General features: G+C 70.2%; 41 protein-coding genes, 1 tRNA gene and 1 pseudogene. 29 read left to right on the top strand and 14 right to left on the bottom strand.

Translation table 11 applies throughout. The features are described 5' to 3' along the window. Nucleotides 1-115: 115 nt before the first annotated feature. The 5 genes and pseudogenes from ACGFZW_RS33115 to ACGFZW_RS33095 form a co-directional block, all read right to left on the bottom strand. On the bottom strand, nucleotides 116-1,474 hold the full coding sequence (locus ACGFZW_RS33115; RefSeq protein WP_393896993.1) for a glycoside hydrolase: 1,359 nt from the start codon (nucleotides 1,472-1,474) through the stop codon (nucleotides 116-118). Nucleotides 1,475-1,614: 140 nt separating this feature from the next. After that, a pseudogene (locus ACGFZW_RS33110) lies at nucleotides 1,615-2,703 on the bottom strand (chitinase); the annotation flags it as partial. Nucleotides 2,704-3,011: 308 nt separating this feature from the next. Continuing rightward, entirely contained in the window at nucleotides 3,012-3,275 is a 264-nt protein-coding gene (locus ACGFZW_RS33105) for a hypothetical protein (RefSeq protein WP_393896992.1), read from the bottom strand. A 66-nt stretch (nucleotides 3,276-3,341) separates the two neighbouring features. After that, the gene (locus tag ACGFZW_RS33100; RefSeq protein WP_393896991.1) at nucleotides 3,342-4,082 is read right to left on the bottom strand and encodes a TetR/AcrR family transcriptional regulator; all 741 of its coding nucleotides are present in this window, start codon (nucleotides 4,080-4,082) and stop codon (nucleotides 3,342-3,344) included. A gap of 101 nt (nucleotides 4,083-4,183) precedes the next feature. Continuing rightward, nucleotides 4,184-5,110, bottom strand: coding sequence for a diiron oxygenase (locus ACGFZW_RS33095; RefSeq protein ID WP_393896999.1), 927 nt, complete (start codon nucleotides 5,108-5,110; stop codon nucleotides 4,184-4,186). Nucleotides 5,111-5,301: 191 nt separating this feature from the next. Here ACGFZW_RS33095 and ACGFZW_RS33090 point away from each other — a divergent pair, with 191 nt between their 5' ends. Continuing rightward, nucleotides 5,302-6,411: a ferritin-like domain-containing protein gene (locus tag ACGFZW_RS33090; protein ID WP_393896990.1), complete on the top strand. Its 1,110-nt coding sequence runs from the start codon at nucleotides 5,302-5,304 to the stop codon at nucleotides 6,409-6,411. Between the two features lie 127 nt (nucleotides 6,412-6,538). Here ACGFZW_RS33090 and ACGFZW_RS33085 read toward each other — a convergent pair whose 3' ends face one another. The 5 genes from ACGFZW_RS33085 to ACGFZW_RS33065 all read right to left on the bottom strand — a co-directional run bounded on the left by ACGFZW_RS33085 (nucleotide 6,539) and on the right by ACGFZW_RS33065 (nucleotide 11,644). Further along, the gene (locus ACGFZW_RS33085; RefSeq protein ID WP_393896998.1) at nucleotides 6,539-7,321 is read right to left on the bottom strand and encodes an ABC transporter ATP-binding protein; all 783 of its coding nucleotides are present in this window, start codon (nucleotides 7,319-7,321) and stop codon (nucleotides 6,539-6,541) included. A 199-nt stretch (nucleotides 7,322-7,520) separates the two neighbouring features. After that, nucleotides 7,521-8,000, bottom strand: coding sequence for an HD domain-containing protein (locus ACGFZW_RS33080; RefSeq protein ID WP_393896989.1), 480 nt, complete (start codon nucleotides 7,998-8,000; stop codon nucleotides 7,521-7,523). 100 nt (nucleotides 8,001-8,100) lie between these two features. Next, a complete protein-coding gene (locus tag ACGFZW_RS33075; protein WP_393896988.1) occupies nucleotides 8,101-9,555 on the bottom strand; it encodes a penicillin-binding transpeptidase domain-containing protein in 1,455 nt (484 codons plus the stop codon). After that, nucleotides 9,552-11,075 carry an FtsW/RodA/SpoVE family cell cycle protein gene (locus ACGFZW_RS33070; RefSeq protein WP_393896987.1) on the bottom strand — a complete coding sequence of 508 codons (1,524 nt, stop codon included), beginning with the start codon at nucleotides 11,073-11,075 and terminating at the stop codon, nucleotides 9,552-9,554. Before ACGFZW_RS33070 ends, ACGFZW_RS33075 begins: the two co-directional genes overlap by 4 nt. Before the next feature lie 221 nt (nucleotides 11,076-11,296). After that, a complete protein-coding gene (locus ACGFZW_RS33065) occupies nucleotides 11,297-11,644 on the bottom strand; it encodes an SH3 domain-containing protein (protein ID WP_393896986.1) in 348 nt (115 codons plus the stop codon). Between the two features lie 862 nt (nucleotides 11,645-12,506). Between ACGFZW_RS33065 and ACGFZW_RS33060 the strand changes: the two genes are divergently transcribed. Both ACGFZW_RS33060 and ACGFZW_RS33055 read left to right on the top strand, forming a co-directional pair. After that, nucleotides 12,507-13,793 carry a cytochrome P450 gene (locus ACGFZW_RS33060; protein ID WP_393896985.1) on the top strand — a complete coding sequence of 429 codons (1,287 nt, stop codon included), beginning with the start codon at nucleotides 12,507-12,509 and terminating at the stop codon, nucleotides 13,791-13,793. Nucleotides 13,794-14,012: 219 nt separating this feature from the next. After that, complete coding sequence (locus ACGFZW_RS33055; RefSeq protein WP_393896984.1) at nucleotides 14,013-14,459, top strand: enoyl-CoA hydratase/isomerase family protein; 447 nt, start codon at nucleotides 14,013-14,015, stop codon at nucleotides 14,457-14,459. Nucleotides 14,460-14,500: 41 nt separating this feature from the next. On the opposite strand, the gene ACGFZW_RS33050 is transcribed toward ACGFZW_RS33055, so the two are convergent. Then, nucleotides 14,501-14,869 (bottom strand): VOC family protein, encoded by a 369-nt coding sequence (locus ACGFZW_RS33050; RefSeq protein WP_393896983.1) that lies wholly within the window; start codon nucleotides 14,867-14,869, stop codon nucleotides 14,501-14,503. Between the two features lie 248 nt (nucleotides 14,870-15,117). Between ACGFZW_RS33050 and ACGFZW_RS33045 the strand changes: the two genes are divergently transcribed. After that, nucleotides 15,118-15,465, top strand: a complete 348-nt coding sequence (locus tag ACGFZW_RS33045; RefSeq protein ID WP_393896982.1) for a VOC family protein — start codon at nucleotides 15,118-15,120, stop codon at nucleotides 15,463-15,465. A 206-nt stretch (nucleotides 15,466-15,671) separates the two neighbouring features. Here ACGFZW_RS33045 and ACGFZW_RS33040 read toward each other — a convergent pair. Beyond that, a tRNA-Arg gene (locus tag ACGFZW_RS33040) sits at nucleotides 15,672-15,743 on the bottom strand. A gap of 222 nt (nucleotides 15,744-15,965) precedes the next feature. Between ACGFZW_RS33040 and ACGFZW_RS33035 the strand changes: the two genes are divergently transcribed. The 25 genes from ACGFZW_RS33035 (at nucleotide 15,966) to ACGFZW_RS32915 (ending at nucleotide 42,732) form a co-directional block, all read left to right on the top strand. Then, a complete protein-coding gene (locus tag ACGFZW_RS33035) occupies nucleotides 15,966-16,457 on the top strand; it encodes a response regulator (protein WP_393896981.1) in 492 nt (163 codons plus the stop codon). A gap of 287 nt (nucleotides 16,458-16,744) precedes the next feature. Further along, nucleotides 16,745-17,905: an ArgS-related anticodon-binding protein NrtL gene (nrtL, locus tag ACGFZW_RS33030; RefSeq protein WP_393896980.1), complete on the top strand. Its 1,161-nt coding sequence runs from the start codon at nucleotides 16,745-16,747 to the stop codon at nucleotides 17,903-17,905. A 24-nt stretch (nucleotides 17,906-17,929) separates the two neighbouring features. Next, entirely contained in the window at nucleotides 17,930-19,321 is a 1,392-nt protein-coding gene (gene lysA / locus ACGFZW_RS33025; RefSeq protein WP_393896979.1) for a diaminopimelate decarboxylase, read from the top strand. A gap of 139 nt (nucleotides 19,322-19,460) precedes the next feature. After that, nucleotides 19,461-20,753 carry a homoserine dehydrogenase gene (locus ACGFZW_RS33020; protein WP_393896978.1) on the top strand — a complete coding sequence of 431 codons (1,293 nt, stop codon included), beginning with the start codon at nucleotides 19,461-19,463 and terminating at the stop codon, nucleotides 20,751-20,753. Between the two features lie 8 nt (nucleotides 20,754-20,761). After that, a complete protein-coding gene (thrC, locus tag ACGFZW_RS33015) occupies nucleotides 20,762-21,847 on the top strand; it encodes a threonine synthase (protein ID WP_393896977.1) in 1,086 nt (361 codons plus the stop codon). 350 nt (nucleotides 21,848-22,197) lie between these two features. After that, nucleotides 22,198-23,115, top strand: a complete 918-nt coding sequence (thrB, locus tag ACGFZW_RS33010; RefSeq protein WP_393896976.1) for a homoserine kinase — start codon at nucleotides 22,198-22,200, stop codon at nucleotides 23,113-23,115. Nucleotides 23,116-23,476: 361 nt separating this feature from the next. After that, a complete protein-coding gene (gene rho / locus ACGFZW_RS33005) occupies nucleotides 23,477-25,567 on the top strand; it encodes a transcription termination factor Rho (RefSeq protein ID WP_393896975.1) in 2,091 nt (696 codons plus the stop codon). Nucleotides 25,568-25,954: 387 nt separating this feature from the next. Beyond that, nucleotides 25,955-27,079 (top strand): LCP family protein, encoded by a 1,125-nt coding sequence (locus ACGFZW_RS33000; RefSeq protein WP_393896974.1) that lies wholly within the window; start codon nucleotides 25,955-25,957, stop codon nucleotides 27,077-27,079. Between the two features lie 175 nt (nucleotides 27,080-27,254). Next, complete coding sequence (gene rpmE, locus ACGFZW_RS32995; RefSeq protein ID WP_129250172.1) at nucleotides 27,255-27,476, top strand: 50S ribosomal protein L31; 222 nt, start codon at nucleotides 27,255-27,257, stop codon at nucleotides 27,474-27,476. A 168-nt stretch (nucleotides 27,477-27,644) separates the two neighbouring features. Continuing rightward, complete coding sequence (gene prfA / locus ACGFZW_RS32990) at nucleotides 27,645-28,724, top strand: peptide chain release factor 1 (protein ID WP_393896973.1); 1,080 nt, start codon at nucleotides 27,645-27,647, stop codon at nucleotides 28,722-28,724. Nucleotides 28,725-28,754: 30 nt separating this feature from the next. Continuing rightward, the gene (prmC, locus tag ACGFZW_RS32985; RefSeq protein ID WP_393896972.1) at nucleotides 28,755-29,600 is read left to right on the top strand and encodes a peptide chain release factor N(5)-glutamine methyltransferase; all 846 of its coding nucleotides are present in this window, start codon (nucleotides 28,755-28,757) and stop codon (nucleotides 29,598-29,600) included. Nucleotides 29,601-29,653: 53 nt separating this feature from the next. Next, nucleotides 29,654-30,301 (top strand): L-threonylcarbamoyladenylate synthase, encoded by a 648-nt coding sequence (locus tag ACGFZW_RS32980; RefSeq protein WP_393896971.1) that lies wholly within the window; start codon nucleotides 29,654-29,656, stop codon nucleotides 30,299-30,301. After that, nucleotides 30,298-30,975, top strand: coding sequence for a protein-tyrosine-phosphatase (locus tag ACGFZW_RS32975; protein ID WP_393896970.1), 678 nt, complete (start codon nucleotides 30,298-30,300; stop codon nucleotides 30,973-30,975). Before ACGFZW_RS32980 ends, ACGFZW_RS32975 begins: the two co-directional genes overlap by 4 nt. Nucleotides 30,976-31,071: 96 nt before the next feature. Continuing rightward, a complete protein-coding gene (gene glyA, locus ACGFZW_RS32970; RefSeq protein ID WP_393896969.1) occupies nucleotides 31,072-32,460 on the top strand; it encodes a serine hydroxymethyltransferase in 1,389 nt (462 codons plus the stop codon). A gap of 98 nt (nucleotides 32,461-32,558) precedes the next feature. Then, nucleotides 32,559-33,899, top strand: coding sequence for an MraY family glycosyltransferase (locus ACGFZW_RS32965; RefSeq protein ID WP_393896968.1), 1,341 nt, complete (start codon nucleotides 32,559-32,561; stop codon nucleotides 33,897-33,899). 286 nt (nucleotides 33,900-34,185) lie between these two features. Continuing rightward, nucleotides 34,186-34,629: a hypothetical protein gene (locus ACGFZW_RS32960; RefSeq protein WP_393896967.1), complete on the top strand. Its 444-nt coding sequence runs from the start codon at nucleotides 34,186-34,188 to the stop codon at nucleotides 34,627-34,629. A 279-nt stretch (nucleotides 34,630-34,908) separates the two neighbouring features. Continuing rightward, nucleotides 34,909-35,706 (top strand): F0F1 ATP synthase subunit A, encoded by a 798-nt coding sequence (gene atpB / locus ACGFZW_RS32955; protein WP_393896997.1) that lies wholly within the window; start codon nucleotides 34,909-34,911, stop codon nucleotides 35,704-35,706. Between the two features lie 76 nt (nucleotides 35,707-35,782). After that, on the top strand, nucleotides 35,783-36,034 hold the full coding sequence (atpE, locus tag ACGFZW_RS32950) for an ATP synthase F0 subunit C (RefSeq protein ID WP_393896966.1): 252 nt from the start codon (nucleotides 35,783-35,785) through the stop codon (nucleotides 36,032-36,034). Between the two features lie 39 nt (nucleotides 36,035-36,073). Beyond that, nucleotides 36,074-36,640, top strand: a complete 567-nt coding sequence (locus tag ACGFZW_RS32945) for a F0F1 ATP synthase subunit B (protein ID WP_393896965.1) — start codon at nucleotides 36,074-36,076, stop codon at nucleotides 36,638-36,640. Beyond that, nucleotides 36,637-37,452, top strand: coding sequence for a F0F1 ATP synthase subunit delta (locus tag ACGFZW_RS32940; RefSeq protein WP_393896964.1), 816 nt, complete (start codon nucleotides 36,637-36,639; stop codon nucleotides 37,450-37,452). Before ACGFZW_RS32945 ends, ACGFZW_RS32940 begins: the two co-directional genes overlap by 4 nt. Before the next feature lie 218 nt (nucleotides 37,453-37,670). Continuing rightward, entirely contained in the window at nucleotides 37,671-39,263 is a 1,593-nt protein-coding gene (gene atpA, locus ACGFZW_RS32935; RefSeq protein ID WP_393896963.1) for a F0F1 ATP synthase subunit alpha, read from the top strand. 20 nt (nucleotides 39,264-39,283) lie between these two features. After that, nucleotides 39,284-40,198 (top strand): F0F1 ATP synthase subunit gamma, encoded by a 915-nt coding sequence (locus ACGFZW_RS32930; RefSeq protein WP_393896962.1) that lies wholly within the window; start codon nucleotides 39,284-39,286, stop codon nucleotides 40,196-40,198. A gap of 5 nt (nucleotides 40,199-40,203) precedes the next feature. Further along, nucleotides 40,204-41,646, top strand: coding sequence for a F0F1 ATP synthase subunit beta (gene atpD / locus ACGFZW_RS32925; RefSeq protein WP_393896961.1), 1,443 nt, complete (start codon nucleotides 40,204-40,206; stop codon nucleotides 41,644-41,646). 110 nt (nucleotides 41,647-41,756) lie between these two features. Further along, the gene (locus tag ACGFZW_RS32920) at nucleotides 41,757-42,140 is read left to right on the top strand and encodes a F0F1 ATP synthase subunit epsilon (protein ID WP_393896960.1); all 384 of its coding nucleotides are present in this window, start codon (nucleotides 41,757-41,759) and stop codon (nucleotides 42,138-42,140) included. A 142-nt stretch (nucleotides 42,141-42,282) separates the two neighbouring features. Then, nucleotides 42,283-42,732: a DUF2550 domain-containing protein gene (locus ACGFZW_RS32915; RefSeq protein ID WP_393896959.1), complete on the top strand. Its 450-nt coding sequence runs from the start codon at nucleotides 42,283-42,285 to the stop codon at nucleotides 42,730-42,732. An 82-nt stretch (nucleotides 42,733-42,814) separates the two neighbouring features. Here the strand turns inward: ACGFZW_RS32915 and ACGFZW_RS32910 are convergent, their stop codons facing one another. Both ACGFZW_RS32910 and ACGFZW_RS32905 read right to left on the bottom strand, forming a co-directional pair. Then, nucleotides 42,815-43,504 carry a response regulator gene (locus tag ACGFZW_RS32910; RefSeq protein ID WP_393896958.1) on the bottom strand — a complete coding sequence of 230 codons (690 nt, stop codon included), beginning with the start codon at nucleotides 43,502-43,504 and terminating at the stop codon, nucleotides 42,815-42,817. Beyond that, entirely contained in the window at nucleotides 43,501-44,730 is a 1,230-nt protein-coding gene (locus tag ACGFZW_RS32905; protein ID WP_393896957.1) for a sensor histidine kinase, read from the bottom strand. The genes ACGFZW_RS32910 and ACGFZW_RS32905 overlap by 4 nt, the downstream gene beginning before the upstream one ends. Nucleotides 44,731-44,791 lie beyond the last annotated feature (61 nt).

Here is a 44,791-nt window from a genome sequence, read left to right as displayed (position 1 = left end):
GCACACGGCCACCCCACCCCCCCCGGCCCACCCCCGCTGCGCGCCGCCCCCCCGCGCGGCGGCCGGCGGGCGGCGCCTCCCGGGGCCCCCGCCGCCCGGCCGCGTGCTGGAGCGGCTACTCGAAGTCGGGGGCCTCGGGGGCGTCCGGCGGTACCGGATCCGCGTCGAGCGGCGGTTCCGGGTCCACGTCGAAGAACAGCGGTCGGCCCGGGGCCTCGGGGGCCTGGGGCGTCCGCGGTGGGCCCTGCCACGCAGGTGCCGCGTCCCGCTCCGGCCGTACGGCGGCCAGCGGTGGGCGGGCGGCGAGCGGGGAGATCCTGACGTCCGCGCCCGGCCGGGGCAGTTCGAGGACCTTGCCGTGCCCGAGGTATCGCGCCGCCCGCGTTCCATCGGGGGAGTACAGCACCAGATCCCCGGGGCGCAGCCGGTCCAGTGGCACATGCGGCAGCCGTTCCCACCGCTCCGGTCCGGTGTGCGGCGCCGGCTGTCCGGCGTACTGCGGCGCCTCAGGGGGCGGCCCCGGTGTGCCGGACGACTGCGGATTGCTGGGCGCGCCGTGCACGGGCGGTTCGACGGCACGTCCGTGGCCGTGGCGGAGCGCGGGGCCGACGACGGGCGACGGGGAATTTGAGGCGCCGCCCTTGCCGTCCGCCGGCAGTTCGTTCGGTGTGCTGCCCGGGTCCTCGTCCTCCAGGCGGCTCAGGGCGGTCAGCTGGTCCTCGGTGAGCGAGGCGAGCATCTCCTCGACCTCGGCGAGCTTCTCGCGGAAGGCGGCCCGCTGCTTCAGACGCCGAGCGGTCAGCTTCTGCTGCTTCCTGAGCGCGCTGCGGGCCTTCGCGGCCAGGGCGTCGGCCTTCTTCTCGCCGGCGGTCAGCCGGGCGATGGTCGCGGCCTGCCCGCCGGCCATCTCCTTGAGGAAGTGGCTGCGCTCCATGGCCTGCTCCGGGTCCTTGGACAGCAGGATGCGCAGGTACGACGAGAGTCCCGTCTCGGGCGAGCCCTGGTACTGCAGCCGGGCCAGCCGCCCGGTGTCGGCCCGCCCGCCCGCCAGCCGCGTACGGGCCTTCGCGAGCCGGGCGTTGAGGACGGTGGCCTTCTTCCGGGCCTTGCGGAGGTCCTTCTGCGTCGCGCGGTACGCGTCGGCGGCCTTCTCCGTCTCGCGGTAGAGGGACCTCAGTTTGCGCAGGAGGGCGCTGGTGCCGAGACCGGCGGACGAGGACGCGGTGTCGGTGCCGACGGGCCCGTCGGCTCCCGGGCCACCGGAGTCGGCGCCTTCGGTGAGCCGCCCGAGCCCGCCCTCGCCGGTGTCCGGCGAGCCGCCGGACGTCCCGCCGTCCGAGGAGGCGCCATCCGACGAGGAGCCGGGCGGGGTGTCGCCACCGGGGTCGGCGAGGACCTGCGGTGAGGGCAGGGCCAGGGCGGCGGCGCCGACGAGTGCCAGCGTGCAGGCCGACCGCACCAACCGTCCGGACATCGCTCCACCTCTCCCACCCGCGGCGGCCGGGCCCGCGTCCGCCCGGCCGCTCCACTGACCTTCCGTAGGCTTCGGATCGTGACATGCACCCGGGTGGATTCCGGTGAATAAGGCTGATTTACGGCATTTTTGTCACTCGATCAGCCACCGAAGTAGGCGTCGAAATTCTTCTGGAACTCCCAGCCGTTGTAGCCGTCCCAGTTGACCGACCAGGTCATCAGGCCGCGCAGGTCGTGGTGGGTGCCGTGCGGCCGGTAGCTGCCGCAGTCGGTGTTCTTGGTGAGGCAGTTGAGCGTCCTGGTGACCTCCGCCGCCGGAAGGTGTCCGTTGCCCGCCTGGGAGGAGGCCGGCAGGCCGATGGCCACCTGGGAGGGCTTGAGCGGCGGGAAGACGTTGTCCTTGTCGCCTGCCACCGGGAAGCCGGTCAGCAGCATGTCCGTCATCGCGACGGGGAAGTCCGCGCCGCCCATGGTGTGGTACTGCCCGTCGAGACTCATGATCGGGCCCGAGTTGTAGTTCTGGACGTGCAGCAGGGTGAGGTCGTCGCGCAGTGCGTGCAGGACGGGGAGGTAGGCGCCGGCCCGCGGATCCTGGCCACCGAAGGGGCCCGAGCCGTAGAACTGGTAGCCGAGCTGGACGAAGAACGTCTCCGGCGCCATGGTCAGTGTGAACGTCTCGCCGTACCGGGCCTTCAGGCTGCGCAGCGCGGAGATGAGGTGGACGACGGCCGGTGTGGTGGGGTGCTTGAAGTCGGTGTCGCCATTGCCCAGGGTGAGGGAGTGGCCCTCGAAGTCGATGTCCAGGCCGTCGAGTCCGTAGCGGTCGATGATCGCGCTCACCGAGGTCACGAAGGTGTCGCGGGCCGCGGCGGTGTTCAGCTGCACCTGGCCGTTCTGGCCGCCGATGGAGATCAGCACCTTCTTGCCGGCCGCCTGCTTGGCCTTGACCGCGGCCTTGAACTCCTCCTCGCTCTCGACTCCCGGGCACTCGCTCGGCGGGCAGAGCGAGAAGCGGATGTCACCCGACGTGGTCGAGGTCGGTTCGCCGAAGGCCAGGTCGATGACGTCCCAGCTGTCGGGGACGTCGGCGAGCCGGGTGTAGCCGGAGCCGTTGGCGAAGCTTGCGTGGAGATAGCCGACGAGCGCGTGCGGCGGGAGGTCCGCGGCCCGGGGCTCGGTGGCGGTGGGGGCGGGAGCGGCGTGGGCGGTGCTCGCCCGGGCGGCGCCGCCGAGGAGCAGGGCGGCGGTGAGGGCGGCGAGCGCGGCCGGTAACAGCCGGGAGCGCCGGTGGAGACCGAGCGGGGTGCGGGCTGCGGGCCTGGGGCGCGGGGAACGCAGGCGCATGGGGCTGCTCCTTGGGTCGACGGCGGCCGCGGAGGGCGCGCGCGGGTCGAGGGGGAGGGGCCGCCCTGCGGGGTGGGGCCGATCAGGGAGGCGCGGGGCGGCTCCCCGGACAGGCAGCAAACCGGACTAGACCACCAGTGTCAATGGTCCGTACCAGACTCGCGGAGCGGGGCGGTGTGCCGCGTCTCGGAAGCTCAACGAGGCTTCTTCCAGGGCCACTTGGGGCCGCCCGACGGATCGCCGTCGGGGTCGTACTCGTACGCCCAGCCGTTCGGCAGCCCCAACCGGCCCACCCGCCCGGGGACCCGCCGGTAGACGTGCACGACCGGTGGCTCCCCTTCGTCCTGCGGCACCGGGACGCGGTAGAACTTCGGCGGCTTGCCGGTCGCGCCGAGGAGGACCGGCAGGACCCGGCCGTCGAGGGGGCCGCCTACGAAGGGGGTGTTCTCGCTTCTCACTCCCTCAGTGTCACACCAAGGGCGCCGCGGGGGCCTCGCGCTCCGACGGATACCGGGCGCCGCGGCTCACAGCAGGTGAGCCGCCTCGCTCGCGACGGGCAGGATGCGGCGGGCCAGATCGCCGACCGGTCCCTCCGCGGTCTCCAGCGCCAGCGCCGCCCGGGTCACCCGCGCGGTCTGCTCGTCGCGGGCGGCGGTCGCGGTGAGCAGCGCGATGAAGTGGTCGACCAGCCAGTCGCGCAGCTCGTCGAGGGCGGGCTGCTTGTCCTCGTCGAGCCAGATCAGCGAGGCGGCCTCGACCGCGGTGATCCACATGCGGACCGTCATGCGCAACCGCAGACCCGGGTTCGGCTCCCCCAGATGCCGCAGGATCTGGTCGGCCGCGGCCCGCCGTACCTCGTCCACGATCGCGGACGTACGGGAGGTCTCGACGACGCTGCCGCCCTGGAGCAGGGCGCTGAAGCCCGCGTCGTGCTCGTCGACGAACGCGAGATAGCGGTCCAGCGCGCGGGCGAGCCGCTGGGTGAGCGGGCCCGTATCCGGCTCGGCGAAGCAGCGTTCGAGGATGTCGGCGGCGCTGCGCAGCGCCGCCTCGTACAACTGCTGCTTGCCGCCGGGGAAGTAGCGGTAGACGAGCGGGCGGGAGACCTCGGCGGCGGTCGCGACATCGTCCAGCGAGACGTCCTCGGGAGCCCGCTGGGCGAACAGGCCCAGTGCGGCGGCGAGCAGTTGGCTGCGGCGCTGCTCGACGCTCAGCCTGCGATAGGCGGGTCGTGGTACTGCTGGGGCGGTGCCGCTGCCGTTCATGCAGAGCAGCGTAACCGCCCCCGATCCGGTGTCGCACAGGTGCTCGCAAGGGGCGGTGGGCACCCTTGCCCGGACAGCCGGCTCCTGGCCCCCTGCGCCGGTCAGGCCAGCAGCCCCGAGCTCTTCCACAACCTGCGCCCCACGCCCCGCAGTACGCCGATCTCGTCGAGGAAATCGGTCAGCCGCCGGGCACCGGTCTGCATCACCTCACGGCGGTGTCCGCTGGCCTTGACCTGGGCCACCGCCTCACGCCTGTCCAGTCCGACGTTGGTGTAGACGTCCGGGTTGACGAAGGCGACGGCGAAGACCCGGGCGGCCTCGCCGGAGCTGATGCGGGTCAACTCCTGCTCCCAGCGCGGCGCGGTGACCATCTGGCGGCGTAGCTCCTCGCGGGCGTAGCGGACGTGCCGGGCCTCCTCGACGACGTGGATGCGGGTCACGCCGCGCACGATGTTCTGCACCCGCTCGTCCGGAAAGGTCAGCCGCTGCATCCAGTCGAGGATCTCCTCGCCGAGCAGGGTGCAGGCGAACGAACCGGGCGTGGTGGAGACGGTCTTGAGGACCCGGGCGAGATTGTGGTTGAGACGGGAGACCGGGTACGTCGGTGCGCCGCCCTTGTGGATCATGCGCGCGAACATCTTGGAATGCCGGCACTCATCGGCGATCTCGGTGAGCGCGTAGCGGACATGGGCGCTGGTCACCGGCTTGTCGTAGATGTGGCGCACCAGGAGCTGCATCAGGATGATCTCGAACCAGATGCCCAGCGAGGCGAGTGAGGCGGCCTCGTGCCGGGAGAGGTCCTGCTGCTGTTCCGGCGACATCCGCTTCCACAGCGGGGTGTCGTAGAGCGAGACCAGCTCCGGCGGCCAGAACCACTTGCCGTCTTCGAGCGGAGCGTCCCAGTCGAGTTCGGTGTCGGGGTCGAAGGAGTGCTTGGCGGAGGAGTCGAGCAGCCGCTCGGCCACCTGTTCCCGGTCCTTGAGGAGCCCGAGGGCGTCCCGCAGGACTTCGGTATCCGTCACGGTCATTGCGGTGGGCGCACTCGTCATGGCTGTGGCTACCTCGCTAGTGGGGTTACCCGCGGTCTCGTTTTATGAGACTGCTTGTCAGTAAGGGCGTCAATCCCCCGTGCGCGACTTATTGACCCTTCGGTAAGAAACGTGTGAGCCTGCCAACCACCCCCCTACGCCAAGGGGTTAGGTGAACCGAGGAGGCACCCGTGTCGACCCGAGACCTCTATGTCCAGGACCCCGGCGACCCCCTGTGGAAGGTGCCCGCCACCGGTGCGGCGCGCTTCAGCTGGGAGTACGACGACGGTCGGGACCGGCTGCTCGCCCTCTACCAAAAGGGCAAGGACAAGCAGTGGGACGCGACCTCGCGCATCGACTGGGACCTGGAGGTGGACCCCAAGGACCCGCTCGGCACCCCGGACGAGGCCATGTCCCTCTACGGCACCAAGTACTGGGCCAAGATGACGGAAAAGGACCGCGGGGACCTCCGTCAGCACTACACCTCCTGGCAGTTCAGCCAGTTCCTGCACGGCGAACAGGGGGCGATGGTGTGCGCGGCGCGGATCGTGGAGTCCGTCCCCGACCTCGACGCGAAGTTCTACTCCGCCACCCAGACCATGGACGAGGCGCGGCACGCCGAGATCTACAGCCGCTTCCTCCAGGACAAGATCGGGATGCTCTATCCGGTCAACGACAACTTGCAGGCGCTGCTGGCCGACACCCTCCGCGACTCGCGGTGGGACATGCCCTACCTCGGCATGCAGGTGCTGATCGAGGGCCTCGCGCTGGCCGCCTTCGGGATGATCCGCGATACGACCACCAAGCCGCTGCCCAAGCAGATCCTCGCCTACATCATGCAGGACGAGGCGCGGCACGTCGCCTTCGGCCGGATGGCGCTGCGCGACTACTACCGGCAGCTTTCCGACGCCGAGCTGCGCGAGCGCGAGGAGTTCGTCATCGAGGGCTGCTACTTGATGCGCGACCGGCTGCGCGGACTGGAGGTGCTGGAGAACTTCGGTGTTCCCCGGCAGGAGGCGGCGGAGATCACTGAGCGCTCCGAGTTCCTCCACCTCTTCCGCAAGCTGCTGTTCAGCCGCATCGTGCCGTGTGTGAAGGACATCGGCCTCTGGGGCGAGCGGCTGCAGCGCGCGTACGTCGACATGGGCGTCTTCGAGATGGGCGACGCCAACCTGGACCTGCTGATGGCCCAGGACGAGGAGCTGGCCGAGCAGCTGGACGCGGAGCGCTTCGCCGCAGAGGAGGAGGCGCGTACGGCGGAGGTGGCGGCGGCCATCGCGCAAGGAGGCGCGGAGAGCTGAGCGGGGGCGCGCGGCCGCGAAGGTACCCGCGCGACCCGGCCCAGGTCGGACCGGGCAGGCGCGTCGGCCGGACGGCCCGCGGGCGCCCGGTGGACGCCCAGGCCGGTCGGGCGCCCGCCCCCTGGTGTCAGCGCTTGCCCGACCGGGCCAGCCAGCGGCCCTCGTGCCGCGACACCTCGATCGGACGGCCGAAGCAGGCCGTCATCCGTTCGCCGGTCAGCACCTCGTCCACCGGGCCGCTCGCCTGTGCCCGGCCTTCGCGCAGCAGCAGGGCGTGGTCGATGGCGGGGGAGAGTTCCTCCAGGTGATGGGTGACCGTCACGGTCGCCAACTCCGGCCTTACCAGGGCGAGTCGGTGCAGCGTGTCGATCAGGTCCTCGCGGGACGGCAGGTCGAGCGCGTTGAACGGCTCGTCGAGCAGCAGCAGGGAAGGGTCGGCCATCAGGGCGCGGGCGATCATGATCCTGGCCCGCTGACCGCCGGAGCAGACCCCGAACGGGCGGTCCGCCAGCTCCTTGCAGTCGAGTTCGGTGAGCAGCTCGTGCGCGCGCTCACGGGTGGCGTCGTCGTACTTGCGCCACAGCGGCTGCACGGTGCCGGTGGCGCCGGTCAGCACGACGGTGTGGCCGGTCGCGTCCTGCGGGACCTTCTGCGCGCTGGAGACCATCCCGATGACCGCGCGCAGTTCGCGGACGTCCACCGAGCCGAGCCGGTGGCCGAGCACCTCGACGGTGCCGACGGTGGGGAACATCAGCGCGCCGACGAGGCGCAGCACGGTGGTCTTCCCGGCACCGTTCGCGCCGAGCAGCGCCCAGTGCTCACCGGGCCGCACGGTCCAGTCGACGGCGTCGAGGATGACCTGGCCGGTGGTGGAGCGATGGACGCCGACACCGTCCAGCGCGACGATCACGCGGTCCGCTCCCGCGTCCGGGGACGATGCCGGCCGTGCGGGTGGTGACGGCAACTGCTGCTGTGGCGACGTCTGCCGGGGCGACGACTGCGAAGGCTGCGGAACGGTCATCGACGCAGACTAGCTGCCTCATGCATGTTCTTGGACGGGTGTCCGGTGTGCGGAACGGGGGCGGTGCCGCCCGGCCCACGGACATGGGTCAGGCCAGGCCCAGCAGGGACCGCACCCGCGCGTACTTCGCCGTCAGCCGCTCCCGCGTGGCGGCGTCCAGCACGGCCAGCCGCGCCGGATCGGCGTTGTGCGCGAGGTCCGCCTCTTTGATCAGCAGGGCGCCCGGCGTGGCCAGGATGCGAGCGGTGTATGCCTCGACCGGCTCGTGGGGACGCTTGGTGACGGCCAGAATCATGTCCTTGGTGGCGGGGCTCAGCGCCGCGCCGTCGAGCCCGTCGCGGGACAGCGCGTCATCCTCCACGGCGTCGTGCAGCCAGGCCGCGGCGATCTGCTCGTCGCTGCCGCCCCGGGCACGCACGCCCTCCGCGACCGCGGCCAGATGCTCGGCGTACGGGCGTCCCGCCTTGTCGGTCTGCCCGGAGTGCGCCTGCCGGGCCAGGGCCTCCACCTCGGCGAGAGTCATGAGCGGAGACGCAGCCGGACGCGGGGACGGTTCGGTGTCAGCCATGACGCCCATTGTGGCCGGGACGACGACATCCACGGCTGCCGGCGAGGCTCACCGGCTTCCATCGGCCCGGTTCCCATCAGCTCTCGCCGCCCGCGCGCCCTCAGTGCAGCGCGGCGTCCATCACGGCGCGGGCGATGGGTGCCGCACTGCCGCCGCCGCTGATGTCGGCGCGGTCGGCCGCCGCGTCCTCGACGACGACGGCGACCGCCACCGCGGGTTCGTTGGCGTCCTTCGCCCTGGCCCACGAGATGAACCAGGCATACGGGGTGCCCACGTTGCGCACCCCGTGCTGGGCGGTGCCGGTCTTGCCGCCGACGAGGGCGTCCTTGATGGCGGCGTGCCGGCCGCTGCCGTGCTCGACGACGTCGACCATCATGTCCTGGAGCTGCTGCGCGGCGACCGGGCCGACCGCCTGCCACGCGGAACGGTGCGGTCCGGCCGAGACGGTGTTGCCCCTCGCGTCGGTCAGCCTGTCGACGAGATACGGCGGCGTCAGCACCCCGCTGTTGGCCACCGCCGCCGCGACCATCGCCATCTGCAACGGAGTGGCGGTGGTGTCGTACTGCCCGATGGCGGAGAGCGCGACCTCCGCCGGGTCCATCCGGGGGTCGAACCGGCTCGGCGCGACCGGTGACGGGATGCGCAGATGCCGGTCGTTGAAGCCGAACCTGCGGGCCGTGTCGACCATGCCGCGCAGCCCGATCTCGGTGCCCAGCCGCGCGAAGACGGTGTTGCAGGAGACCCGGAAGGCGTCCTTGAGGCCGGCGTCCCGGCAACCGGCCGCCGCGTTGCCGAGGCGGGTGCCGGTCCCGGGCAGGGTGTAGGGGTCCGGGGAGTCCGTGGGCGCCTCGATGTCGGTCACCGTGCCGCTCTCCAGCGCGGCAGCGGTGGTGACGACCTTGAAGACGGAACCGGGCGGATACGTCTGCCCGATGGCCCGGTTGAGCATCGGACGGTCGGCCGCGGCGTTGAGCCGGTGCCATGCCGCACTGACCGACGTCCCGTTCCCCGACAGTTCGGCCGGGTCGTACGACGGCGTGCTGGCCAGCGCCAGGATGCGGCCTGTGCGCGGCTCGACGGCGGCCACCGCGCCCTTCCTGTGCCCGAGCCCGTCGAACGCGGCGCGTTGCACCGCGGGGTCGATGGTGGTGACGACGCTGCCACCCGGCCGGCGGCCTCGGGTCAGGTCGTCCCACCACGGGAAGGTGGCCAGCCGGTGGTCGGTACCGGAGAGGATGCCGTCCTCAGCGCCTTCGAGCTGGGATGCGCCGTAGATCTGCGAGGAGTAGCCGGTGACGGGTGCGTAGAGCGGGCCTTCGGTGTAGGTCCGCTCGTATCGCAGCCGGCCGCGGCTGTCCCGGGAGCCGGTGACCGGCTCGCCCGCGACCAGGATCGCACCCCGCGGCTGCCCGTAACGCGCCATCGGCGCACGGCGGTTGGCGTCGTTGCCGGTGTACGCGTCGGCCTCGATCAGCTGCACCCGGGCGGCGTTGCCCAGCAGGGCGACGAGCAGGAGGAAGGAGAAGGCGGCGGTGTGCCGGATGCCGCGGATCACCGGCCGGGCTCCTGGGCGGCGGGGGGCCGGGTGCCCGTGGAGCCGAGGGCGGCTCCGGGGCGACCGGATCCGACGCTGACCGAGGGGCTGCCGGGGCTGCCAGGGCTGCTGGGGCTTCCGGGGGAGGACGGAGGCGAGGCCCCGCCGTCACCCGCCGCCCCGCTCTGCTCCGGCCGTGGTGCGCGGGCCCGGTCGCTGAGGCGCAGGAGCAGCGCGATGATGATCCAGTTGGTGACGACGGAGGAGCCGCCCTGCGCGAGGAAGGGCATGGCCATGCCGGTCAGTGGGATCAGCCCCATCACCCCGCCCGCGATGACGAAGACCTGGATGGCGGGCAGCACGGCGAGCCCGACGGCCAGCAGGCTGCCGAAGGCGTCGCCCAGGCCGAGGGCGGCGCGAAAGCCGCCCGCCACCAGCAGGGCGTAGAGCACGAAGAGCGCGAAGAGCCCCGCAAGGCCCAGCTCCTCGCCGCAGGTCGCCAGGATGAAGTCGGACTTCATGGCGAAGCCGATCAGGTAGGAATGGCCCTGGCCGAGGCCGGTGCCGAGCATTCCGCCGGCGGCGAAGGCGAACAGCGACTGGGCGAGCTGGCCGGGACCCTCGCCCGCCTCGATACCGGCGAACGGGTGCAGCCAGTCCTCGACCCGGCTGTGGACATGCGGCTCCAGGGTGCCGACGGCGGCTGCCCCGATGCCCGCGAGCAGCAGACCGACCGCGATCCAGCCGAGGCGCCCGGTCGCCACGTACAGCAGAACGACGAAGATCCCGAAGAAGAGGAGCGAGGTGCCCAGATCGCGTTCCAGGATCAGCACCCCCACGCTGATCAGCCAGACCGCCACGATCGGGCCGAGCACCCGGCCGGTGGGCAGCCGCAGCCTGCCCAGGACGCGGCCGGTGTGGGCGAGCGCGGTGCGGTTGGCGGCGAGACAGGCCGCGAAGAAGACGGTGATCAGCACCTTGGCGAACTCGCCGGGCTGAATGGAGAAGCCGGCCACGCGGATCCAGATCCGGGCGCCGTTGACCGCGGGGAAGAGGATGGGAACGATCATGAGGAGCAGAGCCAGCGCGGCGCAGACGTACGCGTAGCGCTGGAGCATGCGGTGGTCGCGCAGCAGGACCACCACCGTGGTGAACAACAGCACGCCGACCGTGGACCAGACGAGTTGGATGGGCGCGGCCTGGTCCTCCGGCGTCTCCAGATCGAGCCGGAAGATCAGTACCAGCCCGAGTCCGTTCAGCAGTACGGCGATGGGCAGCAGCAGCGGATCGGCGTACGGGGCACGGAAGCGGACCGCGAGATGGGCCAGCAGCGCGAGACCGCCGAGCCCGGCGCCGTAGCCGGCCACACCGCTGGGGACCGAATGGGTCCTGGCGATCCCCACGGCGACATATCCGCAGACGCTGAGGAGCACGGCGCCCACGAGCAGGGCCAGTTCGATGCCCCGTCGCTTCGGTGACGGCGGCTGGGGTGGGGGTGTGTCCGCCGGGCGCGCGGTGGCCGCCGTTGCCGTTGCCGTCATGCCTGGCAACGTAGCAAGCAGCAGGCCATATTTCCGTTATGCCGGATAGGGTATTCGGAGTGGGAGGCGCGGCTTCGCCCGGCTCCGGCGGCGTCGCGGGGCGGCGGTCCGCTCCGTGCCCGCCCGTGCGACCACGCCGCCGCGCACACGTATACCCGTATGCCCCGGACCACGCGCGGTGGCCGGGGCATACGGGCGTGGGTCACCCTCCGCCGCTCAGATCAGCACCAGCGGGGAGCCTTCCCGATGTTCACGATGTAGCGCGCGGAGGACCAGGCCCACGAACCGTCGCTGAGCTTGTACCAGCGCGGGTTTCCGTTGACGTTCTCGCCGTTCACCTTGCACACGATGTGCACGATCTTGCCGTACGGGTTGGAGCCGACCACCCTGTGGTGAGTGCTCGGACCCGAGCGGACCAGCAGGCCCGTCTTGGCGATGACGCGGCCCTTGTAAGGGGCGTGTCCGCCACCACTGTCTGCGGCGAGAGCCGGGCCGGCCGCGACGGCAGTGGTCAGGGCGCCCGTCAGGACGCAGAGGGTGAGCTTGCCGGACTTCGACTTCGGGAACATGTGCTTCCTCCTGCGAAGGGAGAATCCCTGTGGAATGAGAGTGGGGGCGCCGGGTGTCGAAGGACGGACGGTGAGGGAGGTGCGCTTGCCTGAGCGCGATATCAACGCCCCAGCCCGGCTGCGAGTACGGCTCTGTGACGCTTTGTTGTGCTTTGCCTGGCTCGCTGACCTCACGCTAAGGAGGCTGCGGAGGGTCTGCAACTCGTCACTTTCCGCAATGCCGGGCGGCGATGGGGAAGGGGCGAGCGGGAGGGGATCCCCTTGCCGGCGGGGGCGGCGCACCCGCTCGCCCCGCGGTCGTGAAATTGCGGCCGCCCGCGCGGAACTGCCGCGGGGTCCGTAGACGAGATATATGCGAGAGACATTCGCCACCCACGACCCCGAGGGGGCGGCAGCGCCTGCGGACCGAGGGCCGCGGCCGTCGGTCACGAGGTCGAGGCGGCCGGTGCGGTGCAACTGCACCTCCGCGACGGCGCGGTGGGGCGCAGGGCCGCGAGGGGTGTGCGGGAGGGGGTACGGGGGGAGTTCCGGGCGGTACGCAGCCCGGGGGCCGGGTCGTAGGGCGTTGTCGGGGCAACCTCAGGGTCTTCCCGGGGGCGGTCCAGGGTTGTTCTGCGAACGAGGTCAATGGCAGTTTGTAAACTCGGTCCGAACAAAAAGAAGAAGGCCGAGCTCGTCACGCAGAAGCGGGCGACCGAACACCGGTCGATGGCATGGACCTGGGCCATGACCGCCGCGAGCGAGGGGCTATGGCGTATGTCACATCCGTGCACGCCGAGTGGAGGTCCCGTGCTGCTCTCGGCCCGCTGGGGCCGCCGAGCGCGGGGGACCGTCCCCCTCGACGAAAGGCAGTATTAGCGTCATGACGACTCTCCGTTCCCGGATCATCGCCTGGGCCGGCCGTTTGTATCTGGCGAGAACACAGAAGAAAGGCTTCGACCTGTCTCGAATGTCTTTCTTGCCCGAGTCTGTCCTGATGCCACTGCGGCGCGAGGGACTCGACCCTGTGGACGACCTGGCGACCGTCCGGGAGAAGGAGCCCATCAGCCGGCTTCCCGTGCCCATAGCCGCCAACGTCTGGCTGGTCACCGGCTACGACGAGGTCAAGGCGGTCCTCGGGAAGGCCAACGCCTTCAGCTCCGATTTCACCAATCTCGTCGGCAAGGCGGGGGCCGGGGCGGAGCAGAATCCCGGCGGCCTCGGATTCGCCGACCCGCCGGTGCATACCCGCCTGCGCCGCCTGCTCACCCCGGAATTCACCATGCGCCGGCTCGGCCGGCTGACGCCGCGTATTCATGAGATCGTCGAGGAGCGCCTCGACGCGATGGAAGAGGCCGGAAAAAACGGCGATCCGGTGGACATTGTCCACTCCTTTGCGCTGCCCATTCCTTCTTTGGTTATTTGTGAACTGCTCGGCGTGCCGTATGAGGACCGGGCGGATTTCGAGCGGCTCAGCGCCGCACGTTTCGACCTTTTCAGCGGGGCCAACGCATCCTTCGGCGCCATATCGGAATCCCTTTCCTATTTCCGGGACATCGTCAAGAAGCAGCGCGAAAACCCCGGTGACGGCCTGCTCGGCATGATCGTCAAGGAACACGGCGACTCGGTCAGCGACGAGGAGCTGGCCGGTCTGGCCGACGGTGTGCTGACCGGCGGCTTCGAGACCACGGCCAGCATGCTGGCCCTCGGCACCCTGGTCCTCCTTCAGGACCCGAAGCACTTCGCGGCCATGAACGACGGCGACGAGGTCGTCGACCGCTACGTCGAGGAGCTGCTGCGCTACCTCACCGTCGTGCAGGTCGCGTTTCCGCGCTTCGCGCGCGAGGACCTGGAGATCGGGGGCGTGCACATCGCCACCGGGGATGTGGTGCTGTGCTCTCTGAGCGGCGCGGACCGGGACGGCAAACTGGGGCCGGAGATGGAGCAGTTCGACCCCTCGCGCAATGTCCCCTCGCACCTGGCGTTCGGCTACGGAATACATCGCTGCGTCGGCGCGGAGCTGGCCCGTATGGAACTGCGGGCCGCCTATCCGGCACTTGTGCGAAGGTTCCCCAATATGCGGCTGGTCGTCGAACCGGAGGAGCTGGAATTCCGAAAGCTCTCGATCGTCTACGGAATCGATTCGCTGCCGGTCCGCCTCGACGGCTGACCGCCCCCAGCCCTCCGGACCTCGACCGGGTACCTGGCCACACGGCCGCGTGCCCGGTCTTCGTCTGTCGGGCGGAAGGCGACGGCTTCCGGGAGGCCAGGGCGGTGCGACGGTCACCTGCGCACCCCAACGACGTGGCCGCCAAAGCAATCCGACCGGCAACCCGCGAGCGCCCACGCCGGCCAACGGCAGCGCGGAACCCGCTGACCGGGGAGCGTGATGGGCGCCGAGATCCACGGCGTCGCCGCCGGCGCCGGCTGCCAACTCGCCCTGGCATGCGACCTGCGCTTCATCGCGGACTCGGCCCGCCTCGGGATGCCGATCGCACGCCTGGGGACCATGGCCAGCCCGTCCTTCGCGGCACGCATGGTCGCCCTGGCAGGGCCGTCGACGACCCGTCAACTCCTCTACACCGGACGGCTGTTGAACGGACCCGCCACCGTGAAGGCGGGGCTGGCCGACTGGCACCTGCCCGGCGCCGTGCTGACCACGTTCACCAGACGCACCGTCGGCCGCATCGCCGAACAGCCGCCGGCCGCGGTGGGCGCCGTGAAGAGCGCCGTGTCTGCGACCCTCGCACCGATGCGGGACGCCACCCGGCACAACGACCGGCCGGCGGTCTCCCTGGACGACTTCCGTCTCGGCATCGCGACCTTCCTGGGCTGATCCCGGGCGGGGGAGTACGCCTCCTCAGGTCGCCGACAGGACTACCGGTCTTCGGGCGGCTGGTGCAGCCCGAAGGCGGAGCCTTGGTCGTCGCGACACAGCTTGAATCGGCCGAACCGGGCGAGCGACTCCTCGTCCTCCTCTCCCTCCTCGCCGAGGTCTTCGACGGTGCCGCCCAGCTCGGTCACCCTGGCGACTGCGGCGTCCATGTCGTCGACCCGGAAGAAGAGGTAGGGCGAGGCACCGTTGTCGCCACCGTGCATGCCGCCCGGCAGACCGTCGGTGGTGATCGCGAACCCGCCGCCCGTCGGCCCAGGTTCGAACGTCCAGTCGAACAGGGCCCCGTAGAAGGCGCGACCTCGCTCGGGATCGGCCACGCCCAGTTCGAAGAAGGTCGGTTTGCTCACCATGACCATGCCTCGTGCAGGTAGGAGGTGGGCGACGCATGCACCGGCGCCGGACAGGAAACGCCGCCGTCGGGTGGCTGGACCAGCCCCCACCACACCCATCGTCCCCCCGGGAGAGCACTCTCGCACCGGCTCGCATGACAGGCCGCGCGCGACCACGGACTCCGCGATGAGTTGTACGCGCGCAAGGAGTCCTATAGGCGTGGTCGTAGAGGCACCTGGAGTGCGTTCCCGGCGAAAGGATGGGCGTCATGGGCTTCACACAGGTTCTCGCGGTCGCCCCGGTACGCGACATCGAGTCCGCGGTTGCTTGGTACGAGCAGCTCCTGGGCCGCCCAGCCGACACGAGGCCGATGCCAGGGCTCGCCGACTGGCACATCGCACAGTCGGGCTGGGTCCAGGTCTTCCAGTCGCCCGAGCATGCCGGCGCGACCCTGCTCAACCTCGTCGTGGACGACCTGGACGAGACGCTGACGGACCTGGCCACCCGCGGCATCACGCCCGGCGAGATCCAGCCGGGCGGCCAGAACGTACGGTTCGCCGCCGTCCACGACCCCGACGGCAACCGCATCACACTCATCGAGAACCCGGTTTCGTAGCACCGGGCCTCGCCACGGCCAGTACGCAAGGTGGGCGGATCCCCCGGAGCGGAACCCGCCCATCCAGAAATGCGAGCGACACCCGGGACCACGAGACGCGGGGCGAGCCCCAACGACAAAGAGCCGGACCCAGTAGCACTGGGTCCGGCTCTCAAAGTCTGGCACTACAGCAGGCCAGCGGGTGATTCACGCTGTTCCGACTGGAGTGCCCCCGGCAGGATTCGAACCTGCGCACACGGCTCCGGAGGCCGTTGCTCTATCCCCTGAGCTACGGGGGCGTTGCGCCGTGTTGTGCGGCGACGGGTAGAACCCTACCAGCTCTGACGGGGTGTCCATGAACAGGGTTTTGAGGGGAAAGCGGGAGTGGGTGAGGAGGGCGCGGGGGTGGCCGTAGCGCATGTGGGGAGCGGGTCGGCGTGGGTCGGGGAAAGGTCCCTCGCATGGGGGCGGAAGTGGGCAAAACCGGGACGCAGCCACAGGTGCGCCCCTAGTCTCATGGTGTGCCTGGCTTGTCCGGTCGGATCCTTGTTGTCGATGACAACAAGGTGATCCGGCAGTTGATCAGGGTCAATCTCGAGCTGGAGGGCTTCGAGGTCGTGACCGCGGCTGATGGTGCCGAATGTCTGGATGTCGTGCACCACGTGAGACCTGATGTGGTGACCCTTGATGTCGTGATGCCGCGGCTCAACGGTCTGCACACCGCGGCGCGGTTGCGCTCCGACCCGCGGACGTGGGACATCCCGATCGCCATCGTCAGTGCCTGCACCCCGGTCGAGGTGGACGGCGGCGAGTCCGTGGGGGTGGATGCCTTCCTCGCGAAGCCCTTCGAGCCGAGTGAGCTCGTGCGGACGGTGCGGACCCTTGTCTCCGAGGGGCGCCGCCGGGATCTCGGCTCCGAGGGCAGGGCCCCTGAGGTGACCGTGGACGCGACGGAGAGCGGGATGGTCGACGCCGGCGGCGATTCGGAGCCTGCGAAGCAGCCCGGGGGGTGAGGGACGGGAGCGTCCTCCGGATGTTCTCGTGGGGGATTCGGGCTGTCCGGGGAGTCCGGGGTGTCGGATTGCCCTCGCCCTTGGTGTGGCCCGGGGCTGTCGCGGCGTCTCCGTCGGCTCGTGGTGTGGCCGAGTGGAGGGCGGGGTGACCGGGGCGCGGACCTGAGCGCGTCGGCGCGTTGGGTGCGTTCCCGGTGGTCCGGGCCGTGGGTGTGGCGATGGGGCCGGATGTCCACAGGGCGAAACCGGGTCGCGTGAGTGCCCCCCTTCTCCCATACGCTTGTCTCGTGACCCCCGCTGAGCTCTCCCGTACCGTCCTGCGCTCCGTGCGTGGCGCGGTGGACGAGCAGGAGCTCTCCGTGCCCGTGCCGGCACGGATCGTTGTGCAGCCGCCGCCGCGGCCCGGGTGTGGGGACTACGCCTCGAACGTCGCGTTGCAGCTCGCCAAGCCGGCGGGAAAGCCGGCGCGTGAGGTCGCCGAGATTCTGCGGAGGCGGCTGGTCGGGAGCACCGGGATCGCCCGTGTGGAGGTCGCCGGGCCGGGCTTTTTGAACTTCACCCTGGGTGGCGGGGCGCAGGCCGCGCTCGTCCGGGAAGTGCTTGCGCAGGGTGCGGCGTACGGGGACCGCGGTGCGGGTGCGGTGCCCGGGGAGACCCATCAGCACCACGACAGCCCTGAGCCCCACGATGCCTATGGGCCCCGAGAGTCCCACGAGCCCCGGGAGCCTGGTGTGCTCTCGGCCGGCGGGCCGGTCGGCGCCGGAGCTCGCGGGCTTGTTGTGGCACAGGCGGTCGAGCGGATTGCGGCTGCTGCCGGAGTGCGTCTGCCCGCCGGGCAAGGAGTGCGTGAGGGGACGGCCGTCGACGGTCGCGGTGCCGCGGGCGAGGACGAGTTCGCCGGGCTGGTCGCGCGGCTGGGAGCCGATGAGGTGCGCTGGGCTCTGCTGCGGCCCGCGGCGCACGACCCGGTGCGGATGCCCGAGCGGCCGGTGCAGCGGGAGGAGAACCCGCGGTTCCGGGTGCAGTACGCGTACGCCAGAACGCGTGCGCTGCTGTGCAATGCGGGGGACCTGGGCTTCGGGAGCGAGCCGGGGGACGTGCTGGAGCCCGCCTCACCCACGTCGGCAGCCACAGCCCCCCACCCGCCCGCGGCGCCGTCCTCCGTGACCCCCGCCGCCGCCACCCAGGCCCTGCACACCCTCCTCGCCACCTATCCCTCCGTCGTCGAGGCCGCTGCGCGGTATCGGGCGCCGGATCGGATCGTGCGGCATCTGGAGGGGACGGCGGATGCCTTCTTCCGGTGGCATGACGCGTGTCCGCCGCTGCCGGTCGGGGAGCAGAAACCCTCGGCCGTTCACCGCGCCCGTCTGGCCCTTGCCGAGGCCACCGGGACGGTGCTCGCCAACGGCCTGCGTCTGCTCGGCATCTCCGCGCCCGAACACCTCTGAACCCTTGAGGGGATCTTCACCGTCATGAGCCGTTCCGCCCACCCCGCAGGGCCCCGTCACGCCGATGTGCTGCCCGAGGGCCACTACGCCGGTCCGCCCTCCGACCTCAACACTCTCGACCCGCGTGTGTGGTCCCGCACCGTCCGGCGCAACACCGACGGCGCGGTGACCGTCGGCGGGCTCGACGTCGCCGCGCTCGCCGAGGAGTTCGGCACGCCGGCCTACTTCCTCGACGAGGACGACTTCCGGGCGCGCTGCCGTGACTGGAAGGACGCCTTCGGGCCGGGTGCCGACGTCTTCTACGCGGGCAAGGCGTTCCTCTCCCGTGCCGTCGTGCGGTGGCTAAACGAGGAAGGGCTGAATCTCGACGTCTGCTCCGGTGGTGAGCTGGCCACCGCGCTCGCGGCGGGGATGCCGGCCGAGCGGATCGCGCTGCACGGCAACAACAAGAGCACCGCGGAGATCACCCGGGCCGTCGAGGCCGGGGTCGGGCGGATCGTGCTGGACTCCTTCCAGGAGATCGTGCGGGTGGCGCACATCGCCGACCGGCTGGGCAAGCGCCAGCGGGTGCAGATCCGGGTCACGGTCGGTGTCGAGGCGCACACGCACGAGTTCATCGCGACCGCCCACGAGGACCAGAAGTTCGGTATCGCGCTGGCCGACGGGCAGGCCGCGGAGGCCGTGCGGCGGGTGCTGAAGCTGGACGGCCTGGAGCTCATCGGCATCCACTCGCACATCGGCTCGCAGATCTTCGACATGGCGGGCTTCGAGGTGTCGGCCCGCCGCGTCGTGCAGCTGCTGACCGAGGTACGCGACGAGCACGGCGTCGAGCTGCCGGAGATCGACCTCGGTGGCGGCCTCGGCATCGCCTACACCTCGGACGACGACCCGCGTGAGCCGCACGAGATCGCGAAGGCGCTCGGCCACATCGTCCGCAAGGAGTGCGAGTCCGCCGGACTGGCCGTCCCGCGCCTTTCGGTCGAGCCGGGGCGTGCGATCGTCGGCCCGACGGCCTTCACGCTGTACGAGGTGGGGACGGTCAAGGAGCTGGAGGGGCTGCGGACGTACGTGTCCGTGGACGGCGGGATGTCGGACAACATCCGCACGGCCTTGTACGACGCGGAATACAGCGTCACGCTGGCCTCCCGTACCTCCGACGCCGAGCCGATGCTCTCGCGCGTGGTCGGCAAGCACTGCGAGAGCGGCGACATCGTCGTGCGCGACGCGTTCCTGCCGGCCGATGTGGCGCCGGGGGACCTGCTCGCGGTGCCGGCCACGGGGGCGTACTGCAGGTCCATGGCGAACAACTACAACCACGCGCTGCGGCCGCCGGTCGTGGCGGTCAAGGACGGTGCTGCCAGGGTGATCGTCCGCCGCGAGACGGAGGAAGATCTCCTGCGGTTGGATGTCGGCTAGGGCCGGATCCACGGGGCACGGCCCCGGATGAAATAAATGTCTCGGCATCTGGACGACGGACGGAAATGGCCTTCCGGTGCGTGAGACTGGTGCATTAGCAAGCATGAAAACCGCTGGATCGATGAAAAGCAGAGGTCGAATGATGCGTACGCGTCCGCTGAAGGTGGCGCTGCTGGGCTGTGGTGTTGTCGGCTCAGAGGTGGCGCGCATCATGACGACGCACGCCGATGACCTCGCCGCACGCATCGGTGCGCCGGTGGAGCTGGCCGGCATCGCCGTCCGCCGCCCCGACAAGGTGCGCGACGGCGTCCCGGCCGAGCTGGTCACCACCGACGCGACGGCCCTCGTCAAACGCGGCGACATCGACGTCGTCGTCGAGGTCATCGGCGGCATCGAGCCGGCGCGCGGGCTGATCACCACCGCCTTCGAACACGGCGCCAGCGTGGTGTCCGCCAACAAGGCCCTGGTGGCCGCGGACGGTGCCGCGCTGCACGCCGCGGCCCAGCAGCACGACGCGGACCTCTACTACGAGGCCGCGGTCGCCGGGGCGATCCCGCTGGTGCGTCCGCTGCGCGAGTCGCTGGCCGGTGACAAGGTCAACCGCGTCCTCGGCATCGTGAACGGCACCACCAACTTCATCCTCGACAAGATGGACGGGAGCGGCGCCGGCTACAGCGAGGCGCTGGACGAGGCCACCGCGCTCGGATACGCCGAGGCCGACCCGACCGCCGACGTCGAGGGATTCGACGCCGCCGCGAAGGCCGCGATCCTGGCCGGTATCGCCTTCCACACCCGTGTGCGCCTCGACGACGTGCACCGCGAGGGCATCACCGAGGTCACCGCCGCCGACATCGCGTCCGCCAAGCGGATGGGCTGCACGGTCAAGCTGCTCGCGATCTGCGAGCGGGCCGCGGACGGCGCGTCCGTCACCGCCCGCGTGCACCCCGCGATGATCCCGCTCAGCCACCCGCTGGCGTCGGTGCGCGAGGCATACAACGCGGTCTTCATCGAGTCCGACGCCGCGGGCCAGCTGATGTTCTACGGACCGGGCGCGGGCGGCTCGCCGACCGCCTCCGCCGTCCTCGGCGACCTCGTCGCCGTCTGCCGCAACAAGATCGCCGGCGCCACCGGGCCGGGCGAGTCCGCGTACACGCGGCTGCCGGTCAGCCCCATGGGCGAGGTCGTCACGCGGTATCACATCAGTCTCGACGTGGCCGACAAGCCCGGCGTTCTCGCGCAGGTGGCCACGGTCTTCGCCGAACACGGCGTATCGATCGATACGGTCCGTCAGCAGGGCAAGGACGGCGAGGCATCCCTCGTCGTCGTCACCCACCGAGCGGCCGACGCTGCCCTGTCGTCGACCGTCGGGGCACTGCGCGAGCTGGACACCGTCCGCGGTGTCGCCAGCATCATGCGGGTCGAAGGGGAGTAAAGGAACCCATGTCTGCCAATTCCACTGTGACCACGGCGAGCAGTCAGTGGCGCGGAATCATCGAGGAATACCGTGACCGGCTGCCGGTCAGCGACACGACCGAGGCGGTCACCCTCCGGGAGGGCGGCACGCCCCTCGTACCGGCCCAGGTGCTCTCCGAGCGCACCGGCTGCGAGGTGCACCTCAAGGTCGAGGGTGCCAACCCCACCGGGTCCTTCAAGGACCGCGGGATGACGATGGCCATCACCCGCGCGAAGGAGGAGGGCGCCAAGGCGGTGATCTGCGCCTCCACCGGCAACACCTCCGCCTCGGCCGCCGCCTACGCGGTACGCGCCGGCATGGTCTGCGCCGTGCTCGTCCCGCAGGGCAAGATCGCGCTCGGCAAGATGGGCCAGGCGCTGGTCCACGGCGCGAAGATCCTGCAGATCGACGGCAATTTCGACGACTGCCTGACGCTCGCCCGTGGCCTTTCCGAGAAGTACCCGGTCGCACTTGTGAACTCGGTTAACCCGGTACGCATCGAGGGCCAGAAGACCGCCGCCTTCGAAATCGTCGACATGCTGCGCGACGCGCCCGACATCCACGTGCTGCCGGTCGGCAACGCCGGCAACATCACGGCGTACTGGCGGGGCTACAAGGAGTACGCCGCCGACGGCATCTCCTCGCGCACCCCGCGCATGTGGGGCTTCCAGGCGTCCGGCAGCGCGCCGATCGTGCGCGGCGAGGTCGTCAAGGACCCGCACACCATCGCCACCGCGATCCGCATCGGCAACCCCGCCTCCTGGTCGTTCGCCGAGCAGGCGCGGGACGAGTCCGGCGGCTTCATCGATGACGTGACTGACCGTCAAATCCTTGCGGCGTACCGCCTGCTGGCCGCCCAGGAGGGTGTCTTCGTGGAGCCCGCTTCGGCCGCTTCGGTCGCCGGTCTGCTCAAGGCCGCCGAGGAGGGCAAGGTCGACCCGGGCCAGCGCATCGTCTGCACGGTCACCGGCAACGGCCTCAAGGACCCGGACTGGGCGGTGGCCGGAGCGCCACAGCCGGTCACGGTGCCGATCGACGCCGACGCCGCCGCCGAGCGTCTCGGCCTCGCGTAACACGCGCGGTCCGGCGCGCCCGGTGCGCCGCGACGGAAACGGGGTGCGGGACGGTCGCCGTCCCGTCACCCCCCGTGCGGCGCAGTGAGCAAAGCCAGCAAAGACTGCAAAGGCTGCAAAGACGGCCTCGGGGCATGGGATGGCGCGCGACACGCATCGTGCGCCTCCTGTGCGCCCTATGTCGCCACAGAACCTTCCTTCGATAGGCTGGCAGCCAACTCCCCTCCCCACGGCATAACGCAGTGGTGTGCAGGGCAGGTCAGAACAGACCCCATGAGCCGGCCGGGCACCTCGGTGCCGCGGTGCTCCGGGGCAGTACCGCAGCATCAATCAAGGAGAGTCATCGAGCGATGGCCGGTCCCGCGTTCCGCGCCGCCGCCGTCCGGGTGCGCACCCCCGCTACCAGCGCCAACCTCGGTCCCGGCTTTGATGCCCTGGGTCTTTCCCTGGGCCTGTACGACGATGTCGTGGTGCGCGTCGCCGACTCCGGTCTGCACGTCGACATCGCAGGTGAGGGGGCCGAGACCCTCCCGCGCGACGAGAGCCACCTGCTCGTGCGCTCCCTGCGCACCGCCTTCGAGCTGCTCGGCGGACAGCCGCGCGGCCTGGAGATCGTCTGCGCCAACCGGATCCCGCACGGCCGCGGCCTGGGGTCCTCATCGGCCGCCATCTGCGCCGGCATCGTCGCCGCCCGCGCCGTGACGATAGGCGGCGAGCAGAAGCTCGACGACGCCGCGCTGCTGGAGCTGGCCACCGAGATCGAGGGCCACCCCGACAACGTCGCCGCCTGCCTGATGGGCGGATTCACCCTCGCCTGGATGGACACCGGCACCGCCCGCGCCATCCGGATGGATCCCGCTGATTCCATCGTTCCGGTGGTCTTCGTGCCCGGGAAGCCGGTGCTGACCGAGACCGCCCGTGGACTGCTGCCGCGCACCGTCCCGCATGTGGACGCCGCGGCCAACGCCGGTCGCGCGGCATTGCTCGTCGAGGCCCTGGCCAGGCGCCCCGAGCTGCTGCTCGCCGCGACCGAGGACCGACTTCACCAGGAGTACCGCGCCCCCGCGATGCCGGAGAGCGTGAGCCTGGTGAACCGACTGCGCTCGGACGGCGTCCCCGCAGTCATCTCCGGTGCGGGCCCGACGGTGCTCGCGCTGGTCGAGGAAGCAGCGGCCGACAAGGTCGCGGCACTGGCGGGAGAGGGGTGGGCGGCCAATCGACTGACCCTCGACGCGGCAGGTACCTGCGTACTGCCGCTCGCCGGGTGATCGACGATTGCCGGTCTTCGAGAGGGGGAATGTTTGTTGGATCCGGTAGTGTTAACCTCAAGTCAGTACTCGACGCCTGAGTGGCGCGGTGCTTCGTGTCCCCCATCGGGACCACTTTCTTCCGGGAGCCTCCCAAACTGCTTGGAGCAATGGCCTGAGCAGAAGTGAGCACGCTCCGGAATCGGCGTGACGACATGAGTCACTCTGCATCTCTTCACGCCGGAACCAGCACTGATCTTTCCGCCGTATCCGGCGGGACCACCGCCCCGGCCCCGGTCCGTCAGACCAAGGACCACAGCCGGACAGCACAACCGGTCGCCGAGCCAGACAGGCCGACGCCCGCTCCAGGGAAGGACCCTTCGTGAGCGACACCACCGATCTGATGGGCGTGCGCACCGATGGCAGTGCCACCGCGCCCGCCACGGACGCTCCCGCCGCGCCTGCCACCGGTGCTGCCACAGCCCCTGCCTCGCGGCGACGCCGTTCGGGCACCGGCCTTGACGGCATGGTCCTGGCAGAGCTCCAGCAGGTTGCCTCCGGCCTCGGCATCAAGGGCACCGCGCGGATGCGCAAGAGCCAGCTGATCGAGGTCATCAAGGAGAAGCAGGCCGGGGGCTCCGGCTCCGCGGCCAAGGCCGACGCGCCCGCTGACTCCGAGACCAAGCCGAAGCGCCGCACCACCTCCAAGGCCCGCACCGGCGACGACACCGCCGAGCGGCCCGCTGCCAAGGCCACCAAGGCCGACAAGGCCGCCGAGAAGTCCGGCGACCAGCAGCAGATCGACATCCCGGGCCAGCCGGTCAGCGACGAGCAGCCGGCCGGCGAGCGCCGTCGGCGCCGGGCCACCGCCGCCGCGGGCAGCCCCGACGCCGCCTCCGGTGACGTCGCGACCGAGGCCAAGGCCGACGCCGGCGCCGTCAAGACGGAGGCCAAGACCGACACCGCGGCCCCCGGGCAGGACACCGCCGACGGCCGTCCGCACAAGGGCGGCGACCGCCAGGACCGCGGCGACCGCCAGGAGCGGGGCCAGAAGGGCGACCGCGGGGACCGCCAGGAGCGCGGTGACCGCGGCGACCGTCAGGAGCGCGGCCAGCGTGGCCAGCGCGACCGCGGCGACCGCCGTAAGAACGACGCCGGTGACGGCGGCCAGGGCCAGGGCGGCAACCGCCAGCGCGACAACCGCCGTGCCGAGGACGACGACGACTTCGAGGGCGGCCGCCGCGGCCGCCGCGGCCGCTACCGCGACCGCCGCGGCCGCCGTGGGGGACGCGAGGACTTCGGCAACGAGCCGCAGGTCTCCGAGGACGATGTCCTGATCCCCGTCGCGGGCATCCTCGACATCCTCGACAACTACGCGTTCATCCGTACCTCCGGCTACCTGCCCGGCCCGAACGACGTGTACGTCTCCCTCGCCCAGGTCCGCAAGAACGGCCTGCGCAAGGGTGACCACGTCACCGGTGCGGTCCGTCAGCCCAAGGACGGCGAGCGGCGCGAGAAGTTCAACGCGCTGGTGCGTCTCGACACCGTCAACAGCGTTGCCCCCGAACAGGGCCGCAACCGGGCCGAGTTCGGCAAGCTGACGCCCCTTTACCCGCAGGAGCGACTGCGCCTGGAGGGTGAGTCGGGCGGCCTGACGACCCGCATCATCGACCTGGTCGCGCCCATCGGCAAGGGCCAGCGTGGTCTGATCGTGGCCCCGCCGAAGACCGGCAAGACCATGATCATGCAGGCGGTCGCCAACGCGATCACCCGCAACAACCCCGAGTGCCACCTGATGGTCGTCCTCGTCGACGAGCGGCCCGAAGAGGTCACCGACATGCAGCGGTCGGTCAAGGGCGAGGTCATCTCCTCGACCTTCGACCGTCCGGCCGAGGACCACACCACCGTCGCCGAGCTGGCCATCGAGCGCGCCAAGCGTCTCGTCGAGCTGGGTCACGACGTGGTCGTCCTGCTGGACTCCATCACCCGTCTGGGCCGCGCGTACAACCTCGCGGCGCCCGCCTCCGGCCGCATCCTGTCCGGTGGTGTCGACTCGACCGCGCTGTACCCGCCGAAGCGCTTCTTCGGTGCCGCGCGCAACATCGAGGACGGCGGTTCGCTGACCATCCTGGCCACCGCGCTGGTCGACACCGGCTCGCGGATGGACGAGGTGATCTTCGAGGAGTTCAAGGGCACCGGCAACCTGGAGCTCAAGCTCGACCGCAAGCTCGCCGACAAGCGCATCTTCCCCGCGGTGGACGTCGACGCGTCCGGTACCCGTAAGGAAGAGATCCTTATGGGCAGCGACGAGCTCTCCGTCGTCTGGAAGCTGCGCCGGGTGCTGCACGCACTGGACCAGCAGCAGGCCATCGAGCTGCTGCTGGACAAGATGAAGCAGACGAAGTCCAACGCGGAGTTCCTGCTCCAGATCCAGAAGACGACGCCGGGCATGGGCGGCAACGGCAACGACTGACGCCCCTGGTGACGCACACGGAGCCCTCCTCACCCTCGCGGTGAGGAGGGCTCCGTGCTGTGTGCACGACCGTTCACCGGGTGGCCCGCGGGGTGTGACCTGTGCCGCCCATACCGCATGCACGGCCTTTCGCGGCTGAGACCTTCGGCACAGATCGGGGTGCCATCCACCGGTTCGGGCCGCGCCGCGGAAATCGGCGAAATCCCTGGTGAGGAGGATGTGAGTCCGCTTCTGCGTCGGGGCGTCGACGGTCCCGCGCCGCGAAAACCCACCCAGGTCCCTGTGCAACGCTTCCCGTCTACCTCCCGTCTGGACAAGCAACAACCCGTGATGCACGGAGCACGGTGATGGCGAGGGGCAGTCGAGAGAACGAGGACTGAGGAGCAGATGGCGGACAGCAACGGGACCGCGAAGACGGCCGAGAGCCGGGCCCGCGGCATACGTGCCACGGGCCGCCGGCGCAAGGGGCCGACCCGACGCCGCCGAGTGCTGACGATCACGCTGTGTGCGCTGGTCAGCGTCGCACTGCTCGGCGGAGCCGGCCTCGGATACGTCTACTTCAAACTCAACGGCAACCTGAAGGGCGTCGACATCAACGCCGCCCTCGGCAAGGACCGGCCGGACAACGTCGACAACGGTTCGATGGACATCCTCGTCATGGGATCCGACTCCCGGGCGGGCAAGAACGGGCAGTACGGCAAGGACGAGGGCGGCGCACGCTCCGACACGGCCATGATCCTGCACGTCTACAAGGGCCACAAGAAGGCCAGCGTCGTCAGCGTCCCGCGCGACACCATGATCAAGCGGCCCGACTGCGTCAAGGACGGCAAGGACGTCCCCGGCGCGCAGCGGGCCATGTTCAACACCGCCTACGAGGTCGGTGGCCCGGCGTGTGCCGTCAAGACCGTCGAGTCGATGAGCGGGATCCGCATGGACCACTTCGTCGAGGTCGACTTCACCGGCTTCAAGAAGCTCATCAACGCGCTGGGCGGGGTGGGCATCACCACCACCAAGGCGATCAACGACGACAACAGCCACCTGCACCTGCGGCCCGGCAAGCACACCCTCAACGGTGAGGACGCCCTGGGCCTGGTCCGGACCCGGCACGGAGTCCCCGGGGGCGACGGCAGCGACCTCGGCCGCATCCAGCTCCAGCAGGCCTTCATCAAGGCGCTGATGAAGCAGGTCAAGGAGGTCGGGGTGCTCAGCAACCCCACCAAGCTGTACGACGTCGCCGACACGGCCACGAAGGCGGTCACCACCGACACCGAGCTCAACTCCGTCAGCGAGCTGAGCGGGCTGGCCAAGGGCCTGTCCGGGATCGGGTCGGAGAACATCGACATGGTGACGCTGCCGGTCACCTACGACACCGCCGACCCCGACCGGGTGCTGCCGCTGACCAAGCAGAGCAAGCAGGTCTGGGACGCGCTGCGGCACGACAAGTCCATCCCGAAGTCCGCGATCAAGGACTCGGCCGGTGACAAGGGCGGCACGGACGCCTACGTGAAGTAGCCGAACGCGCCGGTCCGGGGCCCGCACGGGCCGCGGACCGGCGCGGGGGAATAGTTGCGCGTGTACCCCGGTTTTGGGAGATACGGCGAGTCCTGGCAGACTGGACCGTCGGCCCCGGTTCACGTGACGCAACCCGCGACACGACCCGGAGCACTCCCGAACCTAGGAGAACCCCTTGAAGCGCGACATCCACCCGGAGTACGTCGAGACCCAGGTCAGCTGCACCTGCGGCGCGTCGTTCACCACCCGTAGCACCGTTGGCGGCGGCAGCATCCGCGCCGACATCTGCTCCGAGTGCCACCCGTTCTACACGGGCAAGCAGAAGATCATGGACACGGGCGGCCGCGTGGCCCGCTTCGAGGCCCGCTTCGGCAAGGGCGCAGCCGCCAAGAAGTAGCGACCCGCAAGGCGCCGGTCTCCGGTCGCCCCTGCTCAGGGGTGACCGGACCGGCGTTTTGTCGTCCAGGCCCCCTGCCCTCCGGGCGGGGGTCCGGGGGTTCGCGGCATCGCCGCGCATCTGACCTCCCCCGGGAAGACACAGTCAGCCAGCAGAGGGAACCCCACGATGTTCGAGGCGGTCGAGGAACTGATCGGCGAGCACGCCGATCTCGAGAAGCGGCTGGCCGACCCCGCGGTCCACGCCGACCAGCGCGAGGCCAAGCGGCTGAACAAGCGCTACTTCGAGTTGACCCCGATCATCGCGACCTACCGTTCCTGGAAGCAGACCGGCGACGACATGGAGACCGCGCGCGAACTCGCCGCGGACGACCCGGACTTCGCCGATGAGGTCAAGGAGCTCGACGCCCGGCGCGACGAGCTGACCGAGAAGCTGCGGCTGCTGCTGGTCCCCCGCGACCCCAGCGACGACAAGGACGTCATCCTCGAGGTCAAGGCCGGCGAGGGCGGCGAGGAGTCCGCGCTGTTCGCCGGCGACCTGCTGCGGATGTATCTGCGCTACGCCGAGCGGGCCGGCTGGAAGACGGAGATCCTGGAGGCCAACGAGTCCGACCTCGGCGGCTACAAGGACGTCCAGGTCGCCGTGAAGACCAAGGGCGGCAACGGCGCCACCGAGCCCGGCCAGGGTGTCTGGGCGCGGCTGAAGTACGAGGGCGGGGTGCACCGCGTGCAGCGGGTGCCCGCGACCGAGTCGCAGGGCCGCATCCACACCTCCGCGGCCGGCGTGCTCGTCACGCCGGAGGCCGAGGAGGTCGAGGTCGAGATCGGCCCCAACGACCTGCGCATCGACGTCTACCGCTCCTCGGGTCCCGGCGGCCAGTCCGTCAACACCACCGACTCCGCGGTACGCATCACCCACCTGCCCACCGGCATCGTCGTCTCCTGCCAGAACGAGAAGAGCCAGCTCCAGAACAAGGAGCAGGCCATGCGTATCCTGCGCTCGCGGCTGCTGGCCGCGGCGCAGGAAGAGGCGGAGAAGGAGGCGTCGGACGCCCGGCGCAGCCAGGTCCGAACGGTCGACCGCTCGGAGCGCATCCGTACGTACAACTTCCCCGAAAACCGCATCTCGGACCACCGGGTCGGTTTCAAGGCGTACAACTTGGACCAGGTGCTCGACGGGGAGCTCGACCCGGTCATCCAGGCATGCGTGGACGCCGACTCGGCCGCCAAGCTCGCCGCCGCCCAGTAAGACGCTGTACGTACCGGCTGGAGGAAGCCCGTGAATCTGCTGCTCGCCGAGGTGGCCCAGGCCACCCAGCGGCTGGCCGACGCCGGCGTGCCCTCACCGCGTTTCGACGCCGAGGAGCTCGCCGCGCATGTGCACGGCGTCAAGCGGAGCCAGCTGCACGCCGTCCCCGACACGGACTTCGACGCCCGTTACTGGGAAGCGATCGCCCGTCGCGAGGCCCGCGAACCACTCCAGCACATCACCGGCCGCGCCTTCTTCCGCTACCTCGAACTCCACGTCGGGCCAGGGGTGTTCGTCCCCCGGCCGGAGACCGAGTCGGTGGTCGGCTGGGCGATAGACGCGGTGCGCGCCATGGACGTCGTCGAGCCGTTGATCGTCGACCTGTGCACCGGCTCCGGGGCCATCGCCCTCGCGCTCGCACAGGAGGTCCCGCGCTCGCGGGTGCACGCCGTGGAGCTGTCCGAGGAAGCTTTGCAGTACGCCCGCAAGAACGTCGAGGGGTCCCGCGTCGTTCTTCACCAGGGTGACGCGCTGACCGCGCTTCCCGAACTGGACGGGCAGGTCGACCTGGTCGTCTCCAACCCGCCGTACATCCCGCTGACGGAGTGGGAGTACGTCGCACCCGAGGCACGCGATCACGACCCGGAGCTCGCGCTGTTCTCGGGCGAGGACGGCCTGGACACCATCCGTGGCATCGAGCGGACGGCCCACCGCCTGCTGCGGCCCGGCGGCATCGTCGTCATCGAGCACGCCGACACCCAGGGCGGCCAGGTGCCGTGGATCTTCACCGAGGAACGGGGCTGGGCCGACGCGGCCGACCACCCCGACCTCAACAACCGGCCCCGTTTCGCCACCGCGCGCCGGGCGACGCCATGACGCGTACCGCCACGACGCCTGAAGTATCCGTTCCGCACGAGGAGGTCCGTTAAATGGCACGGCGATACGACTGCAGCGACGCGACCGACCGCGCGACCGGTCTGCGCGAGGCCGCGTCGGCCGTACGCCGCGGCGAGCTGGTCGTGCTGCCGACCGACACCGTCTACGGCATCGGCGCGGACGCCTTCAGCGCCGAGGCCGTGGGCGACCTGCTGGAGGCCAAGGGCCGCGGCCGGGGGATGCCGTCCCCGGTCCTGGTCGGATCCCCGAACACCCTGCACGGCCTGGTCACCGACTTCTCCGAGCAGGCATGGGAGCTGGTCGACGCCTTCTGGCCCGGCGCGCTGACCCTCGTCACCAACCACCAGCCGTCGCTGACCTGGGACCTGGGCGAGACCCGCGGCACGGTCGCGGTGCGGATGCCGCTGCACCCCGTGGCGATCGAGCTGCTCACCGAGTTCGGCCCGATGGCCGTCTCCAGCGCCAACCTCACCGGCCACCCCTCCCCGCAGGACTGCGACGCAGCCCAGGAGATGCTCGGCGACTCGGTCTCCGTCTACCTCGACGGCGGTCCGACGCCCGCCGCCGTACCGTCCTCGATCGTCGACGTCACCGGTGCGGTTCCGGTGCTGCTGCGCGAGGGCGCGATCAGCGCGGACGAGCTGCGCAAGGTCGTACCCGAGCTCGAGGTGGCCAATTGATGGCGCCCCTGGGGCGTGGCATAGCGGGACAGGGCGACGAGACCTTCCTTCCCCCTGCACCGCCGTTTCGGATCCTCCACGTCAGCACCGGCAACGTCTGCCGCTCGCCGATCACCGAGCGGCTGCACCGCCATGCCCTGGAGCTGCGGCTCGGCGAGTCCCGCAGTGGCGGACTGCTGGTGGAGAGCGCCGGTACCTGGGGCCATGAAGGCGCCCCGATGGAGGCCCACGCCGCCACGGTGCTCGCCGACTACGGCGCGGACCCGGCCGGCTTCATCGGCCGCGAACTGCTCGACGAGCACGTCATCCGCGCCGACCTGGTGCTCACCGCGACCCGCGACCACCGCGCACAGGTCATCTCGATGGGCCACTCCGCGGGGCTGCGTACCTTCACGCTCAAGGAATTCAACCGGCTGGTGCGGGCCATAGACCCCGCCACGCTGCCCGAGCCCGACCTGGCGCTGCCGGGCGGCGGGCTGGTGGAGCGCGCCCGTGCGCTGGTCGGTGCCGCCGCCGCGCTGCGCGGCTGGCTGCTGGCGCCCAATCCGGAGTCCGACGAGGTCTACGACCCCTACGGCGCCCCCATCACCTTCTTCCGCTCCATCGGCGACGAGATCAACCAGGCGCTCGACCCGGTCGTCACGGCCCTCACCGGGGTCCCCGCGCGCGCCTGAGACGGGGACACCGCCCGACCGCTCCACACACCGCGCCCGATCGCCCCGCCGCGCCTACATTGGGACTACGTCCCCGTACGAGGCCCGGAGCACGCCATGCCCGCCACCACCGCGTCACCCCGCAGCCAGAACCAGGCCGGCCGTGTGCAGGCCGCCGAGCCTCCCGCCGGCGCCGGTGCGTCCGAGACGATCGAGGACCGGGCGCGGGCCGCGGCCCGTGAGGGCACCGTCCCGGCCGGCGCTCCCGACTTCGCCTCCCTGCTGCGCCAGGACCCGGAGATTGCCGGTGTCCTGCTCGGGGAGGGCGCCCGGCAGGGTGACGGGCTGCAGCTGATCGCCGCGGAGAACTTCACCTCGCCCGCCGTGCTCGCGGCCCTCGGCTCCCCGCTGGCCAACAAGTACGCCGAGGGGTATCCGGGCGCGCGGCACCACGGCGGCTGTGAACTCGTCGACCTCGCCGAGCGGATCGCCGTCGAACGCGCCAAGGCCCTGTTCGGCGCCGAACACGCCAACGTCCAGGCCCACTCGGGGTCTTCGGCCGTACTGGCCGCCTACGCCGCCCTGCTGCGCCCCGGAGACACCGTCCTGGCCATGTCCCTCCCGCACGGCGGCCACCTCACGCACGGCTCACCGGCCAATTTCTCGGGCCGCTGGTTCGACTTCGTCGGATACGGCCTGGACGAGGAGACCGGTCTCCTGGACTACGACGCGATCCGCGCCCTGGCCAGGGAACGCCGGCCCAAGGCGATCGTCTGCGGCTCGATCTCCTATCCCCGGCACATGGACTACGCCGCGTTCCGCGATATCGCCGACGAGACCGGCGCCTACCTGATCGCGGATGTGGCGCACCCGATCGGGCTGGTCGCCGGGGGAGCGGCGCCCAGCCCCGTCCCGTACGCGCATGTGGTCTGCGCCACCACCCACAAGGTGCTGCGTGGGCCCCGTGGCGGGATGATCCTCTGCGGTTCCCGGCTGGCGGAGCGCATCGACCGGGCGGTGTTCCCCTTCACCCAGGGGGGCGCCCAGATGAACGCGGTGGCCGCCAAGGCCGTCGCCTTCGGGGAGGCCGCCACGCCCGCGTTCGGCGAGTACGCCCATCAGGTGACCGCCAATGCCCGCGTCCTCGCTGAAGAGCTGGCCGGCCAGGGACTGACGATCACCACCGGCGGCACCGACACACACCTGATCACCGCCGACACCGCACCGCTGGGGCTGGACGCGCGCACGGCCAGGGGCCGGCTGGCCGCCGCCGGGATCGTGCTGGACACCTGCGCGCTGCCGTGCCCCGACGCCCCGCTCGACCCCGCCGCCCGCAGGACGGGCATCCGGCTGGGCACGGCGGCGGTGACGACGCAGGGGATGGGCGCGCCCGAGATGCGGCGGATCGCCGCGCTGATCGGCGCGGCGCTGCGCGAAGAGGGACCGGGCCGCTCGGAGGCCGTCGCTTTGGTCCATGGATTCCCCCCTTATCCCGATCAGGGATGAGGCCGGAACCATCCGCTGACGGCGTGCGTCTCTTCCTGTATTCACGGCCAGGGGGCTGACACGCATAGGGTGTGTGGCTGTGATGGCCAGCTATACCAATGGGGCAGCCCGTGCGTGAATACCTGCTGACGCTGTGCGTCACGGCCGCGGTGACCTACCTGCTGACCGGCCCGGTGCGGAAGTTCGCGATCGCGGCCGGGGCGATGCCGGAGATCCGTGCGCGTGACGTACACCGCGAGCCGACACCGCGGCTCGGCGGTATCGCGATGTTCGGCGGGCTGTGCGCGGGGCTGCTGGTCGCCTCGCATCTGACGAACCTCAAGAGCGTCTTCGAGAACTCCAACGAGCCACGGGCGCTGCTCTCCGGCGCCGCGCTGATCTGGATTCTCGGCGTACTGGACGACAAGTGGGGCGTGGACGCGCTGGTCAAGCTCGGCGGCCAGATGATCGCCGCGGGTGTGATGGTCCTCCAGGGCCTGACGATCCTGTGGATCCCGATCCCCGGCGTCGGCACGGTCTCGCTCACCCCCATGCAGGGCACGCTGCTGACCGTCGCGCTGGTCGTGATCACGATCAACGCGGTCAACTTCGTCGACGGCCTGGACGGCCTGGCGTCCGGCATGGTGTGCATCGCCGCCGCGGCCTTCTTCATGTACGCGTACCGGATGTGGTTCGGCTACGGCATCGAGGCGGCCGCGCCCGCAACACTGTTCTCGGTCGTTCTGATGGGCATGTGCCTGGGCTTCCTGCCGCACAACATGCATCCCGCGCGGATCTTCATGGGCGACTCGGGCTCGATGCTGATCGGTCTGGTGATGGCCGCGGGTGCCGTCTCGGTCACCGGCCAGGTGGACCCGGACCTGCTCAACCTGAAGGCGGGCGGTCTGCGTGAGGCGACTCACGCGATGGTGCCGGTCTACATCCCGCTGCTGCTGCCGCTGACCGTCATCGCGGTGCCGGTCGCCGACCTCATCCTGGCGATCGTGCGCCGGACCTGGAAGGGCCAGTCGCCGTTCGCGGCCGACCGCGGCCATCTCCACCACCGGCTGCTGGAGATCGGCCACTCGCACAGCCGTGCCGTGCTGATCATGTACTTCTGGTCGGCACTGATCGCCTTCGGCGCGGTCGCCTATTCGGTGAACAACGCCAGCATGTGGATCGTCCTGGGCATCGTGCTGCTGAGCGCGGTCGGTCTGGTGCTGCTCTTGCTGCCGCGGTTCACGCCGCGGGCGCCGCGCTGGGCGGAGCGGATGGTTCCGCCGCGCTACCGCAGGGTCGTCGGCGGGCCGGCGGCGGAGGTGCCCACGGAGACCGACGCGGAGGCCGCGCAGGAGGCCGAGGAGGAGCGCGAACGGGTCCCGGCGGGCATCCACGGCGCCACCGCGATCGGCGACCGGTCACGCTTCGTGGACCGGCGCCGGGCGGACAGTCACCGCTGATCTGCCGCTCCGGCCGCGTCAACGGGCGTCGGAAACCGGGGTGGTTGGCCTCATACCAGACAAAAGGCCAGCCGTCAGTGCACCAACGCGCGCGTTCACGCTCAGGTGTGACAGGGTCCACACGAACAGGTAAAGACCTCATCAAATAGTTTGTGATACCGTTCACGAAACCCGGCGATAGAGCCGAAGGGCCGTAGTGCGACGGTCTTTTGGCCTCAGGTTCAGCCTCAGGCCGGGACTACGCTCGTCCCTGACGACAACCCCCACCCCTTGCCGGAGCGCCGCCATGCAGTCGAATGACGCCCGACTACTCCTTCACGCCCTTGTGCCCACGCTTGCCATCGGCGCCATCGCCGTTGCCGTCAGCGCTGTGGTCGCAGGCGGGACGGGAGCGATCGGCGCCGTCATCGGCACCGCGCTGGTGGTGCTCGTGATGGGTGCCGGGCTCGTCGTCCTGCAGAGCACCGCCCGGAACCACCCGCAGCTGTTCCAGATGATGGGACTCCTGCTGTACACGGTGCAGATTCTGGCCGTCCTTGTCTTCCTGCTGGCGTTCAAGGACACAACGCTCTTCGACACAAAGGCTTTTGCGTTCACGTTGCTCGGCACCACTCTCGTGTGGATCGCGGCACAGACCCGCGGTCACATGAAGGCGAAGACCCTGTACGTCGACCCCGACCCCGACTCCGCGGAAGCGAAGAAGGCGGAGACGGCGGGGTCGCCGACGTGACACGTAGGGCCGGAATAAAAGCCCCCTTGCGGGCCTGCTATCGTCCGGTGCCAACTGCGGCACAGTTGGCGCAGGCGGCTGAGCGCCCCGGTTCCACGGGATGGAACGGGCAGTCCTCATGGCCCATGCCTGTGATCCGACCCGGCCCAGCGCCGACCAGCCGCCCCCACATCCGTAAGACCAGTCCAGTGCCGCACCGTGGCTCAACGCCGCGCCGACACAACGAGGTTGCCGTACCCATGCGCCACGCTGAAGGAGCCCGCGGTGAGTGCTGAAACGATGCTCGCCTTCGACACGGAGTGCCACCTCTTGATTCCGGGGTGTGGCTTCGAGGCCCCGGGTCTTCATTCGTTCGTCTTCGAGCCCCTCTTCACGGTCGGTGGCTTCGAGTTCAACAAGCCGATGCTGCTGGCCTTCCTCAGCACCGTCGTCGTTGTGTGGTTCTTCTGGGCCGCATTCGCCAAGGCCAAGGTTGTTCCCGGAAAGCTGCAAATGGTCGGCGAAGCGGGCTACGACTTCGTCCGCCGGGGTCTGGTCTATGACGCGCTGGGCAAGAAGGAGGGCGACAAATACGTCCCCTTCATGGTCGCCCTGTTCTTCTTCGTCTGGATCATGAACCTCTGGTCCATCATCCCGCTGATGGCGTTCCCCGTGACCTCGGTCATCGCCTTCCCGGCGGGTCTCGCGCTGATCGTCTACATCCTCTGGATGTACCTGACGTTCAAGAAGCACGGCTTCGTCGGCGGCTGGAAGAACATCACCGGTTATGACAAGTCGCTCGGCTGGGTTCTGCCGCTGATCGTCGTCATCGAGTTCTTCTCCAACGTGATCATCCGGCCGTTCACGCACGCAGTCCGGCTCTTCGCGAACATGTTCGCGGGCCACATGCTGATCTTGATGTTCACCATCGCCAGCTGGTACCTGCTGAACGGCATCGGCATCATCTACGCCGGCGCCTCGTTCGTCATGACCCTCGTGATGACGGCCTTCGAGCTCTTCATCCAGGCCGTTCAGGCGTACGTCTTCGTCCTCCTGGCCTGCAACTACGTTCAGGGCGCGCTCGCCGAGCACCACTGAGCGCCCCGACTCCCCGCCCAACAGCTGTCCGGTGGCCAACCCCCACCGGTCCGTGAAATGAGAAGGAAGTAACGGCATGTCCGCTGCTCTCGAAACCGTCAACCTTGCCTCCGCGGATGCCTTCACCGGCAGCGCCAGCGCCATCGGCTACGGCCTGGCCGCGATCGGCCCCGGCGTCGGCGTCGGCATCATCTTCGGTAACGGCACCCAGGCCCTGGCCCGTCAGCCCGAGGCTGCCGGCCTGATCCGCACCAACCAGATCATGGGTTTCGCGTTCTGTGAGGCGCTCGCCCTGATCGGCATCGTCATGGGCTTCGTTTTCAAGTAAACGAACCATCGACATTCGATTCAGACGGAAGGCACTGATGTGAACGCCCTGGTGAACATGGCGGCGGAGGTTCCTGAGAACCCGCTGGTCCCGCCGATTCCAGAGCTGGTCATCGGCCTGATCGCTTTCTTCATCGTCTTCGGCTTCCTCGCCAAGAAGCTCCTCCCGAACATCAACAAGGTTCTGGACGAGCGTCGGGCGGCGATCGAAGGCCGCATGGACGATGCCGAGGCGAAGCAGGCCGAGGCGCAGCAGGTGCTCGAGGACTACCGGGCACAGCTCGCCGACGCCCGCCACGAGGCCGCGCGTCTGCGCCAGGAGGCGCAGGAGCAGGGCGCGACGCTCATCGCCGAGATGCGCGCCGAGGGCCAGCGGCAGCGTGAGGAAATCATCGCTGCCGGTCACGCCCAGATCGAGGCGGACCGGAAGCAGGCCGCTCAGTCGCTGCGCCAGGACGTGGGCTCCCTCGCCACCGAACTGGCCGGCAAGCTCGTCGGCGAGTCCCTCGAGGACCACGCCCGGCAGAGCCGGACCATCGACCGCTTCCTCGACGAGCTCGAGGCCAATGCGGCGTCGGACACGACGAAGGCTGAGGCCGGCCGATGAATGGAGCGAGCCGCGAGGCACTCGCCTCCGCACGCGAGCAGCTCGACGCGCTGACGGACAACACCTCCGTCGACGCGGCGACGCTCGCCGAGGAGCTGGCTGCCGTCACCGCTCTGCTCGACCGCGAGGTGTCGCTGCGTCGGGTCCTGACCGACCCGGCGCAGACCGGCCAGGCGCGAGCCGAGCTGGCCGAGCGCCTGCTCGGTGGCCGGGTCGGCGGCCCGACCGCCGAACTGGTCAGCGGCATGGTCCGCTCCCGCTGGTCGCGCTCGCGTGACCTGGCGGACTCGATCGAGGAGCTGGCCTACAGCGCCGACCTCGTCGCGGCCCAGCGGGCCGGTCAGCTCGACGACGTCGAGGACGAACTGTTCCGGTTCAGCCGGATCGTCACCTCGAACCCCGGGCTGCGCAGTGCGCTGACCGACCAGAACGCCTCGGTTGCGGCCAAGACGGAGCTGCTGCGCTCGCTGCTGGGCGGCCGGGCCAACCCGGTCACCGAGCGAGTGGTGGTCCGTCTTGTCGGACAGCCGCGGGGCCGTAGCCTGGAAGCAGGGTTCGACGCCCTCTCCAAGCTTGCGGCGAGCCGCCGGGACCGCATGGTCGCGGTGGTCACCTCCGCGGTGCCTCTCAGCGAGGGGCAGCGTCAGCGCCTCGGCGCTGCGCTGGCCGCGACGTACGGACGGCAGATCCACCTGAACCTCGACGTGGACCCCGAGGTCCTCGGCGGTGTGCAGGTGCGCATCGGCGACGAGGTCATCAACGGGACCATCGCGGACCGCCTCGCCGAGGTGGCCCGACGGATGGCCGGCTGAGTCACCCACCAACTCAAGAGCTGCACAGCCGGCGGATGGACGCCGGGCCAGAAACGGCCGGATCGAAAGGTCCGGCTGCGGTCCGGAAGCCACCCCGGGGACACAGCACAAGCATGACGGCGGCCCGAGTTGGGCCGTAAGCGGAAACCCCCTGGGGGACAGCCCCCCAGACACCCGCAAGTAACTTCGGGCCCAACATAGGAGAGCAGGGAACCCAGATGGCGGAGCTCACGATCCGGCCGGAGGAGATCCGGGACGCGCTGGAGAACTTCGTCCAGGCGTACAAGCCGGACGCGGCCTCGCGCGAGGAGGTCGGCACGGTCAGCGAGGCCGGAGACGGCATCGCGAAGGTCGAGGGCCTTCCCTCGGCGATGGCGAACGAGCTGCTGAAGTTCGAGGACGGCACGCTCGGTCTTGCGCTCAACCTCGAAGAGCGCGAGATCGGTGCGGTTGTCCTCGGCGAGTTCAGTGGCATCGAGGAGGGCCAGCCGGTGCAGCGCACCGGTGAGGTGCTCTCGGTCGCCGTGGGCGAGGGCTACCTCGGCCGCGTCGTCGACCCGCTGGGCAACCCGATCGACGGCCTCGGCGAGATCGAGTCCGAGGGCCGCCGCGCCCTGGAGCTGCAGGCTCCGGGCGTCATGGTCCGTAAGTCGGTCCACGAGCCGATGGAGACGGGCTACAAGGCCGTCGACGCGATGACCCCGATCGGCCGTGGCCAGCGTCAGCTGGTCATCGGCGACCGCCAGACCGGCAAGACCGCCCTGGCCGTCGACACGATCATCAACCAGCGCGACAACTGGCGCTCGGGCGACCCGAAGAAGCAGGTCCGCTGCATCTACGTCGCCGTCGGCCAGAAGGGCTCCACCATCGCGTCGGTGCGCGGTGCGCTGGAGGAGGCCGGTGCCCTGGAGTACACCACCATCGTCGCCGCCCCGGCGTCCGACCCGGCGGGCTTCAAGTACCTGGCGCCCTACACCGGTTCGGCCATCGGCCAGCACTGGATGTACCAGGGCAAGCACGTCCTGATCGTCTTCGACGACCTGTCGAAGCAGGCCGACGCCTACCGCGCCGTGTCGCTGCTGCTGCGCCGCCCGCCGGGCCGTGAGGCCTACCCGGGTGACGTCTTCTACCTGCACTCGCGTCTGCTCGAGCGTTGCGCCAAGCTCTCCGACGACCTGGGCGCCGGTTCGATGACGGGCCTCCCGATCGTCGAGACCAAGGCCAACGACGTCTCGGCGTTCATTCCGACCAACGTCATCTCGATCACCGACGGCCAGTGCTTCCTGGAGTCCGACCTGTTCAACGCGGGCCAGCGCCCGGCGCTGAACGTCGGTATCTCGGTCTCCCGTGTCGGTGGCTCCGCCCAGCACAAGGCCATGAAGCAGGTCTCGGGCCGGCTGCGCGTGGACCTCGCCCAGTACCGCGAGCTGGAGGCGTTCGCCGCCTTCGGTTCGGACCTGGACGCGGCCTCCAAGGCGTCGCTGGAGCGTGGTAAGCGCATGGTGGAGCTGCTCAAGCAGAGCCAGTACGCGCCCTTCTCGACCGAGCACGAGGTCGTCTCCATCTGGGCCGGCACCACCGGCAAGATGGACGACGTACCGGTCGAGGACATCCGCCGCTTCGAGCGGGAGCTCCTGGACTACCTGGGCCGGGAGAAGAAGGACCTGCTGACCAGCATTCGCGAGGGCGGCAAGATGTCCGACGACACCATCCAGGCGCTCACCGATTCCGTCGCCGCCTTCAAGCAGCAGTTCGAGACCTCGGACGGCAAGCTGCTCGGTGAGGACGCTCCGGTCAGCACCGCCAAGTGACGACGGAAGGGACCTGATCCATGGGAGCCAAGCTCCGGGTCTACAAGCGTCGCATCCGCTCCGTCACCGCGACCAAGAAGATCACCAAGGCGATGGAGATGATCGCCGCCTCGCGCATCGTCAAGGCACAGCGCAAGGTGGCGGCGTCGACGCCGTACGCGAGTGAACTGACCCGCGCGGTGACAGCGGTTGCCACCGGCTCGAACACCCAGCACGCCCTGACCACCGAGGTGGACAACCCGGCCCGTGCCGCGGTGCTGCTCATCACGAGCGACCGTGGTCTGGCCGGCGGCTACTCCTCGAACGCCATCAAGGCCGCCGAGTCGCTCACCGAGCGCCTCAAGGCCGAGGGCAAGGACGTCGAGACGTACATCATCGGCCGCAAGGGTGTGTCGTACTACGGCTTCCGTGAGCGCCAGGTCGCGGAATCGTGGACCGGCTTCACCGACAGCCCGACGTACGCGGACGCCAAGGCCGTGGCCGGCCCGCTGATCGCGGCGGTGCAGAAGGACACGGCCGAGGGCGGCGTGGACGAGCTCCACATCGTCTTCACCGAGTTCGTGTCGATGATGACGCAGACGGCTGTCGACAAGCGTCTGCTGCCGCTCCACCTCGGCGAGGTGGAGGCGGAGGAGTCGTCCAAGGGCGAGATCCTTCCGCTGTTCGACTTCGAGCCGTCGGCCGAGGACGTCCTCGACGCCCTGCTGCCGCGGTACGTCGAGTCGCGGATCTACAACGCACTGCTGCAGGCCGCCGCCTCCAAGCACGCCGCCACGCGTCGTGCGATGAAGTCGGCGACCGACAACGCAGAAGAGCTCATCAAGTCGCTCTCGCGGCTTGCCAACGCGGCCCGACAGGCCGAAATCACCCAGGAAATCAGCGAGATCGTCGGTGGTGCCAGTGCTCTGGCCGACGCGACCGCGGGGAGTGACTGACCACTATGACCACCACTGTTGAAACGGCCACGGCAACGGGCCGCGTCGCCCGGGTCATCGGCCCGGTCGTCGACGTGGAGTTCCCCGTCGACGCGATGCCGGAGATCTACAACGCGCTGCACGTCGAGGTCGCCGACCCCGCCGAGCAGGGCAAGCTCAAGACGCTGACCCTTGAGGTCGCCCAGCACCTGGGCGAGGGCATGGTCCGCGCCATCTCGATGCAGCCCACCGACGGTCTGGTCCGCCAGGCCCCGGTGACCGACACCGGCGACGGCATCACCGTTCCGGTCGGCGACATCACCAAGGGCAAGGTGTTCAACACCCTTGGCGCCATCCTGAACGAGCCGGAGGCGGAGGCTCAGGTCACCGAGCGCTGGCCGATCCACCGCAAGGCCCCGGCCTTCGACCAGCTCGAGTCGAAGACCGAGATGTTCGAGACCGGCCTGAAGGTCGTCGACCTGCTGACCCCGTACGTCAAGGGCGGCAAGATCGGTCTGTTCGGTGGTGCGGGCGTCGGCAAGACCGTCCTCATCCAGGAAATGATCATGCGTGTGGCGAAGCTGCACGAGGGCGTTTCCGTGTTCGCCGGCGTCGGCGAGCGCACCCGTGAGGGCAACGACCTCATCGACGAGATGACGGACTCCGGCGTTCTGGAGAAGACCGCGCTGGTCTTCGGCCAGATGGACGAGCCCCCGGGCACCCGTCTGCGCGTCGCGCTGGCCGGTCTGACCATGGCGGAGTACTTCCGCGATGTGCAGAAGCAGGACGTGCTGTTCTTCATCGACAACATCTTCCGCTTCACCCAGGCCGGTTCCGAGGTCTCCACCCTGCTGGGCCGCATGCCCTCCGCGGTGGGCTACCAGCCGAACCTGGCGGACGAGATGGGCCTCCTGCAGGAGCGCATCACCTCGACCCGTGGTCACTCGATCACCTCGATGCAGGCGATCTACGTCCCCGCGGACGACCTGACCGACCCGGCCCCGGCGACGACCTTCGCGCACCTCGACGCGACGACCGTTCTGTCGCGTCCGATCTCGGAGAAGGGCATCTACCCGGCGGTCGACCCGCTGGACTCGACGTCCCGCATCCTGGACCCGCGCTACATCTCGCAGGACCACTACGACGCGGCCTCCCGCGTCAAGGGCATCCTGCAGAAGTACAAGGACCTGCAGGACATCATCGCCATTCTCGGTATCGACGAGCTGGGCGAGGAGGACAAGCTGGTTGTCCACCGTGCCCGTCGTATCGAGCGCTTCCTGTCGCAGAACACCCACGCGGCGAAGCAGTTCACCGGTCTCGACGGATCGGACGTTCCGCTGGACGAGTCGATCGCGGCCTTCAACGCGATCGCCGACGGCGAGTACGACCACTTCCCCGAGCAGGCGTTCTTCATGTGCGGTGGTATCGAGGACCTGAAGAACAACGCCAAGGAGCTGGGCGTCTCCTGACCCCGTGCTCGCGGTCCCGGGGGCGGCCCTGTCCGCCCCCGGCCCGTACGACCACTAGTATTTGACCCAACATCTGCCGAGCCTGGCAGGTGGAGACCCGAGGAGCCATCGTGGCTGAGCTGCACGTCGAGTTGGTCGCAGCCGACCGTCAGGTCTGGTCCGGCGAGGCCAGCCTTGTCGTCGCGCGCACCCCGTCGGGCGACATCGGCGTCATGCCCGGACATCAGCCGCTGCTCGGCGTGCTGCAGTCGGGCCCGGTGACGATTCGTACGACCGGCGAGAGCGGGGACGGCACCGTCGTCGCCGCTGTGCACGGCGGCTTCATCTCGTTCGCCGACAACAAGCTGTCTCTGCTCGCGGAGATCGCGGAACTGTCGGACGAGATCGATGTCCAGCGCGCGGAGCGGGCCCTGGAGCGAGCGAAGTCGGAGGCCGACGCGGCCGCCGAGCGTCGCGCCGATGTCCGACTGCGTGCGGTGACGGGCGTTCACTGAGCCCCGCCACCGACGAGATCGATCCTCAGCCGCGGGCTGCCCGGACTCCTCCGGAGCGGCCCGCGGCTGAGGCAATGCAGGTGCGTTTCCGTCCCCCGGACTCCGTCCGGGGTACCTCATCGAGGCGAGGAGGTCGGTCGAGATGGTCCTCGCTCTGCTTGTGAGCGGCGCGGTCGTGCTGGTGGTGCTGCTGGGGCTGTTCGTCTTCGGGCTGAGGCGGCGGCTCATCCAGCGGTCCGGCGGCACGTTCGACTGCAGCTTGCGCTGGGACGTTCCGGAGACCGAGACGGAGCCCAGCGGCAAGGGCTGGATCTATGGCGTGGCGCGCTACAACGGGGACCGGATCGAGTGGTTCCGGGTGTTCTCCTACGCGCCCAGGCCCCGCCGCGTCCTGGAGCGCTCCGCCATCGAGGTCGTCGAGCGCCGCACTCCCCAGGGTGAGGAAGAGCTGGCGCTGCTCTCCGACTCCCTCGTGCTCGCCTGTCGCCACCGCGGTACGCGGCTGGAACTGGCGATGAGCGAGGACGCCCTCACCGGCTTCCTCGCCTGGCTGGAGGCGGCTCCGCCCGGCCAGCGCGTCAATGTGGCGTGAGCGAGGAACCATGTGTGGCACGGCGCCCCGAACGGCGGTCCCGGCACGGGTGAACGCCGGCTGAGCAGCGGCACCCCTCTCGTCACGGCGCGTCGACCCCCAACTCCTGTGCCAGTACCGCGGCTTGTACCCGGCTGCGCAGGCCCAGCTTGGCCAGCAGCCGGCTGACATGTGTCTTGACGGTCGCCTCCGCCATGGTCAGCCGCATCGAGATCTCGGCGTTCGACAGCCCCCGCCCCAGACAGCCGAGCACCTCGCGCTCGCGCCGGGTGAGCGCGTCCAGAACGGCCGGATCAGGGGCATCACCGGCCGGCGCCCGCCGCACACCCGCACCCGGGTCGGCGAACTCCGCGATCAGCCGGCGGGTCACCGCCGGGGCGATCAGCCCGTCGCCGGACGCCACCGTCCGCACCGCTGCCAGCAGGGCGGCCGCGTCGCTGTCCTTCAGCAGGAATCCCGCGGCGCCCGCCCGGAGCGCCCCGAAGATGTACTCGTCCAGATCGAACGTGGTCAGCACCAGGACGTCCGCCAGGCTCTCCGCGACGACCTGCCGGGTGGCGGACACCCCGTCGAGCCGGGGCATCTGAATGTCCATGAGCACCAGGTCGGGGCGCAGCTCGCGGGCCAGGCACACCGCTTCCTCGCCGTCCGCGGCCTCCCCGACGACGTCGATGTCGGGGGCGGAGCGCAGGATGAGCACCAGACCGGCGCGTACGGCGGACTGATCCTCCGCGACGAGGACCCGGATCGGCCGCGGGGTGGCGTCTGTCATCGTCCCTCTCCCTCCTCGGGCGCCGGCAGGACTGCCCGCACCTGCCAGAACCGACCGGCCGGGCAATTCTCCGGGCCGGCCTCGAACGCCCCGCCCAGCAGGGCGACCCGCTCGCGCATCCCGACGAGCCCGGCGCCGGATCCGGGCGCTCGGGGCCGTGGCCGCTCGGCGAACGGGCTGCTGACGGTGACGGTCAGCGACGCGCCCCGCTCATGGGTGATGCGGACCCGCACCTCGCCCGGTGCCGCGTGCTTGAGCGCGTTGGTCAGCGACTCCTGCACGATGCGGTACGCGGCGAGCTCGACGGGAGCGGCCACCGCGGACCGGCTGCCGTCGGCGGACCGGGCGTCGTCCAGGACGAAGGCCAGTCCGCTGCTCGCGCCGTTCGTCCCGGCCTTGGCGAGCAGCGCGTCGAGACCGTCGAGGGTGGGCGTCGCGGCCGGCTCCGCGGTGCCGCCGGGCGCTCGGGGGTCCCGCAACAGACCGATCAGACGACGCATTTCGGCCAGACCTTGCACGCTGTTCTCGCGGATCACACCGAGCGCCTCACGTGTCGCCGCCGGGTCGTCGAGGGTCTGCGCCGCGGTGGTGTGGATCGCGATGGCGGACAGGTGGTTGGCGACCACGTCGTGCAGCTCGCGCGCCATGCGGGCGCGTTCGCCTGCGACCGCCTGGGCCCGGTCGATCTCGGCGAGCAGCGCGGTCTGCTCGGCACGCAGCCGGGCGGCCTGCGCGGCGTCCCGGTGGTTGCGGATGATCAATCCGGTCCAGGCAGGGGCGACGGTGCCCAGGGCGATGGCGATGCTGAGCGTCACCACCTGGGGGTCGTGCCGGAACGCGGTGAGCACGACGGTCGCCAACACCGTCACCAGCACCGAGCACTGCGGGATCCGGCGAGCGGCGGCCGGGCTGCCGTAGAGGACGGCCGCGTAGATCAGGTCCGTGAACATCAGGACGGTGGCGATGAGGGTGCCGGAGCAGATGTCCAGGGCCAGCGCCGCCAGCGCGATGCCCAGACCGGTCATCGGGGCGGTACGGCGCAGCAGCTCGGCCCCGGACATGATGGCCAGCGCGACGAGGGTGAGCGCCGCCGGCAGGCCGAGGAGCGGCGGACCGCCGTGCAGATCCAGCGTCCAGAGCAGCAGCCCGCCGAGCAGGCCGCCGCCCGCGATGAGCACATCCACGCGGTGCGGCCGGCCGGGAGCGGTGGAGGATCTGGCGGTCACCCCACCATCAAACAGGGAGCCGGGGCCCGCCGCCTCCACGTCCGGACCAGGATTCCCGCCG

This window comes from Streptomyces sp. NPDC048248, from assembly GCF_043201875.1.
Lineage (GTDB): Bacteria > Actinomycetota > Actinomycetes > Streptomycetales > Streptomycetaceae > Streptomyces.
The sequence above is the reverse complement of the archived record's forward strand: the minus strand, read 5'-3'. Positions and strand labels throughout refer to the sequence as shown.

Bases quoted from the DNA above. Each gene is read 5' to 3' on its own strand.
- ACGFZW_RS33115 (WP_393896993.1), bottom strand. From the start codon at position 1,474: ATGTCCGGACGGTTGGTGCGGTCGGCCTGCACGCTGGCACTCGTCGGC.
- ACGFZW_RS33100 (WP_393896991.1), bottom strand. From the start codon at position 4,082: ATGAACGGCAGCGGCACCGCCCCAGCAGTACCACGACCCGCCTATCGC.
- ACGFZW_RS33095 (WP_393896999.1), bottom strand. From the start codon at position 5,110: ATGACCGTGACGGATACCGAAGTCCTGCGGGACGCCCTCGGGCTCCTC.
- ACGFZW_RS33080 (WP_393896989.1), bottom strand. From the start codon at position 8,000: ATGGCTGACACCGAACCGTCCCCGCGTCCGGCTGCGTCTCCGCTCATG.
- ACGFZW_RS33070 (WP_393896987.1), bottom strand. From the start codon at position 11,075: ATGACGGCAACGGCAACGGCGGCCACCGCGCGCCCGGCGGACACACCC.
- ACGFZW_RS33065 (WP_393896986.1), bottom strand. From the start codon at position 11,644: ATGTTCCCGAAGTCGAAGTCCGGCAAGCTCACCCTCTGCGTCCTGACG.
- ACGFZW_RS33060 (WP_393896985.1), top strand. From the start codon at position 12,507: ATGACGACTCTCCGTTCCCGGATCATCGCCTGGGCCGGCCGTTTGTAT.
- ACGFZW_RS33055 (WP_393896984.1), top strand. From the start codon at position 14,013: ATGGGCGCCGAGATCCACGGCGTCGCCGCCGGCGCCGGCTGCCAACTC.
- ACGFZW_RS33050 (WP_393896983.1), bottom strand. From the start codon at position 14,869: ATGGTGAGCAAACCGACCTTCTTCGAACTGGGCGTGGCCGATCCCGAG.
- ACGFZW_RS33045 (WP_393896982.1), top strand. From the start codon at position 15,118: ATGGGCTTCACACAGGTTCTCGCGGTCGCCCCGGTACGCGACATCGAG.
- lysA (WP_393896979.1), top strand. From the start codon at position 17,930: ATGAGCCGTTCCGCCCACCCCGCAGGGCCCCGTCACGCCGATGTGCTG.
- ACGFZW_RS33020 (WP_393896978.1), top strand. From the start codon at position 19,461: ATGATGCGTACGCGTCCGCTGAAGGTGGCGCTGCTGGGCTGTGGTGTT.
- thrC (WP_393896977.1), top strand. From the start codon at position 20,762: ATGTCTGCCAATTCCACTGTGACCACGGCGAGCAGTCAGTGGCGCGGA.
- thrB (WP_393896976.1), top strand. From the start codon at position 22,198: ATGGCCGGTCCCGCGTTCCGCGCCGCCGCCGTCCGGGTGCGCACCCCC.
- ACGFZW_RS33000 (WP_393896974.1), top strand. From the start codon at position 25,955: ATGGCGGACAGCAACGGGACCGCGAAGACGGCCGAGAGCCGGGCCCGC.
- prfA (WP_393896973.1), top strand. From the start codon at position 27,645: ATGTTCGAGGCGGTCGAGGAACTGATCGGCGAGCACGCCGATCTCGAG.
- ACGFZW_RS32980 (WP_393896971.1), top strand. From the start codon at position 29,654: ATGGCACGGCGATACGACTGCAGCGACGCGACCGACCGCGCGACCGGT.
- glyA (WP_393896969.1), top strand. From the start codon at position 31,072: ATGCCCGCCACCACCGCGTCACCCCGCAGCCAGAACCAGGCCGGCCGT.
- ACGFZW_RS32965 (WP_393896968.1), top strand. From the start codon at position 32,559: ATGGGGCAGCCCGTGCGTGAATACCTGCTGACGCTGTGCGTCACGGCC.
- ACGFZW_RS32960 (WP_393896967.1), top strand. From the start codon at position 34,186: ATGCAGTCGAATGACGCCCGACTACTCCTTCACGCCCTTGTGCCCACG.
- atpB (WP_393896997.1), top strand. From the start codon at position 34,909: ATGCTCGCCTTCGACACGGAGTGCCACCTCTTGATTCCGGGGTGTGGC.
- atpE (WP_393896966.1), top strand. From the start codon at position 35,783: ATGTCCGCTGCTCTCGAAACCGTCAACCTTGCCTCCGCGGATGCCTTC.
- ACGFZW_RS32940 (WP_393896964.1), top strand. From the start codon at position 36,637: ATGAATGGAGCGAGCCGCGAGGCACTCGCCTCCGCACGCGAGCAGCTC.
- atpA (WP_393896963.1), top strand. From the start codon at position 37,671: ATGGCGGAGCTCACGATCCGGCCGGAGGAGATCCGGGACGCGCTGGAG.
- ACGFZW_RS32930 (WP_393896962.1), top strand. From the start codon at position 39,284: ATGGGAGCCAAGCTCCGGGTCTACAAGCGTCGCATCCGCTCCGTCACC.
- atpD (WP_393896961.1), top strand. From the start codon at position 40,204: ATGACCACCACTGTTGAAACGGCCACGGCAACGGGCCGCGTCGCCCGG.
- ACGFZW_RS32915 (WP_393896959.1), top strand. From the start codon at position 42,283: ATGGTCCTCGCTCTGCTTGTGAGCGGCGCGGTCGTGCTGGTGGTGCTG.
- ACGFZW_RS32910 (WP_393896958.1), bottom strand. From the start codon at position 43,504: ATGACAGACGCCACCCCGCGGCCGATCCGGGTCCTCGTCGCGGAGGAT.